The sequence below is a fragment of the uncultured Amphritea sp. genome (assembly GCF_937127095.1).
GTDB lineage: Bacteria > Pseudomonadota > Gammaproteobacteria > Pseudomonadales > Balneatricaceae > Amphritea.
Genome location: NZ_CAKZLP010000033.1, coordinates 1 through 55,483, shown reverse-complemented (window position 1 = coordinate 55,483; position 55,483 = coordinate 1). Strand labels below are relative to the sequence as shown.

Here is a 55,483-nt window from a genome sequence, read left to right as displayed (position 1 = left end):
CCCGATACGATATTAGTGGTGTTGATGATGAAGGCTGCGCCCGATCCTGTCACGCCGACGCTGCCGTCCAGGACGTTGTTGCCATCCCCGTCTTTAAAACGGCCCCAGCTGGCGATATTGCTTGCATCGGCACTGCTATCTTCTGTCCAGGCATCAAACGTTAACACCCCGTTTGCAACGCTACCGCTTGGCTGGCTCAGAGTAAGAGTGGCCAGCAGAACGGGGATCTCGCCCATATCCTGCCAGGTGATATCGTTATCTGCCACCGTTCCTCCGTCTGTCGGCCATACGGGCGTCGCTCCTGCACTGGTGCCGGTGTTTTCTGCACGGTAGTAATGCCCAACTGCGGTGGCGTAATCACCTGCCGTATAGGCTGTGCTGACAGCATGCGCTGTCATCGATGTAATAGAGGCGTCTGGGTCTGGCTGGCCGCCGCTGTACTGCTCAAATACGGCAGGCGTTGCCGCTGCGTCTAGTGCAGTGATGATGGCGGTGGCGCGGGCGTTTCTTAGGGTTGTAGACATTCGTATCGTCATCATTAGCTCCTCAATGTTGGTGTTATAGGTCCATGCACTAATGGGCGGTATCCTGACGACTCTATGGCCATTACGTAAACATCGTTTGCTGTCCCTAATATCTGTGAATACTCACCGAGGGCGTTTGCGTTGATTTTGTGAAGAAGCTCACCGGTGATCGCGCTATAAATGCGAATTTCTGATGATGTTCCTACTTCATCAACAGTTATAATTCCATTGACTTCAAATCGAGGATCTTCTGCAGCAAGAAGATCGATGTATCCCTGTGTAAGACCCTCCCCGCCATTCTCGAAAATTCGTATGTGATCTATTTTGTGAATACTTAACTCTGATGTGTTTCTACGCATTCCCAGCATCAGGTCGCTTAGATCAAGCCGCCCCGTTGGAAACCCACTACCTGAGCTATATATGCCAGATGGCAGAAGTACGCCACCAACATAGAATTCATAGCTACTTCCGTTCCAGTTTATTATTACGTTATGCCAGCCCGGGCTGATGGCGCCGGTACCATAATAATATCTGAAGCCTGAAGTGCTCCCGGGCGGAAAAATTGAGAATGACAGAACAGTATCGGCTGGCAGAAGTGTTGTCGGCCTACCAACAAATAATCCACCGATCCACGTCGACAGAGTACCTATTGTTTCTGACCCAGTCAGCGATCCTCCATTCGGGAAATATAGCCAAAAGGAGATAGCATCTAAGTAGCGGCCACCCAGGCCAAAATTTGTTAGATAGCCGTTATTGTCTGAAAAACTAACAGCTTCGTTTATTTTTCCGTAGGGCTCTATTGTCGGGTCAGCTATCGCCTCGGCGTCATAATTACCTGTTTGATCAACTAAAACACCTCCTGATAAGGTATCGCATTTATAGAATGCGACTAAATCGGGATGATCTACATCTAAAATAGTAGTCATCAGTCTGCATCCCCTCTTATCTGCAATTTGAATGAGTCATCGGCTTTAGTCGGTGTGCCGCTGATTGTCGTTCTGGCAATCCAGATCGGCGCGTGAGCGGCGTCTGTATTGAAACGCAGGACATTATTAGTGGCCCAGCCCCCACCCCATCCGTCAGCAGCAATGGTGAAATAAGGCTCGCCTGTAATCGGGTTAACCGGCGCACAGTCAGTACTTGTGTTGCCAGTAGCGATCTGCCCAGACACTTCACCAACCACGTTAAACGTGGTGGAGCTGGTGAGGATAATTGCCCAGCGCTCCCGAATAGCGTTCTTATTGTCCACCTGAAGCGGGTACAACAGATCGTTGTATTGGGCGGTGGTATTGCTACCAATCCGTGCGTCTGACCAAGCGCTTGTCCAGGTTGACTGGCTGAACAGGTGATGTACCCGGCTGCCGATGTCGCCAAAGATCAATGCGCTGGAGATGAATGTTTCGGCTGGGTCGTATGCTCGGGAAATTGCGCCAACTAACGCCAGCTGGCCGTTAATCTGCGCCTCGTTTACCAGCGCCATATCCTCGATGCGATGAACAGCAACAAGCGGCTCGACGTAGGCGCTTAGGTCTGCCGGGTTGGCCATCGTAACAACACCCGTCTCCCGGTTTACCGTATAGAGCGAAGAATCGACCCTTGCGCCAGTCTGATCGATCAGATAGCAGGACGCCAACTGATCACGGCTTAGGTTCTCCACATCTCCAGCTGATAGCGGGCTGCTCAGCGTTTCGTTTTGGGTGCTGTGGATGACAATAACATCGCCACTTCTGATAATCGGCACCCGGCCGTCTATCGGCAGGCGTACCGGGTCCAGCCCCAAAATAGAGGCATCAAGCGGCATGGTTGAGTACACAACGGCGTTAAATTTCATGGTTCCGGGGTCTACCGGATCTGGCACCCAGATGGTGCCGTCCTCAAGAATATTCGCAGCGTTATACCATAGCTCGGTGCGGTTATAGGCGGTCAGAGTGCTTTCCAGCACATAGCGCCCGAACTGCACACTAACAATACCGGTTTCATAATCAACCGTCCCCTGGGCATCATTAGTATCGATCACGCCTTGTCCGTTCGGCGTTAAGCCTATTAGGGTGCCGTCCGGCTTGTTGGCGCGAAGGTATAGCGAGGAAGGCCGCAACGGCGCACCAGGCGTTCTGAAATACAGATCGTGCGCTGTCCAATCGCCGTATTTAGTCAGCATGGTTTTAATGGTCAGCGTATTGTTGCCGCCGCCCTGATAGCTATCAAACGAGATCTGGCCTGATGCGTAGTCGATACTCCCTGCAGCGGTGGCCGCGCCGGTGTTGCGATCCCAATCTGTGTAGATAGTGCCTTCCCGGTCGATATGGGTTTTGCCGTTCCAGGTGAACTCCAGACTGCCTGGAACAATCTTCCTGATAGTTGTCGGCGTCAGATCCAAGGTGACATTTGGCAGGGCTGCACTCTCAGACACAGCGGTCGGGGTCACACTGTCCTGCTGATAATGCACAGCGATATTGCCAGAGATAGTGCCGCTACGGGTCTCGGATCGGTAAGTCCCCACGAAATAGCTATTTCCCTGACTGTCGCTGTAATTAACCGGTATTGAGATGGCTCCAGTGGCATAGTTAATCGTGCCTCCGTTGCTGAGGGTGCCATCACCCTTGTCATACACTGTGACTGTCTTTGTGCCGCTCTCCGTTGAGGTGGTAAAGCCCTGATTATCATAGGACCAGTTTTGGCTGAATGACGCAGAGAAAGTCCCAGGCACAACCGGGGCGGCCGCCACTGTGAACGTGGCGTTATCACCACTCATCGAATAGCCGCTGACATCCTCTGTCTGGATGACGCCCTTGTCATATTCTATGGTCAGTACTGCGCCGCTATCTGGCATAGCGGAAGGTTGAAGGCCTACCTGGCCAAGACCATAAATAACGCGGCCGGTGCCGTCACCGATAAGATTGCCGCTGCCATCATCAGTCACTGTTTTTACAACGCCACCCGCATCAAAGCTAAGCGACAGGCTGCCAGGCAGAATCTCGCCTGCTGAAACGGTGAATGTCAGGTAAGCTGGTTCAACATCAGGGTCAGTGGTGCGGATCTCATAGTGTACCGGGGTTGCCCAGGTGTAGATAATCTCGCTCTCTGTGTCGGGTAACGCTCCCAGTGTTGCCACTACCGAGCCGGTCACATAATCGATGGTTCCCGCGCCTCCGGCTTCATCCGCCAGCACACCGTTGCCGTTATCTTTCATCTGATACCATTCGCCCTGGGCCATGTAATCAATAAATAGCGTTCCAGGCTGCGGGATTGGGCGCAGTGTTTTAACGTAGTTATAGCCGCGATTGGCCAGTTCTATCGTTTCGTGGTCAGTGTGGGCTGTGTCGTAGATAGCTGCTGCTGGGGTTGCGGTGAAGGTATAACTGGCAGTGCTATATGAATGCGCGCCGCTTACCGCCCCTGTGTCGTACTCAATAGTGCCGTACTGTGTGCCAACAATGCCATATGCAGTACTGATGCTGGTATTACAAATCAGGTTGCCATTGCTATCATCTTCAAATGTCGCGTTATTGCCGAGGTTTAACGTGACCGAACCCGGAACCACCGCGCGGCCAAACGAGAACCCAGCGGCAATCAGGGTGTAGCTGACCGATATGGAATACGGGTCACCGGCTGCGACAAGGTTTTGTCGATCGACACCCGCCTGAACATCAACAACCGGGCTTTCAACCGTGGCACTTGGCACTAACTGACCGAACATAGAGGCGGCTTTGATGCTCATATCACCGGGGCTGATGGCTGTATCAAGCGGCACAATGCCGTAGTAATTGCTGGCGTCAGCGACCTGAGTTGATCGAAATACAGAGGGCGTAGAAACAGAGGAAAAGCGGCTGGCGGTTTGCGGGCCTGGGAATGTCGCCCGCAGGGCTGACCCAATATCCAGCACATAAACACGGCGCTCAAACACCCCGCGGTCGTCTTCAAACTCCTGTATCTCATGGCTGACCGCATCGATGCGGATGTACTGTTCTTCACCGGTCAACTCACCGCTGGAGTCCTCTTCGCGAATCAGATACACCTGCCCCACTTCTGGCAGCTTTGCATCCACCCGGGAATACAGTTTAACCATCCGCTGACCTTCCAGCTGATCTCCCAGCAGGGTGTAATCCGATACCGGGCCTTTCACTACATAGCTCTCTATCCGGTCACGGGCGTCAGTACGCTCATCGGTATAGCTCTCGGTGCTAAACATTACTACCGAAACGCGAGGGTCTGCCGGTGCGTCGGTAATGATCGCATGACTGCCGTAGTACATATCTTTGTTGGCTGTCTGAACAGCCGCATAGGCTTTACGCAGGTTTACCCGGCCATAGGTTCGGTCGAGGCGGCTGATATCCGGGAATAGGTTATTAACCACGCCATCCTCTACCACCACCGCACTCATCATGCCACCGCCGTCAGCGCTATCGGACAGACGCTCCGACGCCATTAGCTTGATATCTGTATCTAAAATTGTCATACGTTATACCACCATCAGTCTGAGGGTAATTATGTAGAGGTCGGACGGTGCCGGATCGGTAACTGGCTGCACCGGATTCGCAGTGAGAGGGCCATCGGCCTGACGAAACATCACGGAATAAGTTGTGCCCTGCAGCAATAACGAATGCACCTGGCCGGGTTGCTGCACTAATGCATACAGAAGCTCAACCGTGGCTCGGGTTGCCCAGCCATCGACCAACGTGATCGGTCTGCCAGCCTGCTGCGCGGCTTCCTCAACAATCAGGGCACCTGTTAACGTCACATCAGCGCTCTGGCGTACAGCAGACCAGGCGAATTCATCAGACCAGATCAGGTCATCGGGGAGTGTGATCGCGTTTAAGGTAATCATCGTGAAATACTCGCAGCGTCACTCAGTTGACGAACCAGCACCTCGGCATCGGACTCAAAGAACTGTCCACTGATTGATTGGCCATTATCTGACTTGAAGTGCACCGTCATGGTTTTACCTTCTGCTACAGCAGCCGGTGCTTGAGAAGCAGGCGCAGTGGGTTCCTGGTTGTATTGAGGCTGTGCCTGGGCCTGAGCTTTCTCCTGCTCGATGTTTTTTAGACGCAGCTGGTGGGCTTCTTTTAGCAGCTGAATGGCCTGATTTGCCTCTTTCATCGCGTCAGCATTGCCTGAATCACGGGCGGCTTTTTGTGCCGTACGCAGCTCGCTCAACTGACGTTCAAACTGATTCACTTCAATGGATGCGTTATCACCTTTGAGGGCTGCCAGCTCATCTCTTAGGCTGGCCACGGTGCTGCTGAGATTGTCAGTTAACTGCTGGCTTTCACGGTTTATGGCATCCATCGCGGTGCGCAAACTATCAAGACGGGTCTTGTCCAGCAGGGTAAAAGCACTGAGAGACTTTTCGCCATGTCTGGCCAGCGCAGCGGCCTGCTGGCCTCCTTGTTCCAGCACTTTGGCCATACGCTCTGCAGCGGCGGCTTGCTGGTTATAAGACTCCATGACTTTTTTGCCTTCGTGTAACTCATACCCGATGGCTTGTTTCAGGGTTTGTAGGTAGAGCAATGTCCCAAAGTGGAACTTGTCCATGACTTTGTCATAACCCTCACCAATCCGGCTCCACTGCTCACTCATCGCAGAGCCGAGGTCATCCCACTGAGCCTTAGTTTTTTCTCCAAGCTTCAGCGCGTATGAATACCCCGCCAGCAGGGCGGTGTTGTGCTTCTCTTTGCCTTTGGCATTTTCAGTGGCGGCTTTGGCGTTTTCTGTCGTGGCCTTAGTGTTTTCTTTAACCGCTGTCGTTTCAGTGCCCAAACCGTCAGCCATCGTTTTAACGGTTTTTTTGGCCTGTTCGGCTTTATTCTTTAGGGCGTCTAACGCATCAGCGGCAATAAATAACCCCTGCACCAGATGGTCAGTCGATACGCGGCCATCTTGTCCAAGCTGTTCAAATTTCTTCTTGAGCTGCTCAACATCTTCTTGAGTTTTTGCTGTATTAATACTGTCAACAAACGCATTCCGCAGCTCTTCACTGGTCGCTTTGGCTTTGTTGGCGATCGCATCAAACTGGCTGACAATCTCTGACTTTGCCGTTGAAACAGCTTTTTTAAGAGGTTTCAGCCCGTCGTCTGCCAGAGTGTTCCAGGCATCAGAGATATCCGCTGCATCCTGCTGCAGCGCTTCTTTGAACGCCTTGCTGACACCCTGCATGCCCGCCGCTTGAATACGGTAACGGGCGGCGGCTTCCTCCATGCCAACAGCCCCCAGTCCTTTCGACAGGGCATCCAACATGGCCGCAATGGCTGAAGATACTGTCCAGGCAACGGTTTTAATGCCTGCTGTAAAGCCGTTGAAAACAATAGAGAAGGCGGCAAATATTTTATTGGTACCCGCGAGCGTTTCATTCAGCGAGTCGAGAATATTACTGGCACCCGCCAACAGCGCTTCAAAACTGCCTACCGAATCCGTCAGAAATTTCTTGGTTTTTGTCGCAGCGCTGACTAAAAAGTCTGATATCTGTTGGGCATATTCTTTCAACCGCCCGTCTGCAGCCATCTGGCCAAACAGCGCCAGCATCTCTTCGAGCTGTGCTTTGGCAAAATCAAACACCCCGGCATCGGCAATCAAACCAACAAAATTAGTCCAGTAATCTTTCAGGTTGCTGAACAGACCATTCCAGGTCTTCATCTGAGCGGCGGCGGCCCCTTGAGAAGCACGCCCCATCTCTTCAATCAACAGGGCTATCTCTTTGCGGCCAAGCTTGCCTGCAGAGCTGAGTTTTTGCAGTTCAACCGTATTTTTTCCGGTGGCTTTCGCCAGCAGATCCCATACCGGAACACCGCGTTCTATCAGTTGCAGTGCTTCTTCACCCTGGAGCTTTTGTTTTGTCCAGGCTTGCCCCACCGCGAGAATAACGCCTTCCATCTTCTCCTGGGAAAAGCCGAGCTTCGCGGTCTGATCGATAATCGCCTGGTATGAACCATTCATAGGGTCGATACCGAAGGCTTTAAGTTTGATAAACCCCTCGGCAACACCGGTCAGCTCTGCCGGGGTTGTCGCTGTGAAATCCTTAATCCATTGAACGGCTTCTTTGCCCGCTTCAATAGACCCCATCAACGTGGTTATCTGGGTTTCTAACAGCTCAAACTGTGCACCGGTGCCAATGATGCCGCTAAATGCATTTTTCAGCGCATTGATGCCCAGATACGTCCCGGCCAGGGCGATAACCTTGGTGGTGAGTGATGAGATACCACCGCTGGCGGCATGCGTCGCATCTTTGTTCTTTTTCAGGGTCTTATTGGTTTTTTCCAAGCCTTTAACAAACCGTCCATTGGCTTCGCGCATCCGATCGCTTTTGTCGATAAACCGCCCGGCGGCTTTATCCGCTTCGGTCAGCTGGTTGCCATATTTATCGACCGACTTAGCCGCATCCTTGGTGCTGGCATCTGTTTCCTTAATCGCCCCGCGAAATTTAGCCAGCGGAGCGCTGGCTAAATCACGGGCCTTAATCAGAATACTGAGGGCGGTTTCCTTCACGCTCATCGGTTATCAGCCTTCCTGATCGATATAAAAGGGCGCGGTTTCGCCATCTTTCAGAATCAGTTTTCCACCCAGAGTGGTCGATACATACTCGCTGGCCAGCAGATCCACGGCGGCAGATGGCGCAAGCGAGGCTTTCGGGATCTCGCATTTAACCGGCTTGCCGGTTGCCAGGTTGGTGCCGTCCAGGAAGATACGCGCATTGATGGTGGGGCGAACGCCGCCTTTAATGCGCGAACCGCTCACAGCTGCGTAGTCATAACTCAGCTTAATATCACCACCCGCTGCCAGAGTGCCGCTGGCGGTGGCCCGAATCATCCCGGCGGCATAGTTCACTTCATATGCGGTGGCGGCTATCGCGCTATCATCAGCGGCATGTACGGCGCTAAGCCCCTCGGTTGCCAGGTTGCTGTTGGGCAGCTTTGTCCACAATCCCGCTTTCAGCAACGTGACCGGTCCATCGGTGACGGTACCGGCCCCCTGATTGATAGTGGCGATTTCGCCCATCAGCGCCATGGCCAACATCTCTGCAGGCTGGTCATCAAACGCGATCGCAATTTCGCTGGGTTTCGCAATGGTGACGCTATTCAACGCCTGGCCATACGACGTTTTCTTTTTGGATGTTCGGTCTTTGGTGTCAGAGGGGGTGTTGATCTGCAACTGGGTTGCGTTCAACGGGCCGACCAGACCGGTAGGGTTGCCGGTTTCATCAAAGCGATCGAAGTAAACGTCGCCTGCTAACAGTAGTCCGCTCATGGGCGTGCTCCTTTGGTTTTGAATTTAATTTGATACGCTAATGGGTAGTAACCAAAGCCGTTAGAAAAGCCCGGTCGAGAGGGCGCGTTCTTGCGCACAAAGTTGCCTAACTCGCAGTGCAGCCCCGCCATGGCGTGAATCACTGAGGCCAGCAACGGGCCGCTTTTGTTGGCGTCCCGTAGGCTGACGGCAATGACGATCATCCATGTTTGGGTGACATTACCCTGCAGTCCGCCTTGCGATGTTTCTGACACAGCATCACCTGCATAGATAACATGCGCAGCGGGGGTTACTTGGCCGCGCTCTTTCATCTCGGCCAGGTCGCAGCTGCGATATACCTTGCGCAGGCCGGAGACCGCTTCTAGCGCTTGCACTAGATGGTCTTCTGCAACCAGGTAGTTATCTGTTAGTTGAAACATCAGATAAATCCCTTACTGTTTTTACGACCAAACACCCGGCCATCACTGCACATCTGTGCAGTGTTGTTACTGGGACTGGCATCACCTTCATCTGGCATGCCCAGGGAGATTTTTCCGGTGCCCAGTTTGCTGAGAAAGTCGATCGCATTGTCATAGCGCTTTTCGATACGCTCTGGCGCGTGTTCGTCATGCAGCAGATAGCGGGCGACATCACAGCAGATGCGTACTAAAACGTCGGGCACGCTGGGCAGGGGCAGGGTGTAGCGCCCGCCGAGATAACCATCGACCTCGGCACTGGCATCGGCTAATGCCTGGTTCAGCACTGTGTCATCGATGACACCGGTGGAGCCGTCCCGATCGGTGAGGAGGATTAGTTCCTCTTCACCGAAGCGTTTGGTCATATCGTTGCGGGCTGCGTACATGGCTTACGCCTTATCCAGTTCGTCAGTGAACGCTTCCCAGGCGGCATCACGCTCTTCGGCGGTAGTGCCTTTGGGGTATGCGTTGGCCTTGGGGCTGCCGTCCTCTTTCCAGAGTGCGGCATCCTCTTTGTCCAGCTGACCTATGTGAGCTACAAGCTCTGCCAGGCGCTTTGCGTCCACGGCCCCTTGCGCTTCGCTATCCTTAACTGCTTCGCCTTCCAGCAGCTCTGTGCGGCGATCGCTACGCAGCTGCTCCAGCTGTGCTTCGTTAAAATGATCGGCGGGGAACTCATTACGGCCCTGCTGAAAAACTTCACCCGCCCGGCGATAGCCAGTACCTGCTGCACAAATGACAATAATCGTTGCTTTAGACATTGCATGGTTTCCTCTCGGAATAGATTTATAGGTGAGCGTCCTTGCTCTAAAACGGTGTTAGCCCGCGCCGCTGATCAGATCAGCCAAGGCACAACTACCACTTCAACCGCTTTGTAGTTGGTATTGCTTTCGCCCTGGGCTTTGTACTCAGCTTCAACAACCGCTTTCGCTGCGGCGCGTTTGCTCGGCCCGACAATCAGCATGTTTGGCATAATGCCCAGTGGGCGGCCTTTGTCTGATTTATGTGCACCCATTGCCGCAGCCGCTGCATCAAAGTTGGCGGTATTGAGCGTGGCTTTTGAACCGAACGCCTGCTGCCAAAAACCAAAGCCTACGTTGCCTCGACCGTCGACTCCGTAGAGATATTCGTCTGCCATAAATACGTGATCGGAATTACCGGCATCGGTTTTAGCCAATAGCCGGTAGTCACGGCGGCGCTGATAGATCAGCGGCTTAAGTGGCCGGGTGGTGTCCAGCAGAAACCAAGGGCTTTCTGCACCGGCCTGCATATTGCTGACAGATTGCTCGTTACCGTCTTCACCCACGGGATGGTCGGTATCAAAGAAATACTGGCCGTCATAGCAGGTTGTCGTGAAACCGGCAGCGAGCAGGGCAAAGATCAACTCGTCGGGGTGGGTGGATGATGCGTATCCCATATCCTGAAACTTAGGGTTGAGAATGCCGTAATTGTCATCTTCGATACGCTCGGCGGGGATACCTTCGGTCGCTTCGAACTTTTTATTTTTCAGCGAATAGTCATAGACTTTCATGCGGTTGATCTGACGATCGCCGATCCACTCGCGCAGACGGCTAAACTCGCCGAGCCAGCTGTAATCTTCTTGGGCCGTCGTTGAGGGCACCAAGGTGGCGACTTTTGGCCAGAGAGGAGTGTAAGAGCTTCGGCCGATTTGAAACGCGGCGTTAACAGCTGCATACAGCGCTTTAAGTGCGCTTGGCGTAATATTCATCGTTTTATCCTGTCCTTAAAATTAAGTGTTAAACCGGGCTTACTGACCCAGATCTACCCAAACACCATCCCCGTCCACCTGGATGATCTTGCCTGCGGCATTGAGGGTGTTGGTGGCGTGATCGATTGAGAGCGTGGAGTCATTCACGAAGTAAGCGGTCGCACCGACATCCGTCACCGCGATATCGCCGCTATTGGTAAACTTATGTTCACCCGAAACCACTTCGGCCATGATGGTGCCGTTAGATCCGGCGCTGTTATCCACTTCAAAGGTGGTTACACCGGCACTCAGTGCGGCACCTGAACCATCAGTGACGGCGGTCAGATAGCCCGCATCCAATACGGTCGGGGTGTTAGCGTTTAGGGTGACTCCGGCTTTTACTCCGTAGGCGCGCTTACGGCCTACGCGCTCTGCTTTAGCGCTCATTGGCTCAACTCCTGTTTTGATTTAAGGAAGGCCGCTTTATCCAGCCCGGTGGCACTCAGTACCGCCAGATCTTCAGCGGTTAGATCGTCAGCCTTTTCTCCTTCTGGCTTTTTGCCTTGGGTTTGCTGGGCTTTCAGCGCAACCAGGGAGGGGCGGCTATCAAGCATGGCCTTCAGTACAGCAACCCCCTGTTGCTCGCCAAACTGAGTGAGGTAGTCCTCTTCGGCGGCCAGCACTTTGCCCTCTGCTTTAGCATCCTTCAGCAGCTGCTCCAGGCTTGCCTCATCAGAACCGGCTTTCAGCACCGCCATCTGTGTGACCAGGGCGTTGTAAGTTGCCGCAGGCACATACATTGAGAGATCGATGTCACCATCTTTGGCCTTGAGAGCCGCGACTTCGGTTGTCAGCTCTTCTGATTTAGCGGCTTTTTTGGCCAATGCGCCCAGCGCGCTCAATGCCGCTGTGCTCTGCTCATCGGTCAGCTGAACGCCTTCTTTCAGCTCAATGCCGAGTTGGGCCAGCAGCTTACGCATTGCTTCGTTCATAACAGGATTCTCCTGGGGTTGGTTATCGTGGGTAGGGTGAGGAACGATCTGTGCGCAAAGGGCTTCGAGGTCTTGCATGCCATCGATACCGGCACGGTTGGTCAGCGCTGCGCTGTGGATAAAAAGAGGTTCGCCGGTGCGTTTGTCGTAGGGAAAAACGGCAGACAGAAAGCGGTATTCCTTGCCTTTGATATATTCGAGGGCGCGGGAGGTCCACGTCGGCTTAATCCATAGGCCAGAACCTTCCCGCCATTCCATATGCTCTTTAAACCAGCCGCCAGCGGGGGCGGGCTGACCATTTTTGTCTGCATTCAGGGTTTGATGTTCGTAATCGATCACCAGGTCATTTGCAGCCGTCTGGGCAATTGAGATAAGACGTTGGGCGATGTCTGCGGTTAGATTCCACTTGCCGCCAGGCACATCAAAGGGACGGCCATCAACAGCGCTGAATTCACCAGCGGGGAGTAGCTGGCACCAGCCAGCGTCTGAGTCGTTTAGTTCAAACGACAGCGCAACAACGCCGAGGTTGGCGTTGCTGGTGGCTGACAGTACAGCGATTGAGTGGGGTGATTGATTCGTCTTCATGCCGCCAGATTAGCGGCATGGGTGGTAGTGTGGGTTTAACCGTCGTTAGATGTTTTAATGGATCTCAGCTAAAAAATCACATATTTATGAGCCCGTATTTACTCTTTATGGCCGTTGATGCAAAGCATTTAATACTACATAAAGCTTCCAACCAGTATCAGCAAAGCTTGCTACTCCTACTGCAAATAATCCGGATAGCCCGGCAAGAAATACTCGTACAAGCTCAGTGGGTAAATAAAGAGCAATAATACCTATAACAGCTGAACTCAAAAAAAGAATTATTGAGATCAGCAAACTAGTCACCAACCTATGATAATGGTTGGTACGAACTAGATTCCGAATTAATCTGGTACTTGCGATGCTCATAAGAATTGCACCAGCGGCCACCAGAATACTCATAATAGTTACTGAGTGCCCCGTCAAATTTGCGATAAGTTGCTCAGGTCGTCCAACAGGGAACGACGAATAATGATCAAATACCCAATAGCCAACAGTTGCCATTAATAGCAAATACAGTAAAGGCTTGAATATAAGCTTTTTAAGCATTTTATTTACTCGATTCCCTGTTCATTTAGCACCAAGCGAATGTCATCCAAATATTGTTCACGCACACGTTCTAAAGCATTATAGATTGATTGTGGGACAGGGTACCGTCCTTCCAAACGAACAGGACTGGTGTAGCCTTTTATCCGATCCTCAATTAAATCGATTGGGTCAGAGTCATCATCAAACCATATCTTTGAAATATTAACAGGTACAGTTGAGCCAACTATATTAGCCATTCCCCCTTTCACTACATCGCTAAGATAATTGCGAATTGATGATCTACCTGGCGGGTTCGCACTTATGCTAACCGAGCACGACACCCCATTGTAAGCGTTCAATAATGACATTAAAGGCCCAGTAAAATCTCTATGCGCATCATATAATTCAGATGCTGTAGGCCTTGCAAAACTAATTTCAAATTTACGTGCTCTCATATCCCCATTGATGATTCGATCAACGGCATCGGGCCGTAAAACAGGTGATAAGCCTACTCCGATGATTCTATCTCTACTTAAAACCGCGCCAAGTAATCCCGCGGCTTGATTAATATTCAAACCGCTGCCATTAATCTGAAAAGTCATCATTTCCAAGCCGGGGTCATAAAGGAAATAGTTTTTTTCTATCAGCCCCTCTGAATCTTCCAAGTCAATAGGCCTTTCATCTTGGGATGATCTGTCACCAATATTAGGAAGGTCATTATCTCTGAACTTTGCAAGAACACCTTTCATACGTCCGCCTTCAAATACCTCAATCTCTCGGAGTTGAAGAACTTGACCGGATGCACGATGTTCTATGGGGAGCTCTTGATCAGCGGCTTGACGGAGCAAGGCACTCAATGCTGGAGGGCTATCAGTACCATCTGTGACGTGGGCGGTATAAAAGCTAACTGCATACTTCTTTGTATCTGTCATGCATATTCCTTGTCCGTAAGAAAGCGTTAGCTTAGCAATCAGCCAACAACAGCGCGCTTCCGTTGTGCATTAAATTGAAACTACATTAACAAAGATAAATATTGCACACAATTAGGCGTTAGACCAGCGTTAGAAACAACATACCAATTATTTACGCGCCATCATAGCCATTAGCACCTGCAATCCCTTACAGCGCCGCTCAGGCCGTCTTTTGTTAGCCCTCTGCCTGAATAAATTCATCCAGGATATCGATAACCTCCACTTCATCCTCGTTACTCAACCCAAAGAATGACCGCGCCTCTATATTGCGGCTCTCATCACCTAGCTGCTGGGTGGCGGCATAAGCGTCTGTACCGGGGCCAGTGCTCAGACCCGCTTCATCGGCAGACCAGAAAGGGAAGATGGTATCGCGCAGGTGGAGTGTTTCACCGTGGAGGATCTTATCGACCGGGACGCCTTTGCGCTGCTTGCGCTTTACTGTGGCCGGTTTAAGTGGTGCCCAAGGGGTGCCGTCCGGGTCTTCTTCGTTATCGAAGTGGTCGCGGGTGCGCTCTTCCAGGAAGACGGCTATCTCCATCATGGCCGGTTGGGTGTATTCTGTTCTTGCTATCAACTGATCCAGAAGGTCGGCCACTGGCTGACTGTCATAGTCGATGCTGATTCTTTGCTGGGTTCCGGCCATTCTATTTTTATCCTATAATGAAGATTCTCCAGGCAGACAAGGACTTCGAGTTCCGTCCACTGATCTGTCGGTGGGGTGCAACGGCGAAGCGCGGCACCCACTTTATCCCTTTCTTACGTATAGATTTACACCTTCACGCTGTCGCTCTAAATAGGCATCATTATCTGGCACCTTTTGGCCGCGTTGCTTTCTATGGGGCGTAAAGGATGTATTACCCGTCCAGATACCTTGCCCGTACTCAAATGCACTAAACCCATGAATAGGCTGTCCTGCTCCATCGCCTTCAATCAACGTCCAGCGTTTGATGTAACGGCGCTTGAGCTTGTATTTACCCGGGCGTGCACGGTCGGTTTCGAGTATTGCCCAGATCTCGTCGGGGTTTTGTATTGCCCTGGCGAGTAGGCGCATATAACGGTGGCGTAGTTTGTCTTTCGATACTTTGTATTTGCCGTCGGCCCCACGAAACAGATAGTTGTTAATCGCAATAGGCTCACCCAGAACATCTTTAAATATCAAGTCACCTTCGCCAAACTCACCCAGAAAGGCCTGCACGTATTGCTCATCTGTCAGACCGTCAGCCATAAGACTCTTTGACGAAACAGAGGTCGCAGCAGGTAGAGGCGGTTTAGCGACCGGGCCGACGGGCACAGATTTTATTGTGCTGGGCCATTGTTCCTGGACGTGGGGAGTACTTTGCCTGAGCCAGCTTTGCCCTGGCGTATGTTCAAAACCGGGATCGATGCCCAGGGGAATTTTACGTATCTCGCCGGTGCGTTTGTCCAGGTACTCTTTAAATTCATCTGCAGGGGCGATATCCGGCCCGGTTTTACCCAGGCGACGCATGGCACGTTCTGACTTAGGAAACTTCTTACATTTACAGCCATAGCCGTTCGATGGGCTGTGCGCACCCCAGAACGGGTCATCCGATGCTAACGTCAGATGGTCCCAGGCTTTGTGCTGCGGCCTGAAGTTTTCGGCCCCTGAGTGACGATATTCCATGTACGGGAACAGTTTTTTAAAGCCCGGTTCGTCCATCTGGGCTTCGCGTCCGGCATTGTATGCCTGGCGAATATTGGTCTCGTAGATCAGGCGGGAACGCCACCCACGGGAGCCGTGATAGCTCCAGCCGTGCTTTTCAACAATGGTGTCGAAGCGCTTTTGAAAGGCGTGCAGGGTTTCACCGTCTTTAATCGCGGCCTGAATACCCGTCAGAAAGTCTTCAATAATGGCGGTTTTATTGGCACCGGCCACCATAAAAGCATGATCATGTTGCTGACCATACACATCCTGCCAGCCATTAGTCGGCAGGGGCACTTTCTGTTGCAGATAGTCGATAGCCTCTTTAAAAGGCTTGCTGCCGTAGGCTGGCATTATTCAGCATCCTGCAGCAGCTCATAACGGCCCGCGATGGCTGCCACGGTGAGTGCCTGACTCATGGTGTCGGTTAGCGCTGCGCCGTCCAGCGGCAGCGCCATCAATTGTTCTGTTAACTGTTCCAGGCTGTCGGCGTTGTCGACCAGCTGGCGCAACGTGTCTAACAGATCGCTGGTGTTCTGGTCGGCTTTAACCTGTGCGTTATCAACCAGCGCATCGATCTCGTCTGCACCCGACTGCTGTGCTTTCAGCGCTGCGAGGGCGACCTCTTTTGAACTTTTTGCTGGTGAGGCTGGCGCTGGCGTGGAAATTTGGGACAGCTGCAGAATCTCTTCGCCTTCATTGGGCTGTGGGATTTTGGTTTTTTCATAGACCCAGCTGGTGGGGATCTTCATGCCCAGGGAAACCAGCCCGCTCAACGGCTGGGCGAACTGTTGCAGATCTTCCGGTTCATTCAGATCGAACTCTAGCCGCGGAATTCGACGGGGGCTGCTGAACGATTTACCGTTAAGCACATACATGGGGTAGACCACATCGCGGGTGAGCGTGGCCGCCAGAGACTTCAGATCGGCGTCGCGGATCTCTTGCCGCACTTCGTTATGTACGTTGCCCAGTGCATTGGTTGAGCTTTTACCGTCGGCTTGGCTTGTGAGGGTGCCGCCCAGTATCGCTTTTGACTGACTCTTTTCACACCAAGAGATCATCGCCATGAATGGGTCACTGGCACCCTCGGCAGCTTTCTCGAATTCGATCTCCATCCCTTTTGGGATGATGCCACCGGCGTTATGGCCGATGCTCATGACCGCACGTAGCAACGTTAGCTTTTCACGTTCGCTGGCCCCTTCTGGATATTTACCCAGGCGCAGCGGCAGGCCGTAGATCTCCAGAAATTCGGCGAGATCGCGCACGCTGTAATTCTTAAACAGGAACGGCCAGGCTAATACGCGCACCAGACCCCGGCGTGACAGATAGCCCGACTTAGCTTTCGCCTGGTGGCTTATCCAGCCAAACTGACGCAACGGTTCACCTTCGTGACTGCCATCACGTAGGCGCAGCTCGTCCCGTTTATCCGGGTGGGTTTTAAACCAGCTGGAGTCGCGCCATTCGGCGTCGTTGATAAAGTGGGTTTTATCTTCAAACGTCCAGCCCAGCTCCAGGTTAGAGAAGCTTTTCAGGATAGCGTCACCGCAATCGAAAATAGCCTCATCAAGCCAAGTGGCCGAACGCAGCTGCTCTTCGATCATTTCAGCATCGCGCTTTTCGGCAGCGCTGGCATTCGGTGGCGGGACAATATTCCAGTCTGGCCCTTGCATTGCTAGGCGGCGTTTACCCAGCTCACTCTGTACGTGAGGGTCTTTCTCTTCGATATCTTCGGCCAGTTCGCACTGACGCATCAGATCGCCTTGCTCGGCCTCTTTCATGATTGCCGCCAGCTTTGCTGGTGTCAGGCCGCTGGAAGGATGGTCGCTGTAGTGACGATGAAGCTGCGCCAGCTTAGCATCGGCTTCGGTTTGCGGCTCGGCCAGATCCGGCAGTTCAAACGGCTGGCCATTGATATCAACCAGTGTAGATTTAGCCATTACCAGGCTCCCTGTTTTGAATAAGTGGATATATCGTAATCGTCGTCATTGTCGGCACCGCCCCACGGATCGGACTTACCAGGCAAGGCCATAAAATCAATACTGCCGCCTTCCATCCAGCTCGCGCGGATCGCCATGGCTAAAGCCACCGCAAAGTCACCGTGACGCTGCTGGCCATCGCTGCCGGTACCGCTGCCTTTTTCAATTTGCGGCACGCCTTGCTTGACCTGGATTTTGCTCATATCCGACTGAATATCTTCGTGCCGGGGGATTACCAGGTTGCCGTCTTCAAATTCGGCTTTGAGTTTTGGCATCCACTCGCGATACCAGGGCAGGTTAAGCATGACGGCATCAACAATCTCTGTGCCCCATTTCAGTCGGGCCGCTTCGGCCAGATAGCCGCCGTTGCCCGTGGCGTCGAACGCTGCAGCGGTAAACCGAGGCAGGCGGGTGAGAATATAGAAAAGTACGGTGCGCTGGGTTTCATAAGGTGCGTTCGCCAGCTCTACGAGAAAGGGCACACGCTTTGTCAGATCCGGGTAAATGGTTAACGGGCAGAACACCGACAGGTCGCCTTTACGGGCGAAGTCTTCCCCGAAGACATGACGATGGTTGTCATTGAGCTTATCCAGCAGCGGCTGCAGGACGTTCTCGCACCATTCTGCAATGATGCGCGTGCGCTCACCTTCGGGCTTTAACTCAAAGTCTTTGGGGGCTGTCCAGCGCACAATCGGAATGGAGCGATCGGAAACCATTGCCCGTTCGACCAGCGTGCGTTTGATATAGATACCGCTGCCAGACTTAGGCACACAGTAATATTCTTCCAGGGCGTCTTCTTCGGTTGCGGTATCTTTCAGCAGCCCGGCTTTCCATTCGTCCTCTGCGGTTTGGCTCCACTCTTTGCGGGTAATTTGGCATATCCGCTTATACAAGCCTTCCGCGCAGGCATCGTCTAACGTGATGGTGTGCACGCTATAACGTTTTTTACCGGCACGACTATCAATGACCAGTTGATTAAAGAGGTTTTCAATGCCGTTGTGGGTGCTGATGATACGGACTTTACTGCCCCACATCGTGAGCGCCAGGGCCGCTTTCAGCAGCTCGGCCAGCCGGTCATGGAATGCAGCCTCATCAATGGTGACGTTGCCCTGCATGCCTCGCAGGTTTGATGGATTGCTGGAGAGCGCCTGGATTTTAAAGCCGCTGGCGAAGTAGATAGTAAAGATGAGGATCTCTTTGCCTTCTTTACCCTCATCGATGAACAGTTCTTCCTGGATCTCCCCGGCCGCTTTATCGAAAGCACGCGCCCACATCGCTGCGGCTTCGATAAACTCCCGCGCCATCTCCTTATTGCTGCCGACATAGAAGTGGTTGCAACCGCCTTCTGATTTAGCTGTTGCGGCACATAGCGTTGCGTCCGCTGCTTCCGCCCAGGTGAGGCCGGTACGCCGTGACTTCTCAGCAATTTTGAGGACTGACTCATCGGCGATCCAGCGCTTCTGATAGCCCAGTAGCACTTCGGATGCGTCAAACCGCTGTAGGTCTTGCAGGTTGCTTTCAGCGATTGAACCTAGAGGTTGCTGGAGGATGGAGGTCATAGTTCGGCACTCAACCACAAGCAATAGGCCACTTGCACAACACCAACAGCATATTGACCGGATAGCAGCGACTGCAAACCGATAAACATAACCATTGAGCCGAGCGCATGCCTAGTTGCTTTGAAAATGAACATCACGCAATCCCCAGGATCTGCTTTTTAATCGCCTTGACGCCTTCACGGGTTAGCCCTTGCTGCTTAGCAACCGCATCAACCGCTTCGGCGGCATCTTCAGTGGCGCGCTTGCGGATCTCTTGCTCGCGTTTCTCGTTAACGCTGGCGGCTTGTTCCAGGTGTTTAATCGCCAGGGACAGCTCTTTTAGCATCTTAGGTGGCACTGGCTCTTCGCCTTCACTCAATGCCAGGGAGGTTTCAAAGGCCATCGTGCGGGTGAATTCATTCAGCAGCTGGCCAACTTGCCCCTGCGGCTGATTGCCAAGCTTTCCAATCCACATCTCGGCGACTTCTCGGCTCTGGCGCATCTTGGCCCCGACGGCATCCATCCGCATGCTGTAGCGATTGACTGCTGACTTACTGACGCGATGATCCAGCCCTTCGGCCTCCAGCAGCTGGTTGACTTTCAGAGCAGTTTCTACCTGGCCGACTGCGGGATCTCTTAGCAGGGCATGCAACGCATCACGGATCTCAGCGGGCAGCAGATCAATCGAGGATTTACGCGCCATCTTCTTTCAGCCCCCTAAGCAAGTTTGACCGCTCTACCATGACTGCTTTCTGAAAAGCTCTCTCCGCCTGAGCGGCTTCGGGGTCGTCTTTCAGATACTGTTTTTTAAACCCTTCCAGACCTTTGATGTTGGCAGAGACTTCCGCAGCCACTACAACGCGGGCGAATGATGCCAAAACGGTTTTCTGAGCTTTGGTTAAAGGCTTAACGGCCATAACGATTCTCCTTCAGGCTCCAGGCCCTGGACGTTTTACACCCGGCACAATCGCTTTGCCCTGAGCGACATCGAGTCCGCGCTGGGTGAGCGCCACAATCTGCACGCTGTTCAGCTCTTCATAGCTGACCAGATCCTGCTCGGTTAGCCAGGCGATCTCTGAGTGCAGTTTGTCGCGGCTGACGCTGTGGCCGTACAGCTCCAACCCCCGCTGCAGAATGCTGCTGTTGATCTTATAGTCAGCGTCTTCGGCCAGCAGTCGCAGCAAAACCAGCCGTCGGTCTTCCTGTTCAAATTGAGAAAATGGCATGGTTTACCCCTTGTTGTTCATCAGGTAATCGTGAATACGGTCGACGGTGTTAGTGACCCGGTCGAGTTTGCTATCCAGTGCTGAATATTGAGATTGCAGCTTGGCGATATCTTCGTGGGTGGGGGCATGCTTCAGGTTTTCTTCAGCAGATATCACCCGCCGCTCCAGCGCATCCTGTCGATCATCCAGCGCTTGAATATCAGTGCGATTCTGGTTGCGCCCGGTGCGAATCCAAACCGCAACACCAATGCCGATAGTGAATATCCATTGCATTACATCCAGCCAGAACTTAGCCGCATCCCAGTTAACGTCCATGTCTTTGTTCCTCAATCTGTTGACAGTGAATGCAGCGGGCTGCGTTGGGTTTGGCTTTTAGTCGGGCAGGCTGGATGGGCGTTGCACAGTCGATGCAGACGACCATGCCATCTCTGATATCCTGCTCTGGTTCTGAGTGTTTCAACGCTTTATCCAGCGCGCTCTGACGCTGGCGCATCTCCAGATCGGTTGCGTGGTCGAGAATGTCGGGCATTACTTCACCATCCCTTTAATCAGATCTATTGCTGGGGATGGGGTTTGCTTCCATTTACTGAACGCATCAACGGTACGCATACCCATATAGGTGAAGAGCGGGCCATACAGTACGCCTGCCACAATTGGGCTGGCTCCCGCTATGGTGTATGCCACCAACACACCGTCTTCAACATGATTGAACAGGGGCGCTATACGGCTGACCAGCTCGGCACCCAGCACATAAGCTGTGCCGGAATAGCCTGATAAACGAGCCATTTTCGGGCGGGTTTCTTTGACGTAGTCTGTGCCGTTAATAGCCTCGGTGCGGATGGTTTCCTGGGTTTCGTGGTGCATGCCGAGCTGATGATTAAGCTGGTTCTTTTCGCGCTCTGCGGCGATCTCTTCCAGCTTTACTTTTAGCTGCATAACAACGGCAACGTCTTCGGCAGGCATGCCAGAAACGACTTGCTCTATATGTGCTTTCGCGCCGTCTGTAGACATACCCCCAGCGACCTCAACCGCAGAGGCCAGCTTTTCAGAGACAGAGGAGGCTTTTTCACCGCCGAACAGCTCGCCTGCCATACGAATCAGCGACGGACCTGCGGTGAGCAGTGCGGTTGCTATCAGAGACATGGGTATGCCTCCCAGCACAGCTCGAAGTGAGGGCCGTCTGAGTAAACCTTTTTACCCTGACGGTTTTTTCGCTCGATATATGCCTGACGGGCGGCTTCTGGTGTGTCGAAGGTATCGAGCAACGCCCAACCACCACCCCAGCGAATAGCGACGTTAAGCTCTGCGGCGGCTTGCTTTATAGCGGCCGCTATCTGGTAGTAATACGGCCAGTCATAGCTAACTGTCCCGTCCACCCATGCAGCCAAATCAACAGCATGGGACACTTCGCCCAGCTCTGGGTTATTCGTGGGCACTCGGGGCAGATGGCGGCTATTGAGGGTTGCAGAATCGCCTGTTTTCACAAGCCGCCGCTGCCGCTTAATCTCGCGCACACCCTCGGTCACTGCAAAGTCGACAGCCGACAAGGCAAGTCCGCGCTCTACAACGGCGACCAGATCAGGATGTACTTGCTGCAGATTCTTTTTGGAACGCCGCCCCAAAGCGAACGGCTCTGGTGTATGGGTTTCAGACATAAAAAATCCCCGCTAATTTGAAGTCCATTAATTCGTTAGGACTCCAGATTAACGGGGATCTGGGGGGGGGTGGGTTTAACCTAGGTTAGATGTTTTATGGGTATTTAATTCATTCCTGTCAGTTCGTCACCCTCGAAATACAGGTACTGACGTTCATATTTTCCTGTGCAATACACCCACTGTTCATGTACTCCGCTGGCATAAACGGAGCGATTGATATCACAGGGTTTTCCCCAGGAGCGCTCGGCTTGTTTCTTGGTCATTCCAATGGCAACTTCATGATGCCAGATCATCTTCTTAAAACGCTCTTGCCGCAGGCGCTCTTCCCTTATAGCGTCAGATCTTTCGTTTAAGCGCTTTTGCTCTTCTGCCCAACGCAGTCGTCGTTCTTCTTTATAGTCGTCATCTGCAACATCGCCAGGCTCGAAAGCGTTATCCGGTACGGAAGGAATGTAAATATCAACCTTCCCCGACTCGCTTTGCTGGCAAGGGGTTGACTGATACACCACGCGGTCATTGGTCTTACATTTGTAAATCTCTGCGTTAACGGGCATAACTACGCTCATTAACACTAATGTAAACACGATTTTAATCATCGCTGAGACTCCTTTTCTCAAAACAGTTCTGGCTGTATCCGTTTACGATAGTATGCCTGCTGCTCTTTGATAATTCGATAGACATGTGTCGCCGATATCTTGTATTTGTCTGCCAACTCATCTGGCTGAACGCCTCGCTCGCTCCAGTCTCTGTGCAGCTCGACATCGCGTATCGCTTTTTTCAGCGCATCCAGCTTTGGCAGGTAGAAGTATCGACCGCCACAATAAACAGACTGTTCAGCCAGCAGCGTGTGACTGATTTTCTGAGCTTCTGTACCGTTATACCCCAGCCGCTCTAATGCAGCGCTGTAGATATCGACCAGGGCTGACAGGTCGCGTGGCCACTTCTTTTGCACCTCGGGCGGTATAGCATCCAGATGGCTGAGCAAATCGCTGGAGAATGATTCATCACCCAGCAGATCTCGCTGTTCTTCACTCATCGTCTGACTCTCTCTGTTTTGCAGCCTGCCGCCGAATGCTGATCTCCAGCGCGGCAACCAGCTTGCGCAGTTGCTCTGGTTCTAACCATTCAACCTTTTCAACCTTAAACATATGTCGGGCCATGCTGTGGGCGTAGTTCCAGTGCAGGCCGTTATCCGCCAGCAGCGCTTCGACCTTGCTCATCAATGCACGACGGCCCGCGCCTGGGTTGGGGCGCTGCCCGAATGTTTGTGGTTTATTCTGAAAACCGCATTTTTTCAGATGACTGATGACACGCTTCAATTCACTGATGGTCATCTTTGCGCAGCTGTTTTTACCGGTAAGGGAAAGCAGCATTTGCCGATAGGTGTCGTCATCCAGACCCAGCTGCTTTTTAGCGATGTGGATCTGAGCCATTGCTGCTTTTCGTGGGTCTTTTGACATAGTCACCAGTCTGTATCCTTTATATCCATGATTGCGCTGCTAACCACCGCTCTGGCATTCTGACGAGGTGTTGCAAGCCCTGCAGGCAACGCCGGTATATCCGCGCCCTGGCCGTTTTCCAGCACCCGCCGCAGGTAGTTGTGATTTGATAACGGCTTAAAATGGCCTAGCTGCTGCTTGGCCCGCATTGATTCCACCGTATGCACCAGCGCGGCCGTCAGGGCGTTAGGCTCAGCCAGCTCTAACGCCTCATTTGCCAGGCGCAGGGCACGATCATTGGCGAGATCCCGGCTGGGGGAACGAAACAGACCTATATAGGTGACCAGGGCAGTGCCGGTGTTTTTCTCAAGCCGTGCCAGCAATGCCAGCAGATCGCGCCCCGCTTCATCCTGAACCAGCGATTCAAGGCTGAGGCGGCTATGGCAGATGGGGCAGCGGGTTAGTTGCATGTTGCTGACTCGCTTTGAAAGCCAATACTTTCTATATTCAGCCCTGCCACTTTCTTGTATTGCCGAACGAGCGCGGCGGCTGTCGAGAATACAGGCTCATACCATTCCATATGTTCCTCAAGTTTTGGAAACAATTCCTTTGCATTGCGTTTACCGAGGCTTTTGATAATTTCCGCTCTTTTCTTTGGGCCATACAACGACTTAGTTCGCTTGCGCCAAAGTATCTCTGTGAGAGGGTCATAGTGGTCACTCGTTTTCCACCCCCAACCGATGCTTAACGTGCCATCAAAGTAAACGATCAACTCAAATCGCCCTTCCTTAACCAGCTCTCGACGCACCAGAATTTTCTTGCCCTGGTAAGAAAAAACCACCCGACTAAATGAGTTTTTCAGCTCATTTTGTACGGCCTGCCATTGTTCTTTTGTGATGCTCATATCAATCTCGCTTGTTTATTCACAATCAGAAACAGCCCCTGAGCCGCTTTTGATTGAAAATCACTTGTTTAATTTAGGATTTATTCCTATTCCGCTTTTCTGGTTACAGCGCTACGCTGCAATGGTTAGATAAGATAAAGCCGGTAGGTGGCTGGCTATGGATGGCCAACACCAATGCCAAGCCCCCTCTGCGATGCAGAGGGGGCTTTTTGTTTAGTTCAGGGCATCTTTCAACGACTTTAGCGCTTTAAACTTCGCCACTTTCGCGGCCGGAATTTCGATTGCCGCACCAGTCTGAGGGTTGCGGCCGGTGCGCGCGGCGCGTACTCCAACCGTAAGTTTTCCCAGGGCTGGCAGTGTGACTTCACCACCACTTTTAATCTCATTGGTTGTTACATGACCAAGGCTTTCCAGTAGGTTATCAACATCCGTTTTACTTACAGCACGGCTGTGGTGAATCTTCATACGCTGTGTTACCGCTTCAATCAGTTCTGCTTTATTCATGAGTTTCCCCTTAGTTGTTAGCTGCTCATCAGTACCCAGCCGCTACGCTGAGTAGACGCCCGACGGGGCGTTTCGCTTAGATAACAGGAACGTCTGCTGCCTTCGTTTTTTTGACACCTTCGATTAACTCGGGATACAGACACTCCTCTTTCATCTGCTTAAGCAAACTGACTTGCACCTCCTTAAAAGATGTAGAGCACACTTCCCAGCCAAAGCGGCCTTTTAATGAATCAGCGCCAAAATGCTTCACCTCCCAGGCTTCAACATTGGCTGCTTCCATTTCGCCGCGATGCGGTGCATCACTGTCATAACCGAAAACCTTAGCCATTGATTGCCTCCCGCATTTTCTTAGCCTGGCGAAACTTAACGCCCTTGCTGCCATCTTCCCGCGTTGCCACTTCGAACAGGCCGAACCCCTCGATAGCAACGGCATGGCCTTGGGCTAACTGTTGCAGAATGACGCTGCCGATTGCTTCTATTGCGCTCTTTGCCTGCACGGGCGATAACCGGGCGCAAAAAGCAACGTGACTGGCCATCTGCTCTGCTGTAACAATGCTCATAACCACCTCCTATTCATCAGGCCGGGAATCGATGTTCCCGGTCATCCAGCGCAACGTATCCAACACGCCTTGTTCGTAGGTACCCTCCTCAAATTCGGTGGTACCGTCATAAACCGCGTCTGCAGCCCAGTTGGCAACATCGTGTATGGTTTCCTGAGATACGGGGATCTGCATACTCACCTCTACAACGCTGCTATATCGAGTGATATCGGTTGATATTGCTCTGACTCTCCGACCCGCTCATACAGTCGCACATAGGTTTTTGAACCCGCGACCTGAATGCTGTCTGCGATCGCGGCCATCGCCTTGCTCCACTCGCTGTCATCGATCTTGATACGGCGAAGCCCTAACACTCGGCCGGTGCTGATGTTGCCCTCTTTGTCGACCTGGAACGCGTGATCGACCAGCACTTTGATCTTGTTATCAGAGCCTTCGGCCCAACGGTGAATGCAGCCATCTATCAATTCTTTAGCTACTTGCAGACGCTCATCGAAGACGATGTATTCACTGATCGCCCGTTGAATCTTGTACTTGCCGTCATAGCTGAGCAGGCTGATGTTGCCTTTTTTGCCGCCCATTTTTACGCTGTAACGTTCGGCACTGAGGTCAACGAACGCGCTGATATCGCCCAGAGTGTTTAGCTTGAAGGTAGCCATTGCCTGCTGCAGCTCACGCGCTTTGATGACGATCTCCTGGACCAGGTCGTTGCGAGTGAGATCGATCTCGTCGATCAACTCTATTGGCACCAGACGACCGGCTTGATCTTGCAGATAGCCTTCGGGGATATGTTGTTGCACTGCGTGGTTCATGCGGCTTCTCCTGCTGCGTTTTGTTTAAGCGTGATGCCCAGAGTGTTCAGAATCTCTATCGGGCGGTTAATCGCATCTTCCTGGGACACTGCGCGAGTAGTGGATCCGTTGTCGTAACGTTCCAGGTTAAGGTTTACGTATTCCTCATTGATCACCAGCGCCTGGTGCGGATCTGGAGTGTCGAACCGGCTTCTTTCACCCCAGAAGATCAGCCGCTGCTCTTGCTGAGTCATCGGCAGATTTATAATCAGATAGTTCATGCGGGTTCCTCCCAATGAACTTCACAGCCAGAGACAAATGCGACGCTTTCTTTACGACGGCCGCTATTGGTCGGCCAGAATTTATAGCTAACATTTTGCAGTCTCTCGCAAGCCTTACCGTGCTGGATATGAACCTTTGGCTTTGCTGTTTCGATGTTGATAGACAGTACTGTCAGCCCCAGTGCGGCCAACACATTTACAGCTAAAATCGAGCTTGCCAGACGCTCTTTGATGTACAAGTTTTGAACGTCCGGCAATTCTCTGTTGATCGCCTGTGCGCTAGTCATGGTTGTTCTCCTGTGCTGTATTTCGATCACAATTGCGGCAGGCGCGGTAAAGTGCGACTCGCTGCGGGTTGCTACTGATAAACGGCATTTCGCGTTGTTTTTGGCATTCTGCGCTTTCGATCACGCCCAGCACTGGGCATTCGATGGTTGCGCAGTAGGCCATGATTTTCTGCTCCATCCGGGCAATATTGGCCGGATATTTGTTGGCCAGCAGCGTGCTGACCGAGGCCCGATCGATACCGATGCGGGACGCTGCAGCTTTCTTGCTGCCGGTTTCTTTCACCAGCATGACCAGCATCTGGATAAACTGCGGTGGCTGCTGCCCCCAGGCGGATACGTCAATATTCATTGCAGTTGTCATCACTGAAGCTCCTCTGGGTCTTCCGCGAACATCACTTTATTGAGGTTCGGGTCGTAGAGTGTTTTCACTCGCTGAACCTGTGGTGCGCGAGGGCCTGTATTCATGTTTGGCTTAAGACGAATTAGCTCTAGCCGGTGCGGCGTACTGGCGCGCACCACCTGCAGATAACCGGCTTTTTTCAGCAGCGACAGATAGGTTTTTACGTAGGCCAGTTTCACATCTAAGCCACTGGCTGATACGTGGTTTGCAATCTGTCGAGCATCCAGAACATCGAGAATGCGCAGGGTTCGCCAAATCGCCTCGGATATCCGCCCTTGTTTCACTGGTTCCCCTTTACGGGTCAGGCGGGGCGCTTCCAGGCCGTCATCTTTCACCAGCCGATACACGGCTTTTTTCAGATGCCCTCGTGTCACTGCCTCGACATAACCACCGGCCTGTAAACATTGCAGATAGGTTTGTACGGTTGATATCTCGGCATTGGCATGCTGAGCAATCGCCAGCACCTGAAACTCATCACGTCGGATGCGGAGTTGTTCCCAGATGCGTTGGCGGGCACACTTACCGCCAATCATTTCCAGCTGGGCGGGTTTGCGATGACCTTCGCGTTCTATCACTACACTTGCTGTCATGATGCTCTCCTTACAGCCGACGCTTTGGGGCTTCACCGGTGTAAAGCGCAGTTTTGCCCCAGACTGCGCGGTCTACCGATTCCCAACCACTGGTAAGCGCGGTGTCTTGGATCATTTCGAGATTGACCGCGACCCGACGCACACTGCCGCCGGACAACTCGACCAGATGCGCGAGCATGTCGTCTGCTATCTCAACTTCACCGGCATACAGGGGCACCAATTTACGGGCATCGGCCAGTGTGACGGGCTGTGCAGGCACCCAACTCAACACCCGGCCGTGAAAGCGTTCCCAGCGTTTGAGCTTGTTGGGCAGTTGCTCTTCGCCGATCAGCAGAATGGGCGACTGGCTGGCTTCGTATAGGTCACGAATCAGCTCTACTGCATTGCGGTCGACCAGGTGATCCATCTCATCGACAATCAGCGGGCGGGCGCTCATGGCAAGCTCTTGCGCGGCCTGGTCGAGCATCTCAGGGATTGTTGCTAATGGCTTTACTCCCATTTCTGCCAGAATGGCGGCCAACGTGTGCTTTTTCGTCCAGACGCTTTTCGCTTGCACGTAGTAAGCTCGGCGGCGGTTTGCCACATAGGTTGCTGCAACTGATTTACCGAAACCAGATGGCCCGTAGAGGCACACCATGCCCGGCAGGCTGCTGGTTCGCTCCATTGCTTTTTCCAGCGCCACATCACACAGTCCGATGTTAGCGATATCGGCGATTCCGCCGTTGACGTATGCATTCATGCTTGTCATGCTTCTGTTGCTCCTTTTGCTAGTTCGAATGGGCACCGGGATCAGAGGGTGCGAGCCTCTGGTCCCATCTCTTCGTCACGCCGTGCCCAGGCGGTAAACTCTTTGCTGCTGCTATATTTCTTAAACCAGAACTGATGTGCATCAGGTACCGGGCGACCCTGTTGATATGCCTGATACAGTGCAATGCGTTCGTCTGTTGTCATCTCTGCCGGTGAGCGTTCCGCTGCTGAAACGGTTACCGGTTCCCGCTCTTCGATGACGGGCTGCATCCGATTGCTGAGCAGATCCGGGGTGATAGCGCCGATGCCGGGGATGTAGGCGGGTTCTTCCTGTTCGAGGACAGGGCGCCCATTTAGCTCTGCTTCTACCTCTTCAAGCTTCACTTCCAGGCGACGTTTCCGGCCCATTGCGCGGCGCTCACGGGCGTTGTCGATGACGCTCTTCGGCATGTAATCGACTTTGTTGGCGTTCCACTCTGCTTTGCAGATCAGCGTCCCTGTTTCGGGTTCATACACCCAGATAACGTTAGGGTCGTTAATGTCGTACGCGATATGCACTTGCTCGCCATGCCACTCGGTGAGGTCATAACTGAAGTAGATATTGTTGATAAACTTAATCTCGCACCGATTAACAGTGCGGGTGGTGCGTGGGCGGAAGATCTGAGCCGCTTCATCACCGGTCAGAAGCATGGGTGACCAGCCGTTATCTTGGTGTTGCTGCCAAAGCTCATCCGGGGTTATGTGGCGACGCTTGCCGCTTGCATCCGTAATCTTTGGCAGGCTGCTGTGAGGGCGGGCGTTATACCAGTTGATACGCTCATTAACGAGTTCCATAAATGCGCCCCAGCCCATCAGGTGCATTGCTCCGCCGTGTTTTACAGCGGCTCGGCTTAGCTTAAATTGGTCGTGGCGGGCTTCCTGATCCATATCTTTGCCGATGAATCCATGCTCACCTTTGGCGGCATCAACCCAGAGTGTTTGGTGGACACGTTCAATCACTCCACGAGCCTGCGAGCTATAGGGCAGAGAGTGAGTCATTGTGCTGCCCAGGCGCGCCATAACACCAGTCGCTTCATCTTTCATCAGTGCGTTGGCATAGCCTCCACCGTTATCGACATAGATCAGGGCTGGCACCGCCTGGGTGCAGGAACTAATCAGGGCGTCTAATACAGCGATACTGCTTTCTGCCAGGTCAACTGACACCCCCACAACACGTCGGGTGGCAATATCAATAAAGGTGGTGATCTCCGGGCGGAAAGGGCGACCATGTAGCGGGTGCTGAACCTCGCCATCATGTGTATGTCCGTCGGCGCTGTAGATATCAGCCGGTAGCAGCTGGCTAAAATCACGCCGAACAAAGGGCAGGATGTTTTTCAGCTCACGGGCACCCATCCGGCCTTTCTGCTTCGATACGTTGCCCATCTTGTTGATGAAACGGCGTACTGCGTGGATGCTGGGGGGCGTGCCTTCATAATTAGATGAGAACTGACGATAAGCATGCTCTACGCTGGGCTTTTCTGGGCGCGACCAGCACATTAGGAACGCGTTGGCCCAGACGGGCGCTTTTAATTCCCGCTTAGATTTTGGGGCAAGGTCTTTAACATCGGTAGCAAACCAGCGCTTAATACTGCGAGGGCTGGGGTATTTCTCATTTGAATGGCCGCGAGGATCTTTCGCCAGACGCAAAGCCGCATCTAACACAGGATTTATACTCTCTAACTGCCCGGTGCTGGCTTGTGTCAATAAAGTCGTAATAGCGGCTTCTTTGGTGACACCGTTTTCACACATGGCGCTAATCGCATTGATGACTGTGCCCCGTGCATCAGCAGTGCTGCGCTGGCGGTGGGTCAGGCTGGTTTCTGCCTGCAGTGTCGATGCTGGTTTAACGATCACTGTTTTTGACTCGTGCAGGCGCGGCAGCATACTTTGTATCTGCTGCGCTTCTAAAGCGTTACGGGCTTCATGAGGCAGGTTGCTGATGTGGTATTCATAGCCACCACCTTTGCCCATACGCTGCTGTGATTCCCAACCCTCACGCTCGGCACGGCGAACGATAGTCGAATGAACAACGTTTAACGCTGACGCTATCTCCTTAGCTGTGAACCATTGCTTCATAATCTTTCCCTATAGCAGCTCAGGCTGCTTGTATTTCTCAACATTGCCACGCTGATGTGCTAGGTCTTCGATAAGCACCGCAATAGCGTCCAGCACGTCTTGCTGCTCGCTCCGGTCTTCATAGAAATCAAGCAACATAGCTATAACCTTGTTGCTATATGACCCAAGCTCATTCAGTTGACGATGTTCTGCCTTACGGCCTGTTGGCATCTCAATAACGAGCTTATTGGCGCTGCAGGCGAGATACTGAGAAACAAAATCAATTCCACAGGCCATTTCAAAAGCTCTGATTTTTATAGCGGGCATCCGACCGGTTCCAAGCCATTTATAGAGCGTGTTGTAACTTGATTCGCACATCAGCTCGGCGATCTGGTCAACGCTTCTGTTATGCTTTTCACGCGCATGATCGACACACAATTCCAGAGCATGTGTAATGCTTCGCGCTCTTAACCGTTTCCAATCTTTACGGGCCATTTGTACTCCCTCGACTAACTCGCCATCCAAACAAAAATACTTTCTGTGTATATCCCTGGCGCTTTTCTGTAACTAAGATGAAAGCGAATCAGGAAAAGCGGATAGGCTTCGCTATATCAGGCTACTTGTTGCTGCGTTGATACCGTGGTGGTGCTAAACTTTGAAACGCCCTTATTCACATAACGCGAAGGCCAGATTGCTTCAGGCTGAGTTCCAAGAAACTCAGCAATGATCTTCTCGACTTTCGGGTAAGGGGCTTTGAAAACGTTGTATAACGTAGTTGGATTTTCATAGCCGTGATGACGGCCAAGCTCTGCCAGGCTTACGCCTTTTTTGCGGATCTCGGCCAGAACATCCTGGCGATGCCAATCCTGATTTGAGTGGGCTTTTTGCTTGCTCATTTTTTTACGCCTTTATTAACCAGTTTGTTTTAGCTGTGTGGCTCACTGCTATATGTCAAACATAGCACGCATAAACGTGTCTTAGCAATACGTTTTTACGTGCAAAAGTATGTTATTCCGTTCATTCTGGTTGATTTCCGTGTAACTGATTGATTTTTAAGTGCTATTCATTGGGACGTTTTAACGTTCTATTGTTTGGCTTAATGCAAAAGTTAGCTAGATATAAGGTTTGCAATGAGTACAGGTGAACGATTACAGGTCGCTCGGAACTATTTAAGCTTGTCTCAGGAGGCGATGGCAGAAGCTATAGGCTCGAAAAAACGTGGCTATCAGGATAACGAACGTGATCGCTCAGTTCCTGGAGGAAAGGTCATAGAAGGCTTTGTTAAGCTCGGCATCAATGCCAATTGGCTTTTAACCGGAGAGGGCCCAATGCTTACAGCCGACCTTTCACCGGAAGAAAAGCCGAGAGAGTGCGCGGTTAGATCATTTGCTGGTGATTACGGTGTAGATGCTGAAAAAGATGTGTACGCGAAGCAAGGCATGCAAAGCATTGAAGATGCCATGCCTATTGTTGATGGCGCATTATCTGAAGCGGGGTTAGGTGTTGATAAACACTGGAGACGGATGATCGCAAGCTGGGTGGCGCAGTACGGTTTTGAAGGGCAGCATATCAAGGACTTAGCGTCACTGATCAGCTCACAGGCAGAGCTAGCCAATGAGTTCGCGTTAATCCCTGGCTATAATGTAGAGGTTTCCGCCGGGAGTGGCGCGTTCCCTAACAGCGAACAGCCATCACGCCGTCTGGCGTTTCGCCATAAATGGCTGCGATATAAGGGGTTAAGCGAAAAAGACCTGGTACTGGTTTTCTCGCGTGGTGATAGCATGGAGCCAACCATCAGCGATAACAACACGCTGATGATAGATACCAGCCAACGAGAGCTAAGCGATGGTGCCATCTATGTTATTCGTGTGAACTCGCACCTGGTCGTTAAACGCGTTCAGACGCTGCTGAATCGCGATATCATGCTGATAAGCGATAACACCGCCTATCACCCGGAAACGCTGAAGCCCGAGCAACTGAATGACCTGGAAGTGATAGGTAAGGTTGTCTGGATAGGAAAGGACGTTTAATAGCGAAGGATCGCTATTAGCGCCTATTTTGTCCGCAGTGACAAAAACCCCGCTCAAAAGTGGATTGCTCGAATTCAAAAACCGCAAAATTCAAAATTTCTAACACGCTCAATTATCCTGTAAAATTTTGCTCAATCCCACGAATCACGGGCATCCCATTAATTCCCATCCATTCCCGCTATATCCCGCTTATATATGCCAATAAGATCACTAGATCACAACCGGGTTCGATTATTCGTCGCTGTGCTCCTCCCCCTTCGGGCCATCGCCGAAAAGCAGCGATGTTGTAATGGCCTGCGGCCATTGCTCCGAGTCCGGGCACCACTTATTTTTTTCGATAAAGCCTTGCAGTAAAATGCAGGGCTTTTTCGTTTCTCGGCTGGCGTTTAGCGGGCCTGCTCGGTTGCGGCATCAGGCTGCGGCTCTGGTTGTTTACGGCGTAACCACTTGCGCTCGCCCAGCACTAACAGGCAGGGGGTCAGGAACAGAGTGAGTATGGTGGCAAATGACAGGCCCCCAGCGATGGCGCTGGCCAGTTGCGTCCACCACTGGGTTGAGGGTGCACCAAAACTGATATCACGGTTGATCAAGTCGATATTCATCGACAGTACCATTGGCAGCAGGCCGAGGACGGTTGTTACTGCGGTGAGTACGACGGGGCGCAGACGTAAACTGCCGGTCTGCAGTGCGGCGTCATAGGGCGATCGTCCTTGTCTGCGCAGGTCGTTATAGCAATCAATCAGTACAATATTGTTGTTAACAACGATACCGGCTAAGGCAATGATACCGACGCCGACCATCACAATGCCAAACGGCTGACCTGCTACCATCAGACCAAGTAATACCCCGGCGGTGGAAAAGACGATCGCTGATAACACTAACCCGGCCTGATACAGACTGTTGAACTGTGTGACTAGAATCAGCGCCATCAGAAACAGCGCCGTACCAAAGGCACTGACCAGGAATTCACCGGTTTCTTTCTGTTGCTCATCTTCCCCTTTGAATGTCAGGCGAATTTGTGGGTCAAATCTGTGCAACGTCAGGCGCTTTTGCATCGCGACCACCAGGTCATTCACTAGTTTTCCCTCTTCAGCATCGGCTTGAATGGTGATCACCCGGCGGCTATCAACACGTTTTAACACGCCTGTTTTAGGCGCAGGCTGAAGCTCAACAAAATTTGACATCGGCACCATGCCAAAGCGGGTATTCAGTTGCATCTGCATCAGCTGATCAAGATTCCGTTTGTCTTCCGGAAAGCGGATCATGATATCGACTTCATCATCGGATGTTTCCGGCCGGTAGTCGGTGACTTTAATACCATTGGTTATTAAGCGAACGGCCTGCCCCACCAGAGCGATGCTGGCACCATAGCGGTCGGCTTCTTCCCTGTTGACCAGAATACGCCACTCGATCCCCGGTAGTGGACGGTCATCTTCGGCGCCGGAAAATCCTCCGATGTCGTCCATTATCTGGCGGATATCGCCGACTGTTTTGTAGAGCACCTCACTATCGTAGCCACTGACTAGCAATTTGATTGGTTTACCCGCATTCGGACCGTTTTCCGCTTTGCGGGTTTCAACGATGATGCCGGGCAGATCAGCGGTTCGTTTATGTATTAGAGCAAGAATGTCGGCAGCTCTCTCTCGTTTGTCCCAGTCATCCAGCTGAAACTGAATCACCCCAATCACATCTTCCGCTGCATCACTGGAGGACTGGTTGAAACTACGGGCATAAATTGACTTAAAGCCCGGCAGATCAATAACCCTGCCTTCTACCTCCTTTAATAACTGATCTTTCTCATAGATGGATAGATCGCCCCGGGCGTGCAGATTAATCAGCACCATCTCGGGTTCGACATCGGGGAAAAACTCAACCCCTTTACCAAATACGGAATAGGCTCCGTAACTACTGCCAATCGCCACTAAAACGACGATAAAAACAGCAATAGGGTAATGCAGTAACCTTGCCATTAGCTTTGTATAGGCGCGATTAATCGGTGTTTGTGGCAGAGCATATTCATCACCGGTATCACTGCCGGTTTGCTTGCGTCGGGCGCTGACGGCGCCGAGTACGGGCATGAAAATAAGTGCCATAAACAGGGATGCTGTGAGACAGACCACCACCGTGGCAGGCAGATATTTCATGAATTCGCCGATAACACCTGGCCAGAACATCAGTGGCATGAATACCACCAGCGTTGTCGCCGTACCCGCAATAACGGGCCAGGCCATGCGACTTGCCGCGTAACGGAAAGATTCGCGGGCACTAAGCCCCTGACTCATTCGCCGTTCAGCCAGCTCGGCAACAACGATAGCGCCATCGACCAGCATGCCAACCACCAGAATCAGACTGAACAGGACAACGATATTAAGCGTAAAGCCCATTAAGTTGAGAATCATGATACTCGACAGGAAGGAACCGGGAATCGCCAGGCCCACCAGTAATGATGTCCGCAGTCCCATTGCTGCCAGCACCACAATCATCACCAGAATAATGCCGCTCAGAACATTATTCATCAGGTCTCTGAGCATGCTTTTAATCTGAGTGGATTGATCCAGTATGTAGGCATACTCTAACCCTTGAGGCCAGAGTTGGCTGCGCTCGGCAACGATCGCCTGTACGCTTTCGATGGTGTCGATAATATTAGCGCCGACTTTTTTCTTCACCTCCAGCACCATGGCATCACCGCCATTGACCCGGGCGAACCCTTGCGGATCTTTGTAGGTCTGACGGATGGTGGCGACGTCGCCTACCGTAACAACCGTTCCATCGGCTGACTTAATCGGCATGTTGAGCATATCCTGCAGATCTGTTACCACGCCCGGCACCTTCAATACCTGGCGTCCACTGCCGGTATCAATCGCACCGGCTGCCACCAGCTGGTTATTGAGTGCCACCGTATTCAGTACAGTTTCAAAATCCAGTTGATAGCTTTCGAGTAGCTGAGGCTCAATCACAATCTCCATCAACTCTTCACGCTCACCACCAATATCGACTTCCAGTACCCCCGCAACCCCTTCGATCTCATCTTTAAGGTCTTTAGCGATTTTAAGCTTGAGGCGCTCAGACAGTGGCCCGGAGATGGCAATGTTCAGCACCGGAAATAAGGCGACATTCACTTCATGTATCTGTGGCTCGTCGGCACCGGATGGCAGGTTGCCTTTAGCGATATCGACTTTTTCACGCACATCCTGTAGTGCAGTATCACTGTCGAATCCTGCATCAAACTCAAGGGTTACCGAGGCGTGGCCTTCAGAACCTACCGATCGCATCTCTTTAATGCCTTCTATCGACTTAAGTTCTTTTTCCATTGGTCGAACGAGCAGGCGTACCGCATCATCGGGTGAAATACCTTCATAGCCGACAGAGACATAGATAATAGGGATGGCGACATCGGGCTCCGCTTCTTTTGGAATGCTCTGAAATGCGGCCAGCCCTCCAATGAGAAAGAACAGCAGAATCAGAATGCTTGTGCGGCTTCGATCTATTGCCGCGGCCACCAGTGCTGCAATCATCGATCAATTCTCCTGCGCAGGTGTTTTGCTGGCCTGCTCTGGTGCTAAATCTGCATCACTGACCGGATCAACTTCTTCTCCGATAGCAACAAAATCCTGCCCAATCGTAATGATCCGGACCTCATCATCGAGACCGCTGAGCCAGAATCCCCTGGTGTCAGTGCGAATGATCTCCACAGGGGCTGCGGTAACCCGGTTTTTATCATTGACCAGTTTAACCTGCAGGCTTCCTGCTTTGTTCAAGCCTAATACCGAACCGGGTAACAGATGTCCCATAGCCTCTCCCGCGGGCAGTAACAGCGTTGCCGACAGGCCAATAATACGTTGGTGTTGAGGATTGGGGATCTGTACTTCAACCCGGTAACTGCGGCTGACGGGATCAGCAACGGGCGAAATAAAACTCAACCTGCCTGCCATCTCCTGGTCGTTGCTCAAAATCACATCAACGGGTTGATTTTCTACCAGACGCCCCACGCTGTGTTGCGGCACCTGACCGGTAACTTTAACGGTTTCATCGTCTACCAGCTCACCCAGTACATCGCCAATCTTCATGTAGTCACCCAGCTCAACCATGCGTTTATTTAATATCCCGGCGAAAGGGGCATTTACCTGTGTCTCTTGTAACTCATGGCGTACCCTTGCGAGCTGTGCCTCAGCCGTTTGTACTGCTGCCTGATCAGCCAGCACTTTACTATCGGATTGCAAACCTCGTTTTTTCAGATTAATACTGGCCGCCAGATCACTTTTGCGTTGCATTAATACTGCGTCGGCTTCTGCCAGCTGTGCTGAGCGGTAAGCAGGCGATATTTGCAGCAGCTTTTCACCTGCTTGCAAGCGCTGTCCTTCAGTGGCTGTTAGCGCTGCAACACGGCCATCAATATCGACTTTAATCTGAATGGTGCGATTTGCCTCAACATGCCCTTGTACCCGCACGAATTGCTCAACTACCCGGGCACTGGACTGTCTTATTTTAACTTTCATCAAGGCTTTAGCCGGAGAGGTGATTTCTGGTTCAGAGGGAAGGGTGGTTTCGTCCTGCATGCCGGATGCCATCCAGGCGGCCATGCCGATAACCACAACAGCCGCCATCAATACTGACTTATTCATCTTTTTTCCTGTCTGTCTGCGGGCTGACGTATAAGCGCTGCGATCATGTAATCAACCACGAGATTAATGTATCTGCTTTTTTGTTCTGCCGTTTCCAGCATTTGTTGCTTACAGCTGCCACCTTCCTGCAATGTTACGATGGCTCCTTCGAAGGTGGCGCTCATGCCTGCCATCATCGCTTCTCTGGGCATCTCAGGATTGATATCACCTTCGGTGATTCCCTTGTAGACCGCTTTGCCAAACGCCCCGGCGAACTGTTCTTCCGCGTTATTCAGTTGCTGCAGGTAGTCGCTACTTATTCGCTTACGGGAAGCGCTCTGAATAAAATGAACATGCATATGCTGATGGGCGAGGTTGTCCCGGTGATATTCAAAAGCATATATCAGCATGCCACGCATCTGTTGCACCCCGGTTAAATGGTCGTCTGCCGCAATGCGTTTAAACTCAGCGAGGATCTGCTGATAATTATCCAGCAGCAAATGCGCATAGATGTCATCTTTACATGCAAAATGTTTGTAAACCGTGCCTTTACCAATGCCGGTATGCTGGGCAATTTTATCTACGCTGAGCGCTTCCCACTGTTCGCCTGAAAGTAACGCCAGAGTACAGTCGAGAATCTCCCGTTCACGGCGCTTAAACTCTCTCGATTTACGATCATTCATCACATTAATTAACCTTGTGGAACTTATAGTCATATTGTGACCATCAGTCACAAGGAATAAAAGAGGCTGAGCCGATTATTTTTGTGATCGTTTTCAACGATAAGAATGTACTCAATAAAGGCCGTTGCTCTGATGACAACGCGAGATTGCTTGAAATGAGAAAACGCCCCATTTAGGCCCTTCAGGCTAGTTTGTTGATCGATTTACCCGGGCCTGAATAAGTGGCTTATTGGTCTGGTTTTGTCTGACAGGTATGGGCTTTCGAAGTTTTTTAATCTATAAAAAAATCCATAATCGTATACAATTTTTTTATATATTGTATTTTTTATACGCACCAAAAATAAACATTTATGTGATCAGGTTTAAAGCGACGCTTTATTATTGTGCGCTGCGGAAAAACGCTGAGACGCTGAGACAGGCGTAATCTTATTTTTTAACTATCTGTTTATAAAGGGTATTTGGTATTGCACTCTATTTTTCTGACCGATTGGCCAGCTTTTTGCTTTTGATAGAGATAAACCGTCCTGTCGGACAGCTTTAATATTAAATAATAGAAGTAATAGGATGATGATCACTATGAAACGTAAACTCGCACTGGCCGCTCTAACCGCAAGCGCTTTTATCGCCGCTCCCGCTTCCGCAGAGATGCTCTGGACCAATACCAGCCTGAGCTACCTGAAAGGGGATGACTATAAATTCACGCCGACCGGCAATATGGATGTTGTAACCCTGGAAAATGCGACCGGACATAACTGGGGTGATACCTTCCTGTTTATCGACCGTTCTATGCCGGAGGATGGTTCAAGTAGTTTCTATGGCGAGTTCTCTCCACGTCTGAGCCTGAGCTATGCAACCGATAGTGATCTATCTTTCGGACTGGTTAAAGATGTCTATCTGGCAGGTACCTGGGAAGCCGGTAATGGCTTTGATAACTATCTGTATGGTGTGAGTGTCAATCTGGATGTGCCCGGTTTCCGGTACTTTACCGCCAGTGTTTACCAAGCGTTTAACGACAAGTCTGCTAACGATGAGCAGTTGACACTGACCTGGGCATACCCTATTGAGGCGGGTAGCCAGGAGTTTCTGATCGACGGTTTCCTGGACTGGAGTACCAGCAGCGATACCAATGAGTCTGAGATGAACTTCACGCCACAGATTAAGTGGAATGCGGGTAAAAATATGGGGCTGAAATCGCCTCTGTATGTGGGTGTTGAGTACGCCTACTGGAACAACAAATACGGTACCACTACCGATGAGCGTTGCGCTTCTCTTCTGCTGAAATGGCACTTCTGATTGATCACCTGAACGGACGCGGGGCTAGTTGATAGCTCCGCAGCTCCAAAGGAGACCTTATGTCGACACAGTACTCTAATGATCTGCTCTATCCGCTGGACTCAAAACCCGGCGTTCTAGAATCAGGATTCGCAGCACTGCAGCATGTGCTGGCAAGCTTCATCGGTATTATTACCCCGACACTGATTATTGGTGGCGTACTGGGATTGGGTGAGCATGTTCCCTATCTGATCAGTATGGCGTTGATGGTCTCTGGTGTAGGAACCATTATTCAGGCTAAGCGACCGCTGGGACTGGGTGCCGGAATGATCTGTGTGCAGGGCACCAGCTTTGCCTTTCTCAGCTCTGTGCTGGCCGCTGGCTTTATTGCTAAAGGCCAGGGGGGTGGTCCGGAGGAGATCCTCTCCCTTATTTTCGGTGTGTGTATGCTCGGGGCCTTTATTGAGATCTTCCTGAGTCAGTTTATTCATAAGCTGAAGCGAGTGATCACTCCGCTGGTAACCGGTATTGTCATTACTATTATTGGCGCCAGCCTGATCAAAGTGGGCATGACTGACCTCGCCGGTGGCTTTAAAGCGAAAGACTTCGGTTCACCGTCTAATCTGATGCTTGGCGGTATTGTGCTGGTGAGTATTATTGCACTGAACCGTTCCAACAATAGCTGGATACGTCTGTCTTCCATCGTGATCGGTCTGGTGATCGGTATGATCATTGCCGGTTTTATGGGGAAAATAAGCTTTATTAATCTGGCCAGTTTGCCTGCGATCAGCATTCCGGTTCCGTTTAAATATGGCTTCTCCTTTGACTGGAGTGCTTTCCTGCCAATCGCTTTGATCTATATGATCACCGCGATTGAATCGACCGGTGATATCACCGCTAACTGTATGGTATCGAAACAGCCTATCGCTGGCGAAGAGTATATTTCACGGGTGCGTGGTGGTGTACTTGCCGATGGTTTTAACTCCTTTCTGGCCGCCGTATTTAATACTTTTCCGAACACCACTTTCAGCCAGAACAATGGTGTGATTCAGCTAACCGGCGTTGCTAGTAAGCATATTGCGCTGTATATCGGTGGCATTCTGATTCTGCTGGGGTTGTTCCCTATTGTGGGCGGTATCTTACAGCAGATTCCAAAGCCGGTTTTAGGCGGCGCAACCCTGGTGATGTTCGGTACTGTGGCAGCCGCAGGGATTAAAATCATCGCCTCGGAACACCTTGATCGCCGTAAACTGCTGATTATGGCCGTGGCTTTTGGTATGGGCCTGGGTGTAACGATGACGCCAGGACTGCTCGATCAGCTGCCGAAGATGGTTCAGAGTGTCTTTAGCTCCCCGATTACCACAGGTGGTCTGGCAGCTATTATTCTAAGCCTTGTTTTGCCTGAGGAAAAAGCCCCGGAGGCCGAACAGCTCGTGACTGGCGACGTTAAAGCCGGTTAGAAACAGTCTCTTCAATAAACAGTCCCTTCAATCGCCCTGTCAGTCTCTTTTTGCAAAAAGCTGGTGGGGCTTTTTTTGTCTGGTGGATTGGCACAAGGGATAACACTGCCACTGTTAAATCTAAAACCGCCATCCTTACGTAATATTAGAAAATCATTAGTTCAGTCACTTTTAATACTAAGTAAGGGTATCCCCATGATCTCTCCTGAAGCGTCAGCGGTGCGCGATCAATTGATCGAGAAAGGCTTAGAAACACCGACCATCGACAATCCGTTGTCACATGAACAGCGATATGAGCGTATCAAAGGGCTGATGACTGAGATGGTCAGTACCCTCGGTCTCGATCTTAACGATGACAGTCTGCGAGAAACGCCCCATCGCGTCGCGAAAATGTATGTCTATGAACTCTTTTCGGGTCTCGATTATGAAAACTTTCCCCAGATCGCCATGATCGAGAATAAAATGGATGTGGATGAGATGGTTAAGGTGCGTGATATCAGCTTGGTGAGTTCTTGCGAGCACCATTTTGTGACTATCGATGGCACCGCTAAGGTCGCTTACATCCCTAATAAGAAAATTATTGGCTTATCAAAGATCAACCGATTGGTGCGGTTTTTCAGTCAACGTCCTCAGGTTCAGGAACGGCTGACTAAACAGATTCTGATTGCGCTGCAAACACTGTTAGACACCGATAATGTGGCTGTGTCGATTAACGCCACACACTACTGTGTTAAATCCAGAGGTGTGATGGATGTGAACTCGAAAACAGAAACAACGGCGTTAGGTGGCGTGTTTAAAACCAATGAACGCACCCGGGCAGAGTTCCTTAACTGAGTTTCTTAACTAAGCTCCTTAACTGACAGCTTTTTCAACAGCGACAAACAGGACGAGTCAATGGTAAATCGCAGCAGTGCTCCGATTCTGATTACCGGCGTGGGTAAACGTATCGGTTTTGCTTTGTGTAAACATTTTTTGCAGCAGGGGCGTGACGTCATAGGCACCTATCGTAGCCATTATGATGCGCTTGATGAGTTGGAAGGGGCTCGCCTGATCAGAGCCGACTTTACTATTCAGGCGGATATTGATCATCTGGTGGAGGTCATAAAAAGAGAATACCCGCAACTTCGGGCCATTATTCATAATGCGTCTGACTGGCTGGCGGAATCGGAAGAAATACCTGCTGCCGAGACTTTTCAGCGGATGATGCAGATACATGCCGCGGTACCCTATCAACTCAATCTGGCATTGAAAGATCTGTTGAATGGACGCGCTGGCGATATTATTCATCTGACCGATTATGTGGCGGAGAAGGGCAGTCGCAAACATATCGCTTATGCTGCCAGTAAGGCGGCTCTGGCGAATATGACCCTTTCGTTCTCAGCGCTGCTGGCGCCACGGGTAAAAGTAAACGCCATCGCCCCCTCTTTGATTATGTTTAATGAGGATGATTCTGCAGAGTATCGCCAGAAAGCGCTGGAAAAGTCATTGATGAAAGTCGCACCGGGTGAGCAGGAAGTGATTGAAGCGGTTGTTTATCTGCTAAAAAGCCACTATATCACCGGTCGAACACTGTCACTTGATGGTGGGCGGCATCTTAATTAATCCCAGGCTCATGGTGGCACCTCTGTTCCATCCCAGGCGAAGACTTTGCCGGATTGCAGCGGGGTTAACGATGCAATAACGTCGAGCAGGCAATGGGCTGATTGCTCGGGTGTAAATAGCTTCCCTGCAGGGACGTTTCGCTGGAAAGGCATAGACAGCGCAGAATCTACCGTTCCTGGGTGCAAGCCTGCAATAATCGCCTTTGGTAGTCGTCTATGGGTCTCAATCGAAAGCGTTTTCAGTAACATATTCAGTGCTGCTTTACTGGCACGATAGCTATACCAGCCACCTAACCGGTTATCGCTGATGCTTCCGACCCGGGCTGATAGCGCGGCGAAGACACAGGGGGAATCCCTGCGCATTTTAGGTAGCAGTTGCTGGGCGATTAACGCCGGTGCAATGGTATTTATCTGCAACAGGCGCTGCATCTGAACCGCGTTTAGCTCCCGCAGGCTTTTTTCCGGCTGCAGATCACCGTCGTGCAACAATCCGCTGGCGATAATCACCAGATCCAGTGGCTGACCGATCAGCTGTTTGCCCATCTTCGCAATGCTTGATTCAGAGCTCAGGTCGATAAACGTCTGCGTCAGTTTGGCGTGCGAGGGTCTATCTGCTTCTGGGATATCAGCGTGATGTCGGGAAAAACAGAACAGTTGATCAATTTGAGGATCTTCTGATAGCTGGCGCACTAACGCCTGTCCAATGGCACCGCTGGCGCCAATGATCACCGCATTCATTTTAGGGTTAAAGTGGGAAAATTTATTCATCTGCTGTTGTACGCATAAACGGTCTGAACCGATCAGGTTTTAAGTGCGTATCAGTCATATGTTTCTCGGAGATTAACGGCTATGCAGCAAGATTGGATTATTAAACCAGGCAAACCCACGGTGTTCTATGATGGTGGGTGTTCGTTGTGCCACCGGGAGATCAGTCACTATCAGCGTATCGATACACAGCAGTGTATCCACTGGGTCGATTTCACCCATGCGCCTGAATCGCTGCTGGAGTATGGCATCACCTACGGCAATGCTATGCAGCAACTACATGCGGTTAACCCGGCGGGAGAGGTGGTCCTGGGGGTCGATAGCTTTTTACTGATCTGGTCGCATCTGCAGCGTTACCGTTTTCTTGTTACTTTGATTGAAACGCTCAGGCTAAAAAAGCCGTTAAATTTTATCTATAACGTTTTTGCCCGCTGGCGCTATAAGAAGCGTTGTGCTCAAGGATGTGGGATCAGTTGATGAACTGTTTGTAACGCGCATTTTTTGTGCGGGCGCCCCTTTTTGTGGCAAAAAATATCTCACTGGTTTGGTTGTTAGAATTTAACTTGTTGTTTTTAATTGACTCTATTATTTGTGGTATTGATTCTGCAGTAGTTAATTCAGTCGTCGTAACATTCGGCCATACAACGTAAAAAATTCGGACAAAGGCGTCCATCCCTTATCACTGGTAGTGATAGAGGGGTGGGCGCTTTTTTTTTGCCCTGCAGGACGCGGCAAACAGATGAGAAAACTTTACTTAATTAAATGAGGCAAAACTATGGCTTACTTAGAACCGAATGAGTTTGCGACCAAAATGGTCGACTCAGGTGAACAGAAAATCTTTATGTCCACCAAAGACACTTATATCCGGGCTTTTATGGCGGGTGCGATTCTGGCGTTGGCAGCCTTTTTTGCCATCACTGTCGCCGTTAAAACGGGTGTTCCATTGATAGGTGCGCTGCTTTTTCCCGTTGGATTTATCATGCTTTACCTGTGTAAGTTCGACCTTCTTACCGGTGTATTTACGCTGGTTCCGCTGGCACTGATTGATAAACGTCCTGGCTGCACTATGAGTGGTCTGATGCGTAACTGGGGCCTGGTATTCATCGGTAACCTATCCGGCGCGCTGATGGTTGCGTTCTTTGCCTCGTTTATTCTGACTTATGGTTACCAGACAGATGGCGGTGTGCTTGCTGAAAAAGTAAGCAAGATAGGTGAATCCCGAACACTTGGCTATCAGGCTCAGGGTGTTGGTGGATGGTTTACTATCTTCATTCGCGGCATGCTGTGCAACTGGATGGTATCCATGGGTGTTGTGGGTGCGATGATCTCAACCTCTGCGGGCGCTAAAATGGCTGCGATGTGGATGCCGATCATGCTCTTCTTCTTCATGGGCTTTGAGCACTCCATTGTTAACATGTTCCTGTTTCCATTCTCTATGATCATGGGTGGTGACTTCACTGTTATGGAATACCTGATTTGGAACGAGATACCAACGGCTCTGGGTAACCTGGCGGGTGGTTTCCTGTTGGTGGGGCTGCCGCTTTATCTGACACACGTGAAAACCAGTAAAGAGCGGAAAGTCGCTGGCGTTAAAACGGTAGCAGCTCTTTAATCTTCGTATTACTGCCCGGCAGTTATCTGAATCCCGGTGGTCTGTCTGACCGCTGGGATTGTCTGATTGGATATTGGGTTAATATCTTCCCTCGAGCAACCAGAGTGCTTCGGTCATGAATTCGCATCTGAAAATAACCACAGGCCAGTTCAGTGATAAAGGCTTAAAAGCGCTGAACCAGGACTTTCATGGCGCAGTTATTCCTAAAGAACCTCAGCTCAGCCTGAAAGGTGTTGCTCTGGCGCTTGCGGATGGTATCAGTAGTAGTGATGTCAGCCAGATCGCCAGTGAGACGGCGGTAAAGAGCTTTCTCAGCGACTACTACTGTACTTCCGATGCCTGGTCAGTTCGGACTTCCGGTGAACGTGTGCTGGGCTCTATCAATGGCTGGTTATTCTCACAGACGCAGCGTTCAGAGTTCCGTTTTAATAAAGATAAAGGTTATGTCTGTACCCTGAGTGCAGTCGTGTTCAAAGCTTCCAGCCTGCATATTTTCCATATTGGCGACAGCCGGATCTACCGTTTGCGTGGCGAGGGCATGGAAACGCTGACCAAGGATCACCGCGCCTGGATTTCTAAAGAGAAGAGTTATCTCAGTCGTGCATTAGGCATCAGTATTGATATGGAGCTGGATTATCAGACCTCTACTCTGCATGAAGGTGATATCTATCTGTTATGTACCGATGGTGTGTATGAGTTCATCGAAACCCCGTTTATTTTTCAAGCTCTGCAGGACTATGCTGATGACCTCGATAAGGCCGCAGAGATCATTGTTAAGCAGGCCATGGAAAATGGCAGCAATGATAACCTCACCCTGCAGATTGCCCGGGTAGACCAACTACCGCAACAGCTGGAAAGTACGTTAAAGCATCAGGTAGAGGAACTGGAGCTACCGCCGTTGCTACATGCCCGCGAGACGTTTGATGGTTACCTGATTTTGCGAGAATTACATGCGAACAGTCGAAGTCATGTTTACCTTGCTGAAGATTCCGGCAGTAATACCCGGGTTGTTATAAAAATCCCCTCGGTGTCTCAGAGTGATGACCCTGCCTATCTGGAACGTTTTCTGATGGAGGAGTGGGTTGCGCGACGTATCAATAGTGCCCACGTTATGAAGACAGGCTTACAAAGCCGAAAGCGAAATTATCTCTACACAGTGACTGAATATATTGAAGGTCAGACACTGGCCCAGTGGCTGATCGATAATCCCGGCCCTGATATTGAAACGGTCCGTATTATGATCGAACAGATAGCGCTGGGTTTGCAGGCGATGCACCGTAAAGAGATTCTGCACCAGGATCTGCGTCCTGAAAATGTGATGATTGATAATAATGGCACCGTAAAAATTATCGATTTTGGTGCGGTTCATGTTGCCGGTATTGTTGAAGCTGAAAATACACTGGAACAGACCGGTTTACCCGGTACCGCTTTGTATATGGCGCCGGAATATTTTGTCGGGGAGGTGATCTCTACCCGATCTGATCTCTTTTCGCTGGCGGTTATTGCTTACCATATGCTCTCGGGGCGTTTCCCCTATGGTACTCGGGTAGCAAAATGCACAACCGCGGCAGCACAACGAAAACTTTCTTATCAGTCTGTGCTTGATGAGGAAAAAGCGATTCCTAACTGGATCGACGCCACGTTGCAGAAAGCGCTGCAGCCAAACCCCTATAAACGCACCGCAGAAATATCCGAATTTGTGTATGACCTGCGTAAACCTAACCACAACTATCTGCGCCGCAATCAGCCACCACTGATGGAGAGAAATCCTCTGCTGTTCTGGAGATCGGTCTCTTTTCTGCTAACCCTGGTGGTGTTGTTTTTGCTGGTGCAACTCAACATTCAATGACTACTTAAATGAAACCTGAGGAGTGACCTATGATTAGCAACCGGGAAGAAGTCACCGCCGCTATTATGGCTGCGAAAGTCGGCAAAGGAATTAAATGGCGTGAAGTGGCCGACGCGATTGGCCTGTCGAAAGAGTGGACGACGGCCGCATGTCTGGGGCAGATGGCGCTGGATAAGGATCAGGCAGCCACAGTGGGAGAGCTATTTGGCCTGAGTGATGAAGCGATCGCCTGGCTGCAGATCACTCCCTATAAAGGCTCGCTGCCAACGGCGGTACCAACAGACCCGCTGATCTACCGCTGGTATGAATTGGTAAATGTCTACGGTAGTACCATCAAGGAGCTGATACATGAGGAGTTTGGTGATGGCATTATGAGCGCAATCGACTTCTCTATGGATATTCAGCGGCAACCCAATCCCAATGGTGACCGGGTGAATGTTGTGCTTTCGGGTAAGTTTCTGCCCTACAAAACCTACTAATACCGGAATGCGAGATATAAAAAAACACCGGTGATCGGTGTTTTTTTTACTCTTAATCCGGTTTAACCGACGATGCCAACGCCGTGATCTACATAATGGATGCTGCCTGAAGTTCCTTTGGACAGATCGCTCAGGTAGAACATCGCTGCATCGCCAACCTCTTCGATTGTTGGTAGCTGGTGGTCAACCGCTTTGTTCTTGTTGTATTCCAGCATGGTGGCGAAATCTTTAATGCCGCCTGCTGCCCGGGTAGCTATAGTGCCCGGAGAGATACAGTTAACGCGGATGCGCTGTGGACCGAGATCTCTTGCCAGGTAGCGGGTGGCGGCTTCCAGTGCGGCTTTCGCGCAGCCCATGATATTGTAGTCGCCGGTGGTCAGTGCGCTGCCCAGGTAGGAGAAGTTGATCATCGAACCGCCATCTTTCATCAGATCTTTGGCGAAAGAAGCCATATGGATGAAGGAGTAGCAGGAGACATCCATCGCCTGGGCAAAACCTTCACGGGAGCATTCCGAGATGGGTGCATGGAGGTCTTCCAGCGGGCAGAACGCCAGTGAGTGAACCAGGCCGTCCAGTGAGCCCCAGGACTCTTCAATCGCTTTAAACAGATCAACCATCTGTTGTTCCTGAGTCACATCCAGAGGCATGATGATTGAGGCACCTACCTCTTCAGCAAGGGGACGAACAAAGCGCTCAGCCTTATCATTCAGATAGGTAATCGCAAGTTCTGCACCCTGTTCGTGCAATTTTTTTGCAACGCCGTAAGCAATGCTCTTGTCGTTGGCAATTCCGACGATTAAAACTTTTTTGCCAGCCATCAATAAGTTAGACATCTTGATTCACCCTTGTATTAAAAATCAATAAGTTAAGTTATACGAGACTGATTTCAGAATTATGAAAGGCTGTTTTTATTAGTTAAATCGGTGTCGCTTGAGTTTATTGTGCTGTGCACAATTTCTACCGTTATTATAGCGACTAAAGTTTAAATTTATAGGGTAATTTACACTCAAAATGGGTATGTACTGAGGTAGTCTGGTCAGCGAAGGTTTTTCCGGGGGTGGGGCGGCTATCAGGCCCGTGGGCCTGATGCAGGAGATGTGGTGAACTTAGTCGCCCAGGGCTGAGCCTTCCCTGCGAGGGTCGACAGCGCTGGCCCATGAGCCATCACGTTGGCGGAAAAATCCATGCAGTCCACTGTTCAGGTCTCTGATCTTAGTTTCATGTCCCAGCGCTTTGAGTGGTTCGGCAAACTGTTCCGCTGCCGTTCCGACTTCCAGTTCTGTGACCCCATTACGGTTGACCATATGGGGAGTATTAAACGCCTGCTGCAGGGATATATCTGAGCTCAGTTTCAGGTAGAGATTTTTAGCTACATAGCTGATGATCCGGCTGCCACCGGGGGAGCCGAGGGCAGCGACTAACTGGTTATTTTCATCAAACACCATCATTGGTGACATCGAACTGCGGGGCCGCTTACCTGGCTGAACCCGGTTGGCAACCGGCTTGCCATCCTGTTCAGCCACAAAGGAGAAGTCGGTCAGCTGATTGTTCAATAGGAACCCGCCGGCCATCAGGGTTGATCCGAAGGCCATCTCGATACTGCTGGTCATGGATACCGCGTTGCCCCAGCGGTCGATAATGACAAAATGGCTGGTGGAGGGCAGTTCCGGTGAACGATCATCGGCGCGGCTGATCTTACTGGGCAGCTCGCCAGGGTTTGCTTTTCCCATATCCTTAAGAGGGCTGATTAGCTGGCTGCGCTGATGCAGGTATGCGTCATCCAGCAGCTCATCAACCGGAACCTGAATAAAATCACTATCGGCCAGATAGCGGGCACGATCCGCATATGCCAGTCGGCTGGCCTGACTGAACAGATGATAGAAGTCCACTGAATCAGCTGGCAGTGGCTGTTGCTCGGCAAACTCCATCATGCGCAGAATCTGCAGCGTTGTAACGCCTCCGGAGGTCGGCGGTGGAAAGCCACACACACGGTATTGTCTGAACGGACGACAGATTGCCTGACGCGCCACAGCGCGGTAGTTCTGCAGGTCTGATAGCTGAAGCTTGCCGGGATTGTCACTGGCCTGTTTTACCGCCTCGACGATTTTTACCCCAAGCTCGCCCTGATAGAGTGCGGTTGCGCCCTGTGTTGCGATCTGACGCAGGGAGTCGGCCAGTGCCGGATTAGTCAACTGATACCCAACCGGTAAAGGTTCGCCCTCGGGGGTGAAGAAGTAATCTTTGGCCTGAGGATAACGTCCCAGGCCGGGATTGATGTTTGCCGCCAACAGCTGATGCAATCGGGGCGTCACCGTAAAGCCCGACTCGGATGTTGCAATCGCATCGTTGAACAGTGAATCCCAGGGCTGTTTACCATATTTTTTCTGGCTGAGTTCCAGCATCGCCAGGACGCCGGGAGTGCCGACAGAGCGGCCTCCCACCATGGCGTCCCACCAGTCCATGGGTGTCCCTTCAGCGGTCATAAACAGGTTTTCATCCGCTGCTGCTGGGGCTGTTTCCCGGCCATCAAAGGCGGTGAGTTGCTGTGTGCTGTTGTCCCAGTAAAGCATGAATGCGCCGCCACCGATGCCGGAGGATTGAGGTTCAACCAGGGTCAGCATCGCCTGTACCGCAACAGCAGCATCCGCTGCACTGCCGCCCTGCTGTAGCACTTTATAGCCTGCTTGCGTGGCAAGCGGGTGAGCGGTAACGACTAGTTGATGGCGGGCTGAGACTGTTTTCTGTACCAGCGTGCCGGTGGCTGATTCCGGTGCTAAATCCTCATTCACCGCAAAAAGAAGTGTCGGAAACAGGGCAAGTGTCGCCAGAATGGCAGAGAAAAAATGTATACGCATAGCAGAGTTCCTGAAGTTCAAGGACAGATTAGCCAGTGTGGGTGTAGCCGTAATTAAAGCAGATATCGCACGTAAAGGTATGCGCCAGTAATGAATTTGTTCTGTGGCTCAGCTGGTTGATAGTTAACCTTATGAAGAGTAAGAACTTGTTGCAAAATATAGAACCTCAGCGACAGTCATTCGAAGGTCACCATATCCCGAAATGGGTATCTCTTGTAGTGCCGGCTGACAGTCCCCTATCTATACTGAAATCAGTTAAAGATAGTGTTGTCCGGGCCGATAGCTTTACGACGGACAGTGAATTGGAGAAAACGCTCTTGTCTATAGCAGTGAAATCGATCTTCAGCGCGGATAGCGATCCCAAAGCGATCAGAATTGTGTTGCTGAATGACCATGAAGGCAAAGCTCTGGTGCTGCTGCCTGCCAATATGCTGTTAAACCTGGTAAGTATCTGGAAGCATTCAGGACGTCATCTGCAACCGGTCAGAGGCCGGGATGCGGTTAAATTTTTCAGTCAGGCCGCTTTGAAAGCTGAAGCGGGCCAGGAGAAACTGTTTCATCTGCCGGTATTTCTCGATCAGTCGCTTAAAGATTATGACAGTTTTAATGTTATTGAGTCCTATACAGGGCTGGCATTTGAGGCGCATAAAAAGTGGTTTACCAGTAGTCTTTCTCTGTGTGTTCTGGGGATGACTCCGCAGATGATTGAGAAACATCAGCCCGAAGGCAGTGATGAGCAGGTTATAACCCGTGCAGTTGAACGCTTTACTACGTTGCGTATTCAGCAGCGATTGGAAGATACCCTGGGGTTACCGCCCTTAGCGCCTTCAATGAAACGCCTGATCGAGTTGCGCTCAGATCCTTCTGCGGGCATCGATGATCTGGTGCCTCTGGTTCGCGGAGATGCGAGTCTGGCGGCTCAGGTGATGAGCTGGGCGGCATCGCCCTATTATGCTGCTCCTGGCGATGTTCATTCCGTTGAAGATGCGGTGATCCGGGTGCTGGGTTTTGATCTGGTTGTGAATCTTGCGCTGGGCGTGGCCATGGGTAAAACCCTGACTGTGCCCGATGATACCCCCCGTGATGGAGTGCCCTACTGGCAACAGTCAGTGTACACCGCTGCCGCTGCAGAGCTGCTTTGCAAGAAGATACCCGCCGAGATCAGACCAAAGCCGGGCCTGATATATCTGGCAGGTTTGCTGCAAAACTTTGGTTATCTGGTGTTGGCACATCTGTTTCCTCCGCACTTTTCGCTTCTGTCACGCTACATTGAGGCTAACCCTCATATGGCGCTGGAGTTTATCGAGAAGCAGGTGATGAATGTGACCCGGGAACAGATTGGCAGCTGGCTGCTGGATGACTGGGGGCTGCCTGCCGTGGTCGTTGAAGCGGTGCGCTATCATAATGACCTGAACTATGATGGTCAGGCCAGCGATGAGGCGAAGCTGATTCACTGTGTCAATCGGGCGCTGCGGCGTCATGGCTTAGCGGATGGCCCGGTGGAAGCTCTTGACGAGGCGGTTCTGAAGCAGCTGACGTTGACTGAGGCTGATATTGAGGACGCATTAGCAACCGTTTTAGATAGCCGTGGGGAGCTGGATGCTCTGGTGCATACGATCATGCACGCACAGCATGCTCACTGACAAGACTGCGACACTACTGAGCTAAATACTGTAGGGTATTTAGCTCAGCATTAAGCTTCAGGTGGCTGTTTCGCTTTCCAGCTGTTCCAGTTGTTCCAGTTTCTCCATCCACTCAGACTCAAGCGCTTCCGCTTGCTGTTGCAGTTCGCCCTGTTGTTGCAGCAGTTGTTTAAGCTGCCCCTTGTTACGCTCTTCGTAAAGGCTGCCATCCGCCAGCAGGGTTTCCAGCTGTTGCTGTTCTGTCGTTACTTTGTCCAGCTTTGCTTCCAGCGTTTCAATCACTTTGCGCAGTGGACGCAGGGCGTTACGGCGTTCGGCTTCAAGGCGTTTCTGTTCTTTTTTCTCGGCGGCACTGAGGGATCGGCTCTCTTTCGGCTCTTCAACAATCTGGTTCTGAATCCGGCGTTGCGCAGCCAGCCATTGCTGATAGTCATCCATATCCCCATCAAAGGGGGTCACCTGGCCATTAGCGACCAGCAGAAACTGATCAACCGTATTACGCAACAGGTGGCGGTCGTGGGAGACCAGAATCAGCGCGCCATCGAAATTTTGCAGCGCCAGTGTTAACGCATGCCGGACCTCAAGATCCAGGTGGTTGGTTGGCTCATCGAGCAGCAACAGGTTGGGCCGTTGCCAGGCGATCAGCGCCAGTGCTACCCGGGCTTTTTCGCCGCCGGAAAAGCGTTTTACCGGCTCCAGCGCCCGGTCACCATTGAAGTCAAAGCTGCCGAGATAGTTGCGAATCTCCTGGTCGCTGGCTTTCGGTGAGATTCGCTGAATATGCAGCGCGGGAGAGGCTTCCAGATCCAGCGCTTCAAGCTGATGCTGGGCAAAATAGCCGATCTTCAGGTGCTCACCGGCTTTATACAGGCCATTGATCAGTGGCAGGTCGCGGGTCAGGGTTTTGATCAGGGTCGATTTACCCGCACCGTTGGGTCCCAGCAGGCCGATACGGTCGCCCGGCGACAGTGTCAGGTTGGTAATATCAAGAATCGGCTGTGCGTAACCTAGCTGACATTTGTCCAGGCTCATCAGTGGGAAGGAGATCTTGTCCGACGACTGAAAGGTAAAGTTAAACGGACTATCAATATGGGCTGGCGTAATAAGCTCCATCCGTTCCAGTTCTTTCACCCGGCTTTGCGCCTGTTTGGCTTTGGTCGCCTTGGCTTTAAAGCGGCGTACAAAGCTCTCAATCTCAGCAATTCTGACCTGCTGTTTTTCAAATTGCGATTGTTGCTGCGCCAGTCGTTCTGCCCGACGTTTTTCAAAATCGCTGTAACCGCCTTTATACAAATCGGTTTTCTGGTGATACATATGCACAATATGGGTGCTGACGGCATCAAGGAAATCCCGGTCGTGGGAGATCAGTAGTAACGTGCCTTGATAGTTGCGCAGCCACTGTTCCAGCCAGATCGTTGCATCCAGATCAAGGTGGTTGGTGGGCTCATCCAGCAACAAAATATCGGACTGGCTCATCAGCGCCTGAGCCAGGTTGAGGCGGATACGCCAGCCACCTGAAAAGGTGTTAACCGGGCGTTCGGCATCGGCGGTCGAAAAACTCAGCCCGTTCAGTAGCTGATGCGCGCGGGCTTCGGCGCTGTAGCCGTCGATGGCATCCAGCTGAGCATGCAGCTCGCCGATACGGTGGTGATTATCTGAGTGCTCTGCGTCTGCCAGAGCCTGCTGCACGGAACGGAGTCGATGATCGCCATCGAGCACATAGTCAATTGCGCGCTGTTTACTGTCAGCTACCTCCTGAGCCATATGTGCAATGGTAAGATTGCCGGGTAATTGCAGGTCACCCTCATCGGGTTGAAGCTGGCCGAGAATCAATTTGAAAAGGGACGATTTACCCACGCCATTGGCACCGACAATACCGACTTTCTGGTTGGCGTGAATGGTTAACTGCGCTCTGTCTAGCAGGCGCAGGTGTCCTCGTTGTAAGCTAAGCTGGTTTAACTGAATCATGGCGGCGGATTTTATCACAGATGTCAGAAAATAATGCGTTTTGGAACTACGCGGTACAGCTCTATTCTACACCGGAAATAGCGGAACTTTGCCTGCTGTTGCAAAACCGTTATCAACTGAGTGTAAACTCTCTGTTGTTTGCTCTGTGGCTGGCCCGGCAGGGCAGAAAGCTACCTGCTAATCTGGATGATAATGCTGTCCGGCAGTGGCGGGTTAATATGCTCGAACCGCTACGACAGTTGCGCTATCAGCTGCGCAGCTCGAAACAGTCGCCGCAAGAATATGATTGCTATGCACAGTTGAAAAAAGCAGAGCTGGCCGCAGAAAGGGTAGAGTCAGGACTGTTTTATGAACTTAGAGAATGCTGCCCTGATGTCGCCCGTGCCGGTGGAGAGGCCGAGTTGATTGATCTGCAACAACTTGGCTATCTTAATCTTTGTATTGCCGCTGACTCTGATTCCGGTGTGGCAGGTAATCTGCAGGCACTTTTAAAACAATTAAATAATAAAGCAACCGGGTGCGGTGGTAATTAGCTGAACTTTTCAGTCTAATGGTTTACTAACAGCAGATAACTGACCCCCTGGGATAAAGGAATGATAATGAAGAAGACGCTGGTGGCCGTGGCCGTAGCAAGTATTGTGTTGGTAGGATGTGGCTCTGACAAAGATGAGAAAGCCGTAGCACAGGTTGAAAAAACCTATACCCTGGAAACTGATCAGCAGAAGCTGGGTTACAGCCTCGGTCTGATGTTGGGTGAGAGACTGAAAGCGGATGTTACAGAACTTGATATTGATGCGCTGAAACGTGCCGTTGAAACTGTTTATTCAGGTGCTGAGCCACTGCTTAAACCGGATGAAGTTGAAGCGACAATGATGGCCTTCCAGCAGAAAAAGATGGAAGAGAAACAGGCTGAATTCAATAAGCTGGCAGAGGATAACCTGAAGAATGGCGAAGCTTACCTGGCTGAAAATGGTAAGAAAGAGGGGGTTGTCACAACTGAGTCCGGGCTTCAGTATGAGGAGTTGACTGCCGGTGAAGGCGCCAGCCCTAAGCCTGAAGATACTGTTAAGGTTCATTATCGTGGCTCGCTGATCAGCGGCACAGATTTTGATAGTTCTTATAGCCGTGGCGAGCCAGTATCTTTCCCTCTCAATGGTGTGATTCCTGGCTGGACAGAAGGTCTGCAGCTGATGAAAGTCGGCGGTAAAGCGAAGTTGGTATTGCCTGCTGCACTGGCCTATGGTCCCGGCGGTATGGGTGAAGCGATCGGCCCGAATGAAACGCTTGTGTTTGAAGTTGAGCTGCTGGATATTAATCCGGCAGAGTAAGCACTGAATAAGCGCAGACCATAGAAAACCACCCGCTCGGGTGGTTTTTTTTGGTGCATCAGAAAAGTATGTGAGCGAAAATGTTAGTAATTATGAGTGTTTTTGACAGTTTATTTGTAATTTTATTACAACATTATTTAAATACTGTATGAAAAGGCATGTAATCGTTAGTGAGTTTGCTGATTTCTGTACAGTGGCGAAACAGTTGCTACACTAATAGACTGAAAGTTAACTATATGGATTAAAAGAATAAAGAAGTGGAATGCTCTTTGCAGAGCATAGAGTTATCAACGCTATTGAATAAATACAGCGTTGCTTTGATATTCATTAATTCGTTACAAAGAGGAAGCATCCAATGAAGAAAACCCTGATTTCTGCTGCCGTTCTGATGGTTGCAATGACAGGTACGGCTATGGCTGGTACTTTGGAAACTGTGAAGGAACGTGACGCACTTCAGTGTGGTGTAACGAGTGGTGTCCCGGGTTTCTCAGTGCCCGATGATAAAGGTAACTGGAAAGGTCTGGACGTCGATGTATGCCGCGCCGTTGCTGCCGCAGTGCTGGGCGATGCGACTAAGGTTAAGTATATCCCGCTGAATGCTAAAGAGCGTTTTACTGCGCTGGTGTCGGGTGAAGTGGATGTACTGTCCCGTGTAACCACCTGGACACAAACCCGCGATACTCAGCT

The 55,483-nt window shown here is 51.3% G+C and carries 63 protein-coding genes and 1 other RNA gene (1 of these 64 cut by a window edge); 13 read left to right on the top strand and 51 right to left on the bottom strand.

Annotation, left to right across the window (positions count from 1 at the left end):
• From Q0499_RS07855 to Q0499_RS07640, 44 genes are all read right to left on the bottom strand, one after another.
• Positions 1–536, bottom strand: the 5' portion of a protein-coding gene (locus Q0499_RS07855; protein ID WP_299197991.1) for a hypothetical protein. 58 nt of this gene lie to the left of the window's left edge; the window shows 536 of its 594 coding nt (coding positions 1–536); its start codon is at positions 534–536; the stop codon falls past the left edge of the window.
• A 2-nt stretch (positions 537–538) separates the two neighbouring features.
• Positions 539–1,450, bottom strand: a complete 912-nt coding sequence (locus tag Q0499_RS07850) for a hypothetical protein (RefSeq protein ID WP_299197989.1) — start codon at positions 1,448–1,450, stop codon at positions 539–541.
• A complete protein-coding gene (locus Q0499_RS07845; protein ID WP_299197987.1) occupies positions 1,450–4,980 on the bottom strand; it encodes a hypothetical protein in 3,531 nt (1,176 codons plus the stop codon). Before Q0499_RS07845 ends, Q0499_RS07850 begins: the two co-directional genes overlap by 1 nt.
• A gap of 3 nt (positions 4,981–4,983) precedes the next feature.
• A complete protein-coding gene (locus tag Q0499_RS07840) occupies positions 4,984–5,349 on the bottom strand; it encodes a hypothetical protein (RefSeq protein ID WP_299197985.1) in 366 nt (121 codons plus the stop codon).
• On the bottom strand, positions 5,346–8,012 hold the full coding sequence (locus Q0499_RS07835; protein WP_299197983.1) for a tape measure protein: 2,667 nt from the start codon (positions 8,010–8,012) through the stop codon (positions 5,346–5,348). The genes Q0499_RS07840 and Q0499_RS07835 overlap by 4 nt, the downstream gene beginning before the upstream one ends.
• A gap of 6 nt (positions 8,013–8,018) precedes the next feature.
• Positions 8,019–8,765 (bottom strand): hypothetical protein, encoded by a 747-nt coding sequence (locus Q0499_RS07830; protein ID WP_299197981.1) that lies wholly within the window; start codon positions 8,763–8,765, stop codon positions 8,019–8,021.
• Positions 8,762–9,184: a hypothetical protein gene (locus Q0499_RS07825; RefSeq protein WP_299197979.1), complete on the bottom strand. Its 423-nt coding sequence runs from the start codon at positions 9,182–9,184 to the stop codon at positions 8,762–8,764. Before Q0499_RS07825 ends, Q0499_RS07830 begins: the two co-directional genes overlap by 4 nt.
• Positions 9,184–9,606, bottom strand: a complete 423-nt coding sequence (locus Q0499_RS07820; protein WP_299197978.1) for a phage protein Gp36 family protein — start codon at positions 9,604–9,606, stop codon at positions 9,184–9,186. The genes Q0499_RS07825 and Q0499_RS07820 overlap by 1 nt, the downstream gene beginning before the upstream one ends.
• Before the next feature lie 3 nt (positions 9,607–9,609).
• Positions 9,610–9,981, bottom strand: coding sequence for an HI1506-related protein (locus Q0499_RS07815; RefSeq protein ID WP_299197976.1), 372 nt, complete (start codon positions 9,979–9,981; stop codon positions 9,610–9,612).
• A gap of 74 nt (positions 9,982–10,055) precedes the next feature.
• A complete protein-coding gene (locus Q0499_RS07810; RefSeq protein ID WP_299197975.1) occupies positions 10,056–10,949 on the bottom strand; it encodes a Mu-like prophage major head subunit gpT family protein in 894 nt (297 codons plus the stop codon).
• Between the two features lie 39 nt (positions 10,950–10,988).
• Entirely contained in the window at positions 10,989–11,375 is a 387-nt protein-coding gene (locus tag Q0499_RS07805; RefSeq protein WP_299197974.1) for a hypothetical protein, read from the bottom strand.
• On the bottom strand, positions 11,372–12,505 hold the full coding sequence (locus tag Q0499_RS07800) for a phage protease (protein WP_299197973.1): 1,134 nt from the start codon (positions 12,503–12,505) through the stop codon (positions 11,372–11,374). Before Q0499_RS07800 ends, Q0499_RS07805 begins: the two co-directional genes overlap by 4 nt.
• Before the next feature lie 105 nt (positions 12,506–12,610).
• Positions 12,611–13,051, bottom strand: a complete 441-nt coding sequence (locus tag Q0499_RS07795; protein ID WP_299197971.1) for a hypothetical protein — start codon at positions 13,049–13,051, stop codon at positions 12,611–12,613.
• A 5-nt stretch (positions 13,052–13,056) separates the two neighbouring features.
• Positions 13,057–13,962, bottom strand: coding sequence for a DUF6731 family protein (locus Q0499_RS07790; RefSeq protein WP_299197969.1), 906 nt, complete (start codon positions 13,960–13,962; stop codon positions 13,057–13,059).
• A gap of 214 nt (positions 13,963–14,176) precedes the next feature.
• Positions 14,177–14,644 (bottom strand): phage virion morphogenesis protein, encoded by a 468-nt coding sequence (locus Q0499_RS07785; RefSeq protein ID WP_299197966.1) that lies wholly within the window; start codon positions 14,642–14,644, stop codon positions 14,177–14,179.
• A gap of 102 nt (positions 14,645–14,746) precedes the next feature.
• Complete coding sequence (locus Q0499_RS07780; RefSeq protein WP_299197964.1) at positions 14,747–16,015, bottom strand: PBECR2 nuclease fold domain-containing protein; 1,269 nt, start codon at positions 16,013–16,015, stop codon at positions 14,747–14,749.
• Positions 16,015–17,598, bottom strand: coding sequence for a DUF935 domain-containing protein (locus Q0499_RS07775; protein WP_299197962.1), 1,584 nt, complete (start codon positions 17,596–17,598; stop codon positions 16,015–16,017). Before Q0499_RS07775 ends, Q0499_RS07780 begins: the two co-directional genes overlap by 1 nt.
• Complete coding sequence (locus Q0499_RS07770) at positions 17,598–19,196, bottom strand: terminase family protein (protein WP_299197960.1); 1,599 nt, start codon at positions 19,194–19,196, stop codon at positions 17,598–17,600. Before Q0499_RS07770 ends, Q0499_RS07775 begins: the two co-directional genes overlap by 1 nt.
• Positions 19,197–19,329: 133 nt before the next feature.
• A complete protein-coding gene (locus tag Q0499_RS07765; RefSeq protein WP_299197958.1) occupies positions 19,330–19,878 on the bottom strand; it encodes a DUF3486 family protein in 549 nt (182 codons plus the stop codon).
• Complete coding sequence (locus tag Q0499_RS07760; protein ID WP_299197957.1) at positions 19,868–20,092, bottom strand: hypothetical protein; 225 nt, start codon at positions 20,090–20,092, stop codon at positions 19,868–19,870. Before Q0499_RS07760 ends, Q0499_RS07765 begins: the two co-directional genes overlap by 11 nt.
• Positions 20,093–20,104: 12 nt before the next feature.
• Positions 20,105–20,401, bottom strand: coding sequence for an ArsR family transcriptional regulator (locus tag Q0499_RS07755; protein WP_299197954.1), 297 nt, complete (start codon positions 20,399–20,401; stop codon positions 20,105–20,107).
• A 3-nt stretch (positions 20,402–20,404) separates the two neighbouring features.
• The gene (locus Q0499_RS07750; protein WP_299197952.1) at positions 20,405–20,716 is read right to left on the bottom strand and encodes a DUF2730 family protein; all 312 of its coding nucleotides are present in this window, start codon (positions 20,714–20,716) and stop codon (positions 20,405–20,407) included.
• Positions 20,706–20,930, bottom strand: coding sequence for a TraR/DksA C4-type zinc finger protein (locus Q0499_RS07745; protein WP_299197950.1), 225 nt, complete (start codon positions 20,928–20,930; stop codon positions 20,706–20,708). The genes Q0499_RS07750 and Q0499_RS07745 overlap by 11 nt, the downstream gene beginning before the upstream one ends.
• On the bottom strand, positions 20,930–21,544 hold the full coding sequence (locus tag Q0499_RS07740; RefSeq protein ID WP_299197948.1) for a hypothetical protein: 615 nt from the start codon (positions 21,542–21,544) through the stop codon (positions 20,930–20,932). Before Q0499_RS07740 ends, Q0499_RS07745 begins: the two co-directional genes overlap by 1 nt.
• The gene (locus Q0499_RS07735; RefSeq protein WP_299197946.1) at positions 21,535–22,056 is read right to left on the bottom strand and encodes a hypothetical protein; all 522 of its coding nucleotides are present in this window, start codon (positions 22,054–22,056) and stop codon (positions 21,535–21,537) included. The genes Q0499_RS07740 and Q0499_RS07735 overlap by 10 nt, the downstream gene beginning before the upstream one ends.
• A 104-nt stretch (positions 22,057–22,160) precedes the next feature.
• Positions 22,161–22,652: a hypothetical protein gene (locus tag Q0499_RS07730; RefSeq protein WP_299197944.1), complete on the bottom strand. Its 492-nt coding sequence runs from the start codon at positions 22,650–22,652 to the stop codon at positions 22,161–22,163.
• A gap of 17 nt (positions 22,653–22,669) precedes the next feature.
• On the bottom strand, positions 22,670–23,092 hold the full coding sequence (locus tag Q0499_RS07725; RefSeq protein WP_299197941.1) for a Mor transcription activator family protein: 423 nt from the start codon (positions 23,090–23,092) through the stop codon (positions 22,670–22,672).
• Positions 23,085–23,516: a regulatory protein GemA gene (locus Q0499_RS07720; RefSeq protein ID WP_299198038.1), complete on the bottom strand. Its 432-nt coding sequence runs from the start codon at positions 23,514–23,516 to the stop codon at positions 23,085–23,087. Before Q0499_RS07720 ends, Q0499_RS07725 begins: the two co-directional genes overlap by 8 nt.
• Before the next feature lie 2 nt (positions 23,517–23,518).
• Positions 23,519–23,965: a hypothetical protein gene (locus tag Q0499_RS07715; RefSeq protein ID WP_299197939.1), complete on the bottom strand. Its 447-nt coding sequence runs from the start codon at positions 23,963–23,965 to the stop codon at positions 23,519–23,521.
• Entirely contained in the window at positions 23,956–24,399 is a 444-nt protein-coding gene (locus Q0499_RS07710; protein ID WP_299197937.1) for a hypothetical protein, read from the bottom strand. The genes Q0499_RS07715 and Q0499_RS07710 overlap by 10 nt, the downstream gene beginning before the upstream one ends.
• Positions 24,400–24,612: 213 nt before the next feature.
• The gene (locus Q0499_RS07705) at positions 24,613–24,903 is read right to left on the bottom strand and encodes an HU family DNA-binding protein (protein ID WP_299197935.1); all 291 of its coding nucleotides are present in this window, start codon (positions 24,901–24,903) and stop codon (positions 24,613–24,615) included.
• A gap of 15 nt (positions 24,904–24,918) precedes the next feature.
• An RNA gene (locus Q0499_RS07700) (hammerhead ribozyme type II) lies at positions 24,919–24,981 on the bottom strand.
• Positions 24,980–25,231: a hypothetical protein gene (locus Q0499_RS07695; RefSeq protein ID WP_299197934.1), complete on the bottom strand. Its 252-nt coding sequence runs from the start codon at positions 25,229–25,231 to the stop codon at positions 24,980–24,982. Before Q0499_RS07695 ends, Q0499_RS07700 begins: the two co-directional genes overlap by 2 nt.
• Positions 25,224–25,463, bottom strand: coding sequence for an HU family DNA-binding protein (locus Q0499_RS07690; protein WP_299197932.1), 240 nt, complete (start codon positions 25,461–25,463; stop codon positions 25,224–25,226). The genes Q0499_RS07695 and Q0499_RS07690 overlap by 8 nt, the downstream gene beginning before the upstream one ends.
• 9 nt (positions 25,464–25,472) lie before the next feature.
• Positions 25,473–25,637: a hypothetical protein gene (locus tag Q0499_RS07685; protein WP_299197929.1), complete on the bottom strand. Its 165-nt coding sequence runs from the start codon at positions 25,635–25,637 to the stop codon at positions 25,473–25,475.
• Between the two features lie 8 nt (positions 25,638–25,645).
• A complete protein-coding gene (locus Q0499_RS07680; protein WP_299197927.1) occupies positions 25,646–26,272 on the bottom strand; it encodes a DUF3164 family protein in 627 nt (208 codons plus the stop codon).
• Positions 26,269–26,532, bottom strand: coding sequence for a hypothetical protein (locus Q0499_RS07675; RefSeq protein ID WP_299197925.1), 264 nt, complete (start codon positions 26,530–26,532; stop codon positions 26,269–26,271). The genes Q0499_RS07680 and Q0499_RS07675 overlap by 4 nt, the downstream gene beginning before the upstream one ends.
• On the bottom strand, positions 26,529–26,819 hold the full coding sequence (locus tag Q0499_RS07670; protein ID WP_299197923.1) for a hypothetical protein: 291 nt from the start codon (positions 26,817–26,819) through the stop codon (positions 26,529–26,531). Before Q0499_RS07670 ends, Q0499_RS07675 begins: the two co-directional genes overlap by 4 nt.
• Complete coding sequence (locus tag Q0499_RS07665; RefSeq protein WP_299197921.1) at positions 26,812–27,180, bottom strand: hypothetical protein; 369 nt, start codon at positions 27,178–27,180, stop codon at positions 26,812–26,814. The genes Q0499_RS07670 and Q0499_RS07665 overlap by 8 nt, the downstream gene beginning before the upstream one ends.
• Positions 27,180–27,809: a hypothetical protein gene (locus tag Q0499_RS07660; RefSeq protein WP_299197919.1), complete on the bottom strand. Its 630-nt coding sequence runs from the start codon at positions 27,807–27,809 to the stop codon at positions 27,180–27,182. The genes Q0499_RS07665 and Q0499_RS07660 overlap by 1 nt, the downstream gene beginning before the upstream one ends.
• Positions 27,810–27,819: 10 nt before the next feature.
• Positions 27,820–28,557: an ATP-binding protein gene (locus Q0499_RS07655; protein WP_299197916.1), complete on the bottom strand. Its 738-nt coding sequence runs from the start codon at positions 28,555–28,557 to the stop codon at positions 27,820–27,822.
• Between the two features lie 41 nt (positions 28,558–28,598).
• Positions 28,599–30,671, bottom strand: a complete 2,073-nt coding sequence (locus Q0499_RS07650; RefSeq protein ID WP_299197914.1) for a Mu transposase C-terminal domain-containing protein — start codon at positions 30,669–30,671, stop codon at positions 28,599–28,601.
• A 9-nt stretch (positions 30,672–30,680) separates the two neighbouring features.
• Positions 30,681–31,145: a hypothetical protein gene (locus Q0499_RS07645; protein ID WP_299197912.1), complete on the bottom strand. Its 465-nt coding sequence runs from the start codon at positions 31,143–31,145 to the stop codon at positions 30,681–30,683.
• Between the two features lie 116 nt (positions 31,146–31,261).
• Positions 31,262–31,546: a helix-turn-helix transcriptional regulator gene (locus Q0499_RS07640; RefSeq protein WP_299197910.1), complete on the bottom strand. Its 285-nt coding sequence runs from the start codon at positions 31,544–31,546 to the stop codon at positions 31,262–31,264.
• Between the two features lie 234 nt (positions 31,547–31,780).
• Here Q0499_RS07640 and Q0499_RS07635 point away from each other — a divergent pair, with 234 nt between their 5' ends.
• Positions 31,781–32,680, top strand: coding sequence for a S24 family peptidase (locus Q0499_RS07635; protein WP_299197908.1), 900 nt, complete (start codon positions 31,781–31,783; stop codon positions 32,678–32,680).
• Between the two features lie 386 nt (positions 32,681–33,066).
• Here the strand turns inward: Q0499_RS07635 and Q0499_RS07630 are convergent, their stop codons facing one another.
• Genes Q0499_RS07630 through Q0499_RS07620 form a run of 3 tightly spaced genes read right to left on the bottom strand, consistent with a single transcriptional unit; the run spans position 33,067 to position 37,964 of the window.
• Positions 33,067–36,195: an efflux RND transporter permease subunit gene (locus tag Q0499_RS07630; RefSeq protein WP_299197907.1), complete on the bottom strand. Its 3,129-nt coding sequence runs from the start codon at positions 36,193–36,195 to the stop codon at positions 33,067–33,069.
• Between the two features lie 3 nt (positions 36,196–36,198).
• Positions 36,199–37,302: an efflux RND transporter periplasmic adaptor subunit gene (locus tag Q0499_RS07625; RefSeq protein WP_299197906.1), complete on the bottom strand. Its 1,104-nt coding sequence runs from the start codon at positions 37,300–37,302 to the stop codon at positions 36,199–36,201.
• A complete protein-coding gene (locus Q0499_RS07620; RefSeq protein ID WP_299197904.1) occupies positions 37,299–37,964 on the bottom strand; it encodes a TetR/AcrR family transcriptional regulator in 666 nt (221 codons plus the stop codon). The genes Q0499_RS07625 and Q0499_RS07620 overlap by 4 nt, the downstream gene beginning before the upstream one ends.
• Positions 37,965–38,540: 576 nt before the next feature.
• Between Q0499_RS07620 and Q0499_RS07615 the strand changes: the two genes are divergently transcribed.
• From Q0499_RS07615 to folM, 4 genes are all read left to right on the top strand, one after another.
• On the top strand, positions 38,541–39,257 hold the full coding sequence (locus Q0499_RS07615) for a DUF5020 family protein (protein WP_299197902.1): 717 nt from the start codon (positions 38,541–38,543) through the stop codon (positions 39,255–39,257).
• A gap of 59 nt (positions 39,258–39,316) precedes the next feature.
• Entirely contained in the window at positions 39,317–40,696 is a 1,380-nt protein-coding gene (locus Q0499_RS07610) for a nucleobase:cation symporter-2 family protein (protein WP_299197900.1), read from the top strand.
• 195 nt (positions 40,697–40,891) lie between these two features.
• Positions 40,892–41,530: a GTP cyclohydrolase I FolE gene (folE, locus tag Q0499_RS07605; RefSeq protein ID WP_299197898.1), complete on the top strand. Its 639-nt coding sequence runs from the start codon at positions 40,892–40,894 to the stop codon at positions 41,528–41,530.
• Between the two features lie 60 nt (positions 41,531–41,590).
• Entirely contained in the window at positions 41,591–42,298 is a 708-nt protein-coding gene (gene folM, locus Q0499_RS07600; protein ID WP_299197896.1) for a dihydromonapterin reductase, read from the top strand.
• A gap of 8 nt (positions 42,299–42,306) precedes the next feature.
• Here the strand turns inward: folM and Q0499_RS07595 are convergent, their stop codons facing one another.
• Positions 42,307–43,065 carry an SDR family NAD(P)-dependent oxidoreductase gene (locus Q0499_RS07595; RefSeq protein WP_299197894.1) on the bottom strand — a complete coding sequence of 253 codons (759 nt, stop codon included), beginning with the start codon at positions 43,063–43,065 and terminating at the stop codon, positions 42,307–42,309.
• An 81-nt stretch (positions 43,066–43,146) separates the two neighbouring features.
• On the opposite strand from Q0499_RS07595, the gene Q0499_RS07590 reads away from it, so the two are divergent.
• The 4 genes from Q0499_RS07590 (at position 43,147) to cynS (ending at position 47,002) form a co-directional block, all read left to right on the top strand.
• Positions 43,147–43,539, top strand: coding sequence for a DUF393 domain-containing protein (locus Q0499_RS07590; protein ID WP_299197891.1), 393 nt, complete (start codon positions 43,147–43,149; stop codon positions 43,537–43,539).
• Between the two features lie 298 nt (positions 43,540–43,837).
• Positions 43,838–44,674: a formate/nitrite transporter family protein gene (locus Q0499_RS07585; RefSeq protein WP_299197889.1), complete on the top strand. Its 837-nt coding sequence runs from the start codon at positions 43,838–43,840 to the stop codon at positions 44,672–44,674.
• Between the two features lie 115 nt (positions 44,675–44,789).
• Positions 44,790–46,523: a bifunctional protein-serine/threonine kinase/phosphatase gene (locus Q0499_RS07580; RefSeq protein WP_299197887.1), complete on the top strand. Its 1,734-nt coding sequence runs from the start codon at positions 44,790–44,792 to the stop codon at positions 46,521–46,523.
• A 29-nt stretch (positions 46,524–46,552) separates the two neighbouring features.
• Entirely contained in the window at positions 46,553–47,002 is a 450-nt protein-coding gene (cynS, locus tag Q0499_RS07575) for a cyanase (RefSeq protein ID WP_299197885.1), read from the top strand.
• A gap of 62 nt (positions 47,003–47,064) precedes the next feature.
• Here the strand turns inward: cynS and fabI are convergent, their stop codons facing one another.
• Entirely contained in the window at positions 47,065–47,835 is a 771-nt protein-coding gene (gene fabI / locus Q0499_RS07570; RefSeq protein WP_299197883.1) for an enoyl-ACP reductase FabI, read from the bottom strand.
• Between the two features lie 273 nt (positions 47,836–48,108).
• Positions 48,109–49,857, bottom strand: coding sequence for a gamma-glutamyltransferase (ggt, locus tag Q0499_RS07565; protein ID WP_299197881.1), 1,749 nt, complete (start codon positions 49,855–49,857; stop codon positions 48,109–48,111).
• Positions 49,858–50,174: 317 nt separating this feature from the next.
• Between ggt and Q0499_RS07560 the strand changes: the two genes are divergently transcribed.
• Positions 50,175–51,500, top strand: a complete 1,326-nt coding sequence (locus Q0499_RS07560; protein WP_299197879.1) for an HDOD domain-containing protein — start codon at positions 50,175–50,177, stop codon at positions 51,498–51,500.
• Positions 51,501–51,557: 57 nt separating this feature from the next.
• On the opposite strand, the gene Q0499_RS07555 is transcribed toward Q0499_RS07560, so the two are convergent.
• Complete coding sequence (locus Q0499_RS07555) at positions 51,558–53,468, bottom strand: ATP-binding cassette domain-containing protein (RefSeq protein ID WP_299197877.1); 1,911 nt, start codon at positions 53,466–53,468, stop codon at positions 51,558–51,560.
• 20 nt (positions 53,469–53,488) lie between these two features.
• Here Q0499_RS07555 and Q0499_RS07550 point away from each other — a divergent pair, with 20 nt between their 5' ends.
• The 3 genes from Q0499_RS07550 to Q0499_RS07540 all read left to right on the top strand — a co-directional run.
• On the top strand, positions 53,489–54,001 hold the full coding sequence (locus Q0499_RS07550; RefSeq protein WP_299197875.1) for a TIGR02444 family protein: 513 nt from the start codon (positions 53,489–53,491) through the stop codon (positions 53,999–54,001).
• 66 nt (positions 54,002–54,067) lie between these two features.
• Positions 54,068–54,796: an FKBP-type peptidyl-prolyl cis-trans isomerase gene (locus Q0499_RS07545; protein ID WP_299197873.1), complete on the top strand. Its 729-nt coding sequence runs from the start codon at positions 54,068–54,070 to the stop codon at positions 54,794–54,796.
• Positions 54,797–55,151: 355 nt separating this feature from the next.
• A partial coding sequence (locus Q0499_RS07540; protein ID WP_299197871.1) for a transporter substrate-binding domain-containing protein occupies positions 55,152–55,483 on the top strand: 332 nt, incomplete at its 3' end.

Bases quoted from the DNA above. Each gene is read 5' to 3' on its own strand.
- Q0499_RS07850 (WP_299197989.1), bottom strand. From the start codon at position 1,450: ATGACTACTATTTTAGATGTAGATCATCCCGATTTAGTCGCATTCTAT.
- Q0499_RS07845 (WP_299197987.1), bottom strand. From the start codon at position 4,980: ATGACAATTTTAGATACAGATATCAAGCTAATGGCGTCGGAGCGTCTG.
- Q0499_RS07840 (WP_299197985.1), bottom strand. From the start codon at position 5,349: ATGATTACCTTAAACGCGATCACACTCCCCGATGACCTGATCTGGTCT.
- Q0499_RS07835 (WP_299197983.1), bottom strand. From the start codon at position 8,012: ATGAGCGTGAAGGAAACCGCCCTCAGTATTCTGATTAAGGCCCGTGAT.
- Q0499_RS07830 (WP_299197981.1), bottom strand. From the start codon at position 8,765: ATGAGCGGACTACTGTTAGCAGGCGACGTTTACTTCGATCGCTTTGAT.
- Q0499_RS07825 (WP_299197979.1), bottom strand. From the start codon at position 9,184: ATGTTTCAACTAACAGATAACTACCTGGTTGCAGAAGACCATCTAGTG.
- Q0499_RS07820 (WP_299197978.1), bottom strand. From the start codon at position 9,606: ATGTACGCAGCCCGCAACGATATGACCAAACGCTTCGGTGAAGAGGAA.
- Q0499_RS07815 (WP_299197976.1), bottom strand. From the start codon at position 9,981: ATGTCTAAAGCAACGATTATTGTCATTTGTGCAGCAGGTACTGGCTAT.
- Q0499_RS07810 (WP_299197975.1), bottom strand. From the start codon at position 10,949: ATGAATATTACGCCAAGCGCACTTAAAGCGCTGTATGCAGCTGTTAAC.
- Q0499_RS07805 (WP_299197974.1), bottom strand. From the start codon at position 11,375: ATGAGCGCTAAAGCAGAGCGCGTAGGCCGTAAGCGCGCCTACGGAGTA.
- Q0499_RS07800 (WP_299197973.1), bottom strand. From the start codon at position 12,505: ATGAAGACGAATCAATCACCCCACTCAATCGCTGTACTGTCAGCCACC.
- Q0499_RS07795 (WP_299197971.1), bottom strand. From the start codon at position 13,051: ATGCTTAAAAAGCTTATATTCAAGCCTTTACTGTATTTGCTATTAATG.
- Q0499_RS07790 (WP_299197969.1), bottom strand. From the start codon at position 13,962: ATGACAGATACAAAGAAGTATGCAGTTAGCTTTTATACCGCCCACGTC.
- Q0499_RS07785 (WP_299197966.1), bottom strand. From the start codon at position 14,644: ATGGCCGGAACCCAGCAAAGAATCAGCATCGACTATGACAGTCAGCCA.
- Q0499_RS07780 (WP_299197964.1), bottom strand. From the start codon at position 16,015: ATGCCAGCCTACGGCAGCAAGCCTTTTAAAGAGGCTATCGACTATCTG.
- Q0499_RS07775 (WP_299197962.1), bottom strand. From the start codon at position 17,598: ATGGCTAAATCTACACTGGTTGATATCAATGGCCAGCCGTTTGAACTG.
- Q0499_RS07770 (WP_299197960.1), bottom strand. From the start codon at position 19,196: ATGACCTCCATCCTCCAGCAACCTCTAGGTTCAATCGCTGAAAGCAAC.
- Q0499_RS07765 (WP_299197958.1), bottom strand. From the start codon at position 19,878: ATGGCGCGTAAATCCTCGATTGATCTGCTGCCCGCTGAGATCCGTGAT.
- Q0499_RS07760 (WP_299197957.1), bottom strand. From the start codon at position 20,092: ATGGCCGTTAAGCCTTTAACCAAAGCTCAGAAAACCGTTTTGGCATCA.
- Q0499_RS07755 (WP_299197954.1), bottom strand. From the start codon at position 20,401: ATGCCATTTTCTCAATTTGAACAGGAAGACCGACGGCTGGTTTTGCTG.
- Q0499_RS07750 (WP_299197952.1), bottom strand. From the start codon at position 20,716: ATGGACGTTAACTGGGATGCGGCTAAGTTCTGGCTGGATGTAATGCAA.
- Q0499_RS07745 (WP_299197950.1), bottom strand. From the start codon at position 20,930: ATGCCCGACATTCTCGACCACGCAACCGATCTGGAGATGCGCCAGCGT.
- Q0499_RS07740 (WP_299197948.1), bottom strand. From the start codon at position 21,544: ATGTCTCTGATAGCAACCGCACTGCTCACCGCAGGTCCGTCGCTGATT.
- Q0499_RS07735 (WP_299197946.1), bottom strand. From the start codon at position 22,056: ATGTCTGAAACCCATACACCAGAGCCGTTCGCTTTGGGGCGGCGTTCC.
- Q0499_RS07730 (WP_299197944.1), bottom strand. From the start codon at position 22,652: ATGATTAAAATCGTGTTTACATTAGTGTTAATGAGCGTAGTTATGCCC.
- Q0499_RS07725 (WP_299197941.1), bottom strand. From the start codon at position 23,092: ATGAGTGAAGAACAGCGAGATCTGCTGGGTGATGAATCATTCTCCAGC.
- Q0499_RS07720 (WP_299198038.1), bottom strand. From the start codon at position 23,516: ATGTCAAAAGACCCACGAAAAGCAGCAATGGCTCAGATCCACATCGCT.
- Q0499_RS07715 (WP_299197939.1), bottom strand. From the start codon at position 23,965: ATGCAACTAACCCGCTGCCCCATCTGCCATAGCCGCCTCAGCCTTGAA.
- Q0499_RS07710 (WP_299197937.1), bottom strand. From the start codon at position 24,399: ATGAGCATCACAAAAGAACAATGGCAGGCCGTACAAAATGAGCTGAAA.
- Q0499_RS07705 (WP_299197935.1), bottom strand. From the start codon at position 24,903: ATGAATAAAGCAGAACTGATTGAAGCGGTAACACAGCGTATGAAGATT.
- Q0499_RS07695 (WP_299197934.1), bottom strand. From the start codon at position 25,231: ATGGCTAAGGTTTTCGGTTATGACAGTGATGCACCGCATCGCGGCGAA.
- Q0499_RS07690 (WP_299197932.1), bottom strand. From the start codon at position 25,463: ATGAGCATTGTTACAGCAGAGCAGATGGCCAGTCACGTTGCTTTTTGC.
- Q0499_RS07685 (WP_299197929.1), bottom strand. From the start codon at position 25,637: ATGCAGATCCCCGTATCTCAGGAAACCATACACGATGTTGCCAACTGG.
- Q0499_RS07680 (WP_299197927.1), bottom strand. From the start codon at position 26,272: ATGAACCACGCAGTGCAACAACATATCCCCGAAGGCTATCTGCAAGAT.
- Q0499_RS07675 (WP_299197925.1), bottom strand. From the start codon at position 26,532: ATGAACTATCTGATTATAAATCTGCCGATGACTCAGCAAGAGCAGCGG.
- Q0499_RS07670 (WP_299197923.1), bottom strand. From the start codon at position 26,819: ATGACTAGCGCACAGGCGATCAACAGAGAATTGCCGGACGTTCAAAAC.
- Q0499_RS07665 (WP_299197921.1), bottom strand. From the start codon at position 27,180: ATGACAACTGCAATGAATATTGACGTATCCGCCTGGGGGCAGCAGCCA.
- Q0499_RS07660 (WP_299197919.1), bottom strand. From the start codon at position 27,809: ATGACAGCAAGTGTAGTGATAGAACGCGAAGGTCATCGCAAACCCGCC.
- Q0499_RS07655 (WP_299197916.1), bottom strand. From the start codon at position 28,557: ATGACAAGCATGAATGCATACGTCAACGGCGGAATCGCCGATATCGCT.
- Q0499_RS07650 (WP_299197914.1), bottom strand. From the start codon at position 30,671: ATGAAGCAATGGTTCACAGCTAAGGAGATAGCGTCAGCGTTAAACGTT.
- Q0499_RS07645 (WP_299197912.1), bottom strand. From the start codon at position 31,145: ATGGCCCGTAAAGATTGGAAACGGTTAAGAGCGCGAAGCATTACACAT.
- Q0499_RS07640 (WP_299197910.1), bottom strand. From the start codon at position 31,546: ATGAGCAAGCAAAAAGCCCACTCAAATCAGGATTGGCATCGCCAGGAT.
- Q0499_RS07635 (WP_299197908.1), top strand. From the start codon at position 31,781: ATGAGTACAGGTGAACGATTACAGGTCGCTCGGAACTATTTAAGCTTG.
- Q0499_RS07630 (WP_299197907.1), bottom strand. From the start codon at position 36,195: ATGATTGCAGCACTGGTGGCCGCGGCAATAGATCGAAGCCGCACAAGC.
- Q0499_RS07625 (WP_299197906.1), bottom strand. From the start codon at position 37,302: ATGAATAAGTCAGTATTGATGGCGGCTGTTGTGGTTATCGGCATGGCC.
- Q0499_RS07620 (WP_299197904.1), bottom strand. From the start codon at position 37,964: ATGAATGATCGTAAATCGAGAGAGTTTAAGCGCCGTGAACGGGAGATT.
- Q0499_RS07615 (WP_299197902.1), top strand. From the start codon at position 38,541: ATGAAACGTAAACTCGCACTGGCCGCTCTAACCGCAAGCGCTTTTATC.
- Q0499_RS07610 (WP_299197900.1), top strand. From the start codon at position 39,317: ATGTCGACACAGTACTCTAATGATCTGCTCTATCCGCTGGACTCAAAA.
- folE (WP_299197898.1), top strand. From the start codon at position 40,892: ATGATCTCTCCTGAAGCGTCAGCGGTGCGCGATCAATTGATCGAGAAA.
- folM (WP_299197896.1), top strand. From the start codon at position 41,591: ATGGTAAATCGCAGCAGTGCTCCGATTCTGATTACCGGCGTGGGTAAA.
- Q0499_RS07595 (WP_299197894.1), bottom strand. From the start codon at position 43,065: ATGAATAAATTTTCCCACTTTAACCCTAAAATGAATGCGGTGATCATT.
- Q0499_RS07590 (WP_299197891.1), top strand. From the start codon at position 43,147: ATGCAGCAAGATTGGATTATTAAACCAGGCAAACCCACGGTGTTCTAT.
- Q0499_RS07585 (WP_299197889.1), top strand. From the start codon at position 43,838: ATGGCTTACTTAGAACCGAATGAGTTTGCGACCAAAATGGTCGACTCA.
- Q0499_RS07580 (WP_299197887.1), top strand. From the start codon at position 44,790: ATGAATTCGCATCTGAAAATAACCACAGGCCAGTTCAGTGATAAAGGC.
- cynS (WP_299197885.1), top strand. From the start codon at position 46,553: ATGATTAGCAACCGGGAAGAAGTCACCGCCGCTATTATGGCTGCGAAA.
- fabI (WP_299197883.1), bottom strand. From the start codon at position 47,835: ATGTCTAACTTATTGATGGCTGGCAAAAAAGTTTTAATCGTCGGAATT.
- ggt (WP_299197881.1), bottom strand. From the start codon at position 49,857: ATGCGTATACATTTTTTCTCTGCCATTCTGGCGACACTTGCCCTGTTT.
- Q0499_RS07555 (WP_299197877.1), bottom strand. From the start codon at position 53,468: ATGATTCAGTTAAACCAGCTTAGCTTACAACGAGGACACCTGCGCCTG.
- Q0499_RS07550 (WP_299197875.1), top strand. From the start codon at position 53,489: ATGTCAGAAAATAATGCGTTTTGGAACTACGCGGTACAGCTCTATTCT.
- Q0499_RS07545 (WP_299197873.1), top strand. From the start codon at position 54,068: ATGAAGAAGACGCTGGTGGCCGTGGCCGTAGCAAGTATTGTGTTGGTA.